Below are 57,671 nucleotides of genomic sequence, written 5' to 3' on the forward strand. Positions count from 1 at the left end.
CCTATGCGTCCCTCTACCCGTTGATTACCTATTATCTGAACCGGCTGAATGACTGGGGGCTTTGCTTCCGGCAGTGCAAGGTCTGTGGGAAATATTTTCTGGCAAAGAGCCAGCGGTATGAACTGTGCAGCGACAAGTGCCGAAAAGCACAGGCGCTTCAAAACAAGCGGGAATTTGACGAAAGGGCAAGAGAAAATAACTATGACCTGCTTTATAAAAATGAATGCCAGAACTGGCGCAACAAAATAAACCGGGTAAAAAATACCGCAGGCTTTCCGGCTGACCGTCTGGAAAAAATACAGGCTGCCTTTTCCGACTTTAAGAAAGAAGCCTTGCAGAGAAAAAAGGCTGTAAAAACAGGAACAGCCAGCCCGAAAGAATTTACGGACTGGCTGTATCAGCAGAGTAATGTAATTGTGGAGCTGACGGATTATTAAAACTTAGCCTATCGTTCTAATGCGCTCTATAATTGAGTGCTGTTGCAAAGATTTCTTTTGATATACTGATACTACATGATAGACCATCACAACCGCAGCAAAGTATAAAAGCACAAAAAGAACTGGGAAGTGATATTCAAAGTATGAAAGTCCGGGAATTTTTGATATTTGGGTACAAAGCAGCAATCCGATTGGTATGCCTAAAATGCAGCTTCCTATAAAACTTCCAACCAGATAGATGAAACTTTCCGACTGCTGTACTTTTCGCAACTGCAATTTTGTCATACCTGTAGCTTCCAGTAGTGCATAGTCGTGTCTTCTGGCAATGGCATTTGTAATGCTGGTATTCAGCATATTTATAAATGAAAACAGACTAATAAGCACCACCAAAACTGTAATGATGACTTTCGCATTATGGAAGTAATCTTCCAATGCCATAACATCATCAGCCAAAACAGACACATCAACTCTGTCGTCATCTATAAAAATTTCTTTGATTATCTCTGTTGCTACGTCTTTTCCGTTATCATCCAAACAAATATACCATGCAAGCGTACAATTCATTTCTGACAGTGATTTCATATTTTCACCACTTGTATAAATAACAAGCCCAGTATCGCTGTTTTCTACAAATCCGCTTACAACTAACTCCACTTCTTTTTGACCATATCCTGTATCTATGATATACGGCAGATAATCTCCAACTTGAAGCTGCATATTCAGTTTCTGATAATAAGGAGACTGTCTATTGATAGCAACAGGAATTGCTCCATTCTGTAATTCATGACTTGGTTGCATACCCTCAACAATTTCATTTTTAAATGTTTCTGGATTTACAGCATTTTCAATGGACAGTTCAAATTTTTCCCCCTCTGAATTTGTCAGAATGCCGTCCAGCATATACAATTCATAAACATCTTTTACACCTGAAATGTTATACAATTTTTGCTTTTTTTCTTCTGTAAATGGTGTAGATTTCATTAAATCATAGGTGGATTCTTCATCAGCCGTTGAATTTAGTAGTACAAATACATCACTATTTCCCTGGTAAGGTTGTGACGCAAGTCTTTCGGGATTTATCGCATTCAATATTGAAAAAACACCGAACATTAAAATCCCACTCATAATGAGAGATAAAAATGTATAGGCAGCTTTCTTTCTATTGGCTCTACAATACATCCACCCGATTCTTATAGGCGTAAGTTTACGCTTTGCCCCAACACTTCTAAAATAGTTTGTTGCCTGTGTATGTTGTGCTTCTATTGGTGATGTAGATGCAGCCATTTTCGCTGGTGCTTGAAAAGCCAAAGCTGTGATAATCCAAATAAATATGCCGGAGATTACCGCACATACAATGCTTGGTATCCAGTAAAAATGAAGTGGTAAAACTATGTTTACCAGAAAACCGATGACTGTTCCCAACACAATGCAAGGTTTTGCTATTTTGTCACGTTCTTTCTTGACCACTGATTTAATTTGCTGGTATGTTGCGCCGATTGCCCGTAATTGTGCAAATTCATGTACTCGTTGCAGTACAGATACATAAAGAATATTTTTGACAGCCAGCCCTGCCGTACAAAGAAGTACAATAACAATTCCTAAAACAGTTCCTACTGCTTCAGTTGTATTATTTACATGGGCGATCTGCTGCGTACTAAGCGTTGCATTGCACAAAAGAATACCAGAAAAGCTCAACAGAAATGCCGCAATCAAGATGATAACTCTGATTAGAAATGTCCTATTCTTTTCAGAGAATACACTCTTTTCAGCAATCCTTTTCTCTATTCTCTCTGTATCATTTTCAAAAGGATAATTCATAATTCCCACCTCCTTTAACCTACAATTTTGCCATCCTCAATCCGCACAATGCGGTCTGCGAGCTGGGCAATCTCGTTATTGTGAGTAATCATTACAATGGTCTGATTAAATTCTCCGCTGGTACGTTTCAAAAGTCCTAACACATCTGCACTGGTCTTGCTGTCGAGATTTCCAGTCGGTTCGTCAGCAAGGACAATCGCCGGCTTTGTAATTAAAGCTCGTGCAATCGCTACACGCTGCTGTTGACCGCCTGAAAGATTGTTTGGCATATTTTCCAGCTTATCTTCTAAAGCCAGCATATACACAACTTCGTCCATAAATTTCTTATCTACGGTATCACCATCCAATTCCACAGGCAGGGCGATGTTTTCATATACATTCAAAATCGGAACCAGATTGTAGTTTTGGAAAATAAACCCTATGTTACGACGGCGGAAAATTGTCAATTCATCATCATTCTTTTTCGCAAGTTCTTCCCCCCGTACAATCACGCTGCCGGAAGTGGGGGTATCAAGTCCTCCCATCATGTGGAGTAACGTAGACTTGCCGCTGCCGGAAGTTCCAACTACGGCAACAAATTCTCCCTGTTCCACAGTAAAATTTACACCATCAAGGGCACGAGTGATGTTTGGTTCTGTGCCGTAATACTTCTTTAAGTCGATTGTTTGTAAAATGCTCATATTCAAATGCTCCTTTCAAGGCTTTCTACCTGTTGATGAAGTCATTGTAAACCACAAATGTTACACAAATGTCCGAGGTAGGAAAAATTTTTATCGAAAATCGAGATGAAATGTTACAACGCTCGGACATTTCAAAAAAAGTGGCTGTATCTTACCTTACAGGAAGCATAATAGAAAATTCTGAGCCTTGCCCCAGCTCTGAAACGACCTTGATATAGCCCCCTTGCCTTGTTACAATCTCACGAGCCAAATACAAACCTATTCCCACACCCTGTTGATCGTGTACTTCTTCCTCACGATAGAAGCGCCGAAAGATGGCAGCCTGATTGCTTTCTGAAATGCCCCTGCCGGTGTCGGTCACTTTGACCTCTACGTACATTTCCCACTGAACCACTGATACAGAAATCTTTCCACCTGACGGAGTGTATTTTACTGCATTGTCCAGCAGATTGAAAAGGGCTTCGCTTGTCCACTTGCTGTCATGGGAGATTATCAAATTTTCCGGGCAATCCACGGATACAGCAATTTCTTTTTTCTCTGCGGCATATACAATACTGCTCATGGCTTGTGCAAGCGTATGGAATAAGCTGCTGTCTTTCTTTTCTAATCGTATCGCTCCGGTTTCCAACCGGGATGTTTTAACCAGTGCTTGGAACAGAAAATCCAGTTTATCAGTCTGACTGCGTATGCCTTGTAAAAAGTCCATCCGTTCTTCTTCTGAAACAGGCTTTGTTAAAAGTGTGTCCGTTACCATTTGCAAATTGCTGACAGGCGTTTTTACTTGATGCGAAATATCAGAAATCAGCATTTGAAGCTCCTGTCGTTCCATGTCTACCTTGTGTCGGTTTTTCTGCATAATCTCATACAACCGGATTAAGCGGTGGTTGATACGGGCAAAAAGAGTTTCACTATCATTTGACTTTTGTAATTCCTCGTTTCCATCAATCATGTTGTCCAGCGTCCGGCACAAATTAGAAGTAAAATGAGAAAGGCGTTTTCCAAAAAACAGCACCAATAGCCAAATCCAGAAAAATGCACAGAGTGTCAATGTTCCACCCGCTATGAAAATTCGTGTATCCTGCATTATACCGCCGAAAATACCAGTAATTACCAGCATAGAGAAAGCCATGCCAGCACTAATCAGTCTACAAATTTTCTTAGCAGAAAGGTTATTCAGTTTCATTTCTTTTCGCCTCCTGTCCATTGATAACCCATACCGTAAACCGTTTTGATATATGTGTCGCCATCCGCTTCAATCTTACTGCGAATGCGGCTGATAGAAGTAGTAAGGGTATGTTCATCTACATATTTTTCATCAATGTCCCACAGCCTTTCCAAAAGTTGTTGGCGGGTAAGTACCTGCTTCGGATTTTTAAGAAATAGGTTCAGCATTTTATATTCCATCGCAGAAAGCGCTAATGGTTTCCCGTTCAAACTTGCAAATTGTTCCGAAAAATCCAGAAACAGGCTACCATCCTCGTAAATATCCTTAGCTGGTTTGTGATGTTCCAACATAGCGAACATGGCTTTGATCTTTCGCTGCAAAGCACTAATCGAAAAAGGTTTCGTGATATAATCCACTGCACCAGCTTCATATCCTCGTATCTGATCGCTTTCCTGATCGTTGGCAGTTAGAAATATAACTACTGTATCAGAATGCTCTGGCTTGATAAGACGGCATAGGTCATAACCATTTCCGTCTGGTAAATTTATATCCAGCAATACCAAATCAAAAATGTTTGTTTTTAATGATTCAGCGGCTGTCCTTGCATTCAGAACAGAAGTTATTGTGTAACCGTCCAATTCCAAATTATAAGTAAGCGTTTTATTCAAAAGATTATCGTCTTCGACAATTAAAATCTGCTTCATATTGTCACTTCCTTTTCTTTTTGCAGATAGTATAACAGGCAAATGTCCGAGAATTGTTACAAGGACAAATATATTTATTATTTTACAGCTTTTTTCTGTGTACTGCAATTTTATATAAAGAAAGGACAGCAGTGTCAAATTGCTGTCCTTACGGCTTATTATAGCTGGTAGTGTATAAGCGTGGGTTCATCATATTTGGTGTGGTATCTTTAACTATGGGAAACTCCTCGTTCCCATTTTGAAATTGTTTTATCGCTGATTCCAAGTTTTTCAGAAAGCTGTTTTTGAGTATATCCCTTTCTCTTTCTCTCATCAGCGATGAATCGCCCAATTTTAATCTGGTTCATCTGCTTTCCTCCTTTCTGGCTCAATTATCTTCCCATTTTATTGCCAATCACACCCACGAGGCGTAGAATATGGTGAATCTATGCGGGTTCTACGCTCCGTAGACTAATCTATTTATCTGTTATCTCCTATTTCTTACCAAAGCTACTTATATCTTCTAAATCACTTACCATCTACGACAGCCTGCAAACCATTATATATTCCTCATCATTCTCATCCACGATCTGGAATCCAACGCTCCACTATCTCCAGCTCATCCCGTGTAACCCGGCATATGAGATTTAACACCTCCACGCCGGCAGCCTTCGCCTCATAGAAAGTCTCCGCAAACTCCCTGTGTATTTCCGCATTTGGCCTGACCTCAGTTATCCCTGTCATCGGAATGACAAATGCAACATAGCATTTATATCCCTCGGAGACCGCCTTCATCAGCTCCCGCAAATGCCTGACTCCCCTGTCGGTGGGTGCATCTGGGAAATATCCTATACCACCGATCTCCTGCGTACAGCCCTTGACCTCCATGAGATACTTCGTGCCATCCTTTTCCATATAGAAATCAATCCTTGAATCCCCGTATACATACTCCGGCTTTATAAAGTCATAATCCTTAGTTTTAAGCCATTCCAAAACCACCTTATTCGGCACCTGACTGTCCACGTTCACCCAGCCAAGCTTTGGATCCTCCACCGCTATGAGATCGTATTTCGTCTTGCGTTTTGGATTTGCAGACTTCTCAAGGCTGACCGTGTTCCCCGGTATCAGCAAACTGCTAAGCCTCCCTGTGTTCTTTACGTGCACGGTCTCTGTAACTCCGTCTATCTCCACATGGGCTGTGAACCTGTTTGGCCTGTCTACGAACTTTCCTGAGATAACATTTGTATATTTCACCTTGCCTTACATCTCCCATCTATTCCACAACAGAACGGTTCATCATGTAGAATGAGAACCTTGCCTTGTCTACAAGCTGTCCCTTGTCATCGTAAATATTTGCCTCGTACAGTGACACCTTCTTGCCCTGGCGGATCTCGATTCCCTCACAGATGAGATACTCCGTGTTCATAGCCGGAGCTATATATGTCATGGTTCCATCTATAGTTGAAGAAAACTTTCCGTAGGTACATGCTGCGATCCCGCTCACTATATCCGCAAGTGAGTACAGGCATCCACCATGCACAGAACCATATGGATTCAGGACATCCTCTGTGACCATCATCTTGCCCTTCACATATCCAAGGCTCATATCGACCAGCTCTATCTTCAGGTTCTGGACATAGATGTTGTCCTTGTTAAACCTTATCAGCGCCTGTTTCACATCCTCGGACATAGCTTTTTTGTTGTCGTTTATCTCATTCATGCTTAGTTTTACCTTTCAACTCTATTTTCAAGTTCATACATCCTGCGCACATATCAAAAGCACTTGTCCAGAATATCCGGATCAAGTCCTTTTCTTCCCGTTACAAATCCAATTCCAAAGTACAGCACCGCACCTACCATCAGTCCCCACACGACCGCATTTATCCCGGCGATCTTGATAAAATACGTTGCAAATATATATGTCGCGATCGCGCCTACGCTGCTGCACACCGCCGCCTGCTTAGTTCCCTTCTTCCAGAACAGGCCTCCCACAAGGGGCCAGAAGAATGTGCATTCAAGTCCGCCAAATGCAAACATGTTGAGCATGAAAATTATATCCGGCGGATTGATCGTGAGAACCATCACCACCACGCCGAGCAACATCGTAAGTATCGTGCTCACCAGCTTGACATTCTTGTCGTATTTCTCATTTTTCACCGGATCATCACCCACCACGTAATTCTTCCACAGATCTTTCACTATAGCTGCTGTGGCAAGTATGAGGAGCGAATCCGCTGTCGACATGACTGCTGCCATCGGCGCTGCGAGGAATATCGCTGCTATTCCAGGCGGCATGATCTTCTGTACTATATATGGTATAAAATAATCCGAAGTTGGAAGATTGTCCGTATCGACAAGTGCGCCAGCCCATGTTCCTGCAAGATGCATTCCCACGATCACAAAGCTGCATGTGAGAACTCCGATCCACATCGCTCTGTGCATGCTCTTCGTATCCTTAAATCCCATGGCGCGCACAGCAGTCTGGGGAAGTCCCAACGTTCCAAATCCCACAAGCACCCAATAGCTGAGCAGTCCTCCTGGCGTGTATTTCGAGAAAATATCATCGTACACCTCTGGCAGATTTGTCTGAAGACCGGCATCTATCGCGGCAAGACCGCCCCCGCTCCTTAAGACAAAGAATATAAACAGGAATGTTCCGATACACATTACTATTCCCTGAATCGTGTCAGTTATGACAACCGCACTGAATCCGCCAATAGCTGTATACAATATCACGACTGTGCCAAATATCAAAAGTGAAGTCACATGATCCATTCCCGTTATGGATGCTATAAGTGTGGCCCCGCCTGTAAACTGGCTTATCATCTGTGCTATGAAGAAAACTATAAGTCCAAGGCTCGTGATGACCACCAGCGCATCGCTCTTGTATCTCGCCTTGAAGTATCCCACCACTGTCACAGCGCCCGTTCGTCTGGACACTATCGCAAGCTTATTTCCAAGCACACCGAGCACCAGAAATGTGACCGGGACCTGGATAGCAGCTATCCACGCCTGTGCATATCCATATGTAAGACCCGCTGCACCTGGCCCTGATATAAATGAACTTGCGGAAGTGTATGTCGCCATGATCGTCATGGCTAGGACGATTCCGTTCATATTTCTTCCGCCTATGAAATACTTCTTCTCGGACGTTGTGTGCAGACTTTTCTCCGCCCTTCTGCTATAGACAAAGCTCACCACAATATTGAATAACAGATATCCGAGAAAAACCGATAAGATCAATATCTGATTACTGTTCATTTTCACCCTCACTCTCATCCTCTTCATATTGGAAATCTACGAACACAAACTTAAGCAGCCAGAATACCCCGATCACCGCAAGCACCACTGTTCCAAGCACCGAGACCACAAACCACGCCGGCATATGGAATACCGTCCACCCGGTGTCATTTAGCAGGAACGCGGTTAGCACATGCCATAAAAAACATATAAATACCACAAGCAGCGTCGCTTTGATCTCTTTTATGCACTGCCTGTGCTGTTCTTCCTTTGTCAGTTTCATCATAATAATATATCCCCTTATATTTCATAAATACATCGAACAATGCTCATTATATCACGCTGATCAGTTTTTTCATAGTTGCCCCGACAGCCACCCAAATCCTGTGCATATACAAACTCTGTATTATTGTCTGCACAAAAAAACTGGCGCACAGACGTTTCGTCCATACACCAGCTATTTATAGTTTACTGTATACCGATTTATGTTACGCTATTTTCTCTTTAACATTTTCCAATTCATATAACGTATCCGGATCAATATCCAGACATTTTGATGTATCCCTCGTTCCTGTCACATCCCATGCCAAAGTTCCATTCAAAATTGTACATGAATTCAAAAAGAAATCTTTGTCTCTAAGCGGTTCAAACACTTTCTTACCCAGTAGTGGTTTTGCATCATAACATACAATTTTGCCATCCTCAAAATACACATATACTGTATAATCTTCAAATGGAACTACCTGTACTATATCATATATCATGCCAATTCCCCCTCTCTGTATAATACATAACTTTTAAATCAATGGATTTATTCTGTTTAATGGCAAACCATCCTTCGATAATTCCCAATTCTGCATTAACTCATCTTGATGAATTACGCACCATGCAAGTATGAGCTTTAACTGCCTTGAAGGCAATGCACCTTTTATAACCCGTGCTTCATTTATATCTATTATAGCTTTATTTCCGTTATATTCTGCATGAAAATGTGGCGGTTTATGATCATCATAATACATAGTTATTCTGATTCCATAAAACAGTGATATTTCTGGCATACTATCAACCTCCAATTATTATTTATAATATTATACTATATCATTCCAAGGCTATTCAATAACTATCATTACTATATCAAAAGATAACTTAAGTAAATTTAGTCTTCTCTAGTTATTTTTTTCTAACCATATTGGCACAATCACTTATAAATTTGAATACAAAAAGCGCCAGCACATAAACCTTGGGATATATCCAATATTAAGCGGACATACCACCAGCGTAAATGCGCCAGCGTCTTATTTACTCTATATACATTTTAATTCAGATCTTTATACATTGATCTCCGCAGTAACACCGAGGATATCCTTGTTCTCATCGAGGATAGGCTGAATGACCTCTGCAAGGAACTCTCTTGTCTGCTCAGGAGCACGACCTACGAAGTTCTTTGGCTCAAGGATAGATACGATCTCCTCCTTTGTCATGCCAAAGTCAGGGTCTGCTGCGATACGGTCAACGAGATCATTCTCTCTTCCGTACTTCTTGACCTGCTCACCAGCAAGCATTGAGTACTCTCTGATCTTCTCATGAAGCTCCTGACGGTTGCCACCACGCTTAACAGCATCCATCATAATATTCTCTGTTGCCATGAATGGAATCTCCTTCATGAAGCACTGGTAGATAACCTTGTCATATACCACAAGACCATCAACAACGTTTAGGTACAGATCAAGGATTCCGTCAACTGCGAGGAATGCCTCTGGAACTGAGATACGCTTATTTGCTGAGTCATCAAGTGTTCTCTCAAACCACTGTGTTGCGGCTGTGATAGCAGGATTGAGCGCGTCGCACATTACATAATTGGCAAGTGATGCGATTCTCTCACTTCTCATTGGGTTTCTCTTGTATGCCATAGCTGATGAACCAATCTGGTTCTTCTCAAATGGCTCCTCTATCTGCTTTAAGTGCTGGAGAAGTCTGATATCATTTGAGAACTTGTGTGCACTCTGTGCGATGCCTGAGAGCACATTAAGAACTCTTGAGTCGACCTTTCTTGAATATGTCTGGCCTGATACAGGATAGCACTCAGCAAATCCCATCTTCTCAGCAATCTTTCCATCTATCTTTCTCACTGTCTCGTGATCTCCTCCGAAGAGCTCAAGGAAACTTGCCTGTGTTCCTGTTGTTCCCTTTGATCCGAGAAGCTTCTGCTGGCTGATCATGTACTCTATATCAGAGAGGTCAAGGAGCAGCTCCTGCATCCAGAGTGTTGCACGCTTGCCGACTGTCGTTGGCTGTGCAGGCTGGAAATGTGTAAATGCAAGAGTTGGGAGATCCTTGTACTGATCTGCGAACTTTGCCAGCTCATTTATAACATTGATGAGTTTCTTTCTGACAAGCTTTAATGCCTCTGTCATAACGATAACATCTGTGTTATCGCCTACATAGCAGCTTGTTGCTCCAAGGTGGATTATTCCTGCTGCCTTAGGGCACTGAACACCGTATGCATATACGTGGCTCATTACGTCGTGACGAACCAGCTTTTCTCTCTCTCTGGCAACATCATAGTTGATGTCATCAGCGTGAGCCTTGAGCTCCTCGATCTGCTCATCTGTGATTCTTGGATTGCCGTTCTCGTCCTTGAGACCAAGCTCCTTCTCTGTCTCAGCAAGAGCTATCCACAGCTTTCTCCATGTCTTAAACTTCATATCAGGTGAGAAAATATACTGCATTTCCTTACTAGCGTATCTTTCACACAGTGGGCTTTCGTACTTGTCCTTACTCATGTCTTTACCTCTTTCTTCCTGTAGTCTCCCGCATCTGCCAGCTGACAAATGCTTTTATATCTTATCACACAACTATTATACATGGGTTTCAGATTATTTCCATGCTTTTTTTGCATAAACCAGAAATTCGGAATCAATATCTGCTTTTCCGCTGATATGATTCCGAATTTTTACTTTATTGTCTTCCGACAAGTGCGCACTTTCGTGCGCTATCACCAGGACTCCTCCCGCTTACGCGGGCCCCTCCTCATATCTTGTCTTGCGACAAGTGCGCACTTTCGTGCGCTATCACCAGGACTCCTCCCGCTTACGCGGGCCCCTCCTCATGATATAATATGAGACTCCGAGCCTCTCTTGAAGTCTTCGTGGTCGCCTCTGATGTCCTCTGTAGGCGGTTTCATAGGATATTGGCCGCTGAAACATCCATGGCAGTACTGTCTTCCGCCTGAGAGCTCCGGAAGTCTCTCCATCTTCAGGTACGCCAGAGAGTCGGCACCTATGATCTTGCATATATCATCTACAGACCTGTTGTATGCTATGAGCTGTTCTCTGTCCGGAATGTCAGTTCCAAAGTAGCATGGATACAGGAATGGAGGTGAACTGATCCTTACATGGACCTCAGTCGCTCCTGCCTCCCTGAGCATGCCAACTATTCTGTCACTCGTAGTTCCACGAACTATAGAGTCATCTATCATTATGACACGCTTGCCATTTACAGCCTCCTTAAGGACGTTCAGCTTGACACGCACGCTGGACTCTCTCTGGCTCTGCTGTGGCTTTATGAATGTTCTTCCCACATATCCATTCTTGACAAATGCCGTTCCATATGGAATACCCGATTCAAGTGAATAGCCCATGGCCGCTGCATTTCCCGATTCAGGAACTCCAACTACCACATCAGCGTCAACCGGGCTGTCCTTTGCAAGGCATCTTCCGGCTGTGATACGCGAATCGTACACAGACATTCCATCTATGACTGAATCAAGTCTCGCAAAGTATATATACTCAAATATACATCTTGCATGCTGCTCCTGGCACATGTTCTTGTACGACTGGATTCCGTACTCAGGTGATATGGTTACAACCTCTCCAGGCTCCACATCCCTGACAAATTCGGCACCTATTGTATCGAGCGCACAGCTCTCAGATGCCAGTATGTATGCGTTATCACGCTTTCCTATACAAAGCGGTCTGAAACCAAATGGATCTCTGGCTCCAATAAGCTTTCTAGGACTCATGATGACAAGTGAATATGATCCCCTTACTTTCTTGAGAGCTCTAGTGACAGCCTCCTCAACGGAACCGCACTTAACTCTCTCCCTGGCTATATGGTAAGCTATTACCTCAGAATCAATTGTAGTCTGGAATATAGCGCCTGTGAGTTCCAGCTCACGTCTAAGCTCAGGAGCATTTACCAGATTGCCGTTGTGTGCAAGTCCCAGAGTTCCCTTTACATAATTGAGAACCAGTGGCTGTGCATTCTCTATAGTGCTGGCACCGGCTGTTGAATATCTCACATGACCCACACCGATATTTCCCTTTAGCTTGCTCAGTGAATCAGGTGTGTACACCTCATTCACAAGACCCATGCCCTTTAAGGAGCTGACCTTGCCCTTAGGACCAGCAGTGTCTGACACCGCTATACCACAGCTCTCCTGTCCACGGTGCTGCAATGCAAACAGACCATAATAGATCGTGTTCGCCACATCATTTCCATCGAAATCATAGATACCGAAGACTCCGCACTCCTCGTGCATCTCGTCCTCGTCATAATAATGGGATCTTAAACATTCGTTCATAAATATATGCCTCTCATGTTATATTATTGTAACTGTCACGGCCACATAATTCTCATCGTATGTCTGGTAACAGTCATATCTTTCACCACATAAAACTTTATCTGTTTTACCACAACATGTCAACAGATAAATTCTATCATTTTTAGGATTATACCCCACTTTTTTCATGCATTTTCACCAACAGCAGTATATTTCGCAAGTATTTATCTATTTAAACTTGAGAAAATCCACATCTCTCTGTCACAACCTCGCCTCACCGGTCGCGCTGGGCTTCTCTCCTGACGCGGCAGGTTACCACATAGTCCTTCCGGCTTCCACCTGGAATTGAAAAAAGCCCAAAAGATACAAATTTTACGTACTTTGTATCTTTTGAGCTTTTATACCACTCTCTACTCCACTGCGTATCCCTTTGCCTTTATGAGATCCACCATCTTGTATACATACTTCTCACACAGCTCATCTGTGGCTGCCTCGACCATAACTCTGATGACAGGCTCTGTACCGCTCTGTCTGAGAAGAAGTCTTCCGTCGTCTCCAAGCTCTGCTGCTATCTCATCGTTCAATTTCAGCACATCAGCATCGTTCATGACTGCATCCTTGCTTGAAACTTTGACATTCACAAGGAGCTGTGGATATATCGTCAGGCTGTGGAACAGCTCTGAGAGCTTGACCTTACGTCCAAGTATAGTCTCCATGATCATCAGTGAGGTGAGGACACCGTCACCAGTTGTTGCATACTTGGAGAAGATGATATGTCCTGACTGCTCGCCGCCGATGGAATGTCCGTGCTCCATCATATTTTCGAACACGTACTTGTCACCGACTGCCGTCTTCTCATAGTTGATGCCCTTCTTGTCAAGTGCTTTGTAAAGTCCAAGGTTGGACATGATAGTTGTGACGATGGTATTGTTGTTCAGCTCGCCCTTATCCTTCAGATAACGACCGCAGACATAGAGTATCTTGTCTCCATCCACGATCTCGCCCTTGTCGTCCACTGCAAGACACCTGTCCGCATCACCGTCAAATGCAAATCCCACATCAAGTCCCTTCTCCTTGACAAATGCCTGAAGCTTTTCAATGTGTGTTGAACCACAGTCCGTGTTGATGTTTGTTCCATTTGGTTCATTGTTGATGACATATGTCTTTGCTCCGAGAGCGTCATACACCGACTTTGCAACCAGATATGACGCACCATTTGCACAGTCAAGACCAATTCTCATTCCCTTGAAAGGTCTGGTAGGGATCGTGAGCAGATAACCTATATATCTGTTTCTTCCCATTGTGTAGTCGGTGGTCTTACCGATGCTGTCCTTCTTTGCAAATGGTATCTCGCCAAGCTCACCGTCTATATACTGCTCGATCTCATTCTCGATGGCAGCCTCAAGCTTGTAGCCCTGACCATTGATTACTTTGATTCCATTGTCATAGTATGGGTTATGGCTGGCTGAGATCATGATACCGCAGTCAAAATCACCTGTGCGGACTATATAAGACACACTAGGTGTAGGTGTTACATGCATCAGGTATACATCAGCTCCGCTGGCTGTAAGTCCCGCAACCAGGGAATACTCGAACATGTAGCTTGAAAGTCTCGTATCCTTTCCGATGACGACATGAGCCTTTCCATCCTCATGCTGCTTGCCATAGTAGTAGCCAAGGTATCTTCCAACCTTATAGGCATGCTCCACTGTAAGGTCTACATTTGCCTCGCCTCTGAATCCATCTGTTCCAAAATATTTACCCATTGTAAAATCCTCGATTCTATTATTCTATAACCTCATCCTGTTCGCTTTCCTGAACGACCAGAAGATCTATCGCTCTCCTGTGGATGTGTATCTTGGTCTCCTTATATTCTCCGCCGAACTCGCCATCACATGTCCATGCAACCGGATCCTCTGCATCAAACTTGACCCTGTGAGCCCTGAATGAAACCATGCTCCTCTCATTCACATCACCTGTAAGGAGTGCCCTGACCACTCTCTCCAGATCAGCCGGTGTCTTCATTGTCCTTATCAGTACTCCCTCAAAAAGTCCGTCATCGAACTCAACTCCTTTTCGGGTTATACTCTTAAACCCTCCAACGGATACCGAGTTGGACACCATACCGAATATAAACTCGCCTTCCTGCTCGTCCCCGTCTATTGTAACCTTCATCTTGTAAGATGGTACATTTGCCAAGCTTTTTATCCCCTGCAATACATATGCCGCATGCCCAAATATATTCTTCATATTCTGCGGCGTTGCATATGATGTATCTGAGAACATTCCAAAAGCTGCGACATAAACAAAGTTCTTGTCGTTCAGACTTCCTATATCTATGGAGAACGGCTCTGCCTTCACTATCATCTCAGCCGCCTCAACCGTCTCTCTCGGTATGTCCATGCTCCTTGCAAAGTCATTGGTGGAGCCACACGGAATATATCCAAGTGGAACCCTTATCCCGCTCTTCATATATCCTGTAACTGTGTTGCCCAGGGTTCCATCGCCCCCCGCACATACGATCACATCGTAGTTTGCGCCTTCCTCCTGAACAATTCTCTCTGCGTCATCTGCCGATTTCGTAAGATATGTCCTGACCGCGTAATCGTTATTGCAGAACACTTCCAGCACATCCACCAAAGAATTCTTCAGAGTAGTCCTACCCGCTTTGGGATTCATGATGAACAGCATATTCTTCATACTTTCAATAACACAACCTTTCCCTTTGATACTGCTTATTTACTTGTGATCCTCCTTGTACTTCATGTACAGATCATACCCCTTCTTGCGGAGCTTGCATGATGGACAATGTCCGCAGCCCTCGCCCTTGATGCCATTGTAACATGTGAGTGTCATATCTCTGATAACATCCAGTCCGCCCAGCTCATCAGCCATCTTCCATGTCTCCATCTTATCGATCCACATCAATGGTGTTATTATATCAAACTCGTAGTCCATTGCAAGGTTAAGTGTTGTATTTAACGATTTGATAAATATATCCCTGCAGTCCGGGTATCCTGAGAAGTCGCTCTGGGACACTCCTGTTATTATATCAGATATTCCCCTCTGTTTGGCAAATATTGCTACAAATGTAAGAAATACCATGTTTCTTCCATCGACAAATGAATTCGGCGTGCCCTCCTCAGGTGCATTTTCGTCAACCTTCATATCTGTTCTTGTCAGTGAATTTGGCGCAAGCTGGTTAAGCAGGCTCATGTCGAGTATGTGATGCTCCACTCCGAATTTGTCCGCGATCTCCTTAGCACACTCAAGCTCTAACGCATGTCTCTGTCCATAGTCAAATGATACGGCGTACACTTTCTTATACTTCTTGAGTGCCCACAACAGACACGTTGTGCTGTCCTGTCCGCCGCTGAATACTACAACTGCCTCATCCTTATTCTTTAAATTCTGCATGATCTCATCCTCCATATATAATCAAATATGATATTCCGAACCGCATTATAACGCTCACGGATAAACAAATTCACCATTATCAATTCAGTGTACCGATAACTATCTTCCCGCATTGTACATCATCAGCATCTTGTTCTGCAGAGCTGTGTCGCTCTCAAATCTTCCCCTGAGAGTGGTCGTCATGGTCTTGCTTCCCGGTTTCTTGATGCCCCTTGCCGTCATGCAGCTGTGATGTGCCTCTATCATGACCGCCACGTCCTCAGTTCCAGCAGCCTTGGATATGACGTAGGCTATGTCCGAGCCTATCCTCTCCTGAAGCTGAAGTCTCTTTGCAACCATATCCGCGATCCTCGCTATCTTGGAAAGTCCCAGCACTCTTCCATTTGGAATGTATGCAACTGATACCTTCATGTCGTACATAAGTGCCATGTGATGCTCACAGTAGCTGAACACCTCTATATCCTTGACAAACACCATGTCGCCTGCCTGCCTTGCCACTCCGTCCTCTGCAAATGTCTTGCCGAACATCTCGGCCAGCTCGTCGTTGGTGTAGTTCATTCCCTCAAATACTTCCTCATACATGCGTGCAACCCTGTCAGGAGTCTCTACAAGCCCCTCTCTGTCCGGGTCATCCCCAAGTGCAATCAGTATCCCTCTTACGTGTTCCTTTATAGCCTCTTTATCTATCGCCATCTTATACACCTCTTTCTTCCGGATCCCAAATGAACTTGTGAAGCTGTAACTGAAGCTTTACATCGTTCATATCGTTCTCGATCATAAAATCCACTATATCCGCAGGATCTATGCTGCCATACACAGGACTGATGAATACTCTCGTCTTCTCATCCAGCGCATACTCCTGAACTATCTCAAGACACTTCTCCAGATCTTCCTGTGAACCGACCACAAATTTCACCGAATCATTCTTGTCTATATAGTTATAATTTGCAAGGCACATGTCATTCTCCATGCCGCTGGACGGACATTTGTAATCCAGCGTGTATGACACATTCCCTCCAAGGGCCTTGAACTCTGCTATATCCACACTTCCGTTCGTCTCGATCTCAACCCTTATATCGTCCTCCAGCTCAAATGCAAGGAGGAGCTTATCTATATCCTTCTGTATCAGCGGCTCCCCACCTGTCAGGGTGACGTTCTTCACCTCTGTCCTTCTGACATAATCGATGATCTCATCCTCGGTGAGTTCCTCATACGGAACGCCTGCCTCATTTGCCCACTTGGTATCGCAGTAACCGCAATCAAGATTACAGCCCGCAAATCTTATGAATACGGCAAGCTCTCCGGCTCTCGCGGCCTCCCCGTTGATACTTATAAATCTCTCTACAACTCTGTACGTACTCACGTCTGTATTTCCTTTCTCCCGGTATATAGTGCACATCTCTCGTATCTGTCTGCTTTTATCTCAGTCAGCTCCTCACCGGGATATATCATATATGTTTACTCGCAATAAGATGCCACATTGTTCGGGGTCTCATACACACTTGCCTCTATGACCTTGTAGCCCCGGCCTGCCATCTCATCATATATATACTTTGCAAAGTTCTCAGCAGTAGGTCTGAAATCAACCTTCACGATCCTCAGATTTTCCGCCAGCAGCGCATCCTCCGTCGCCGGCTTCAGGCTTCCCGTTTCCATGATAAGGCTGTGGTCAAAGTGATCCGCAATCTCCTTCAGATCCTTCTTCAGATTGGAGAAATCAACCACCATTCCTCTGTTCTGTGTATCGCTCTCAAGAGTCTCTGCACCGACCTCGATCTCCACAGTCCATCTGTGTCCGTGGATATTGCTGCATTTACCGTCATAATCTTTCAAAAAATGGGCGCTGTCAAAACTTGCCTTTGTCTTTAACTTATACATAACTCCTCCTATAAGCATCCAACTGTTCACCACAAAAAAAGACCAGAATAGGACATTCTGATCTTCTTATGTCCTAGTTTTGTTTAGTGACAGGATGGTACTAATGAACTGTCAATCTATAATATTGTATTTATGCTTTATTCGTATATTATATCTGACTATTTCATATCAGATATACCAACTTATGTCTCTTACTATGCTTTAGATATTAAGGAATCCCTTAACCTCTGCAAGCATATCCTCCTTGTCACATACTGTGTCGTGGAGAACCTTTGCTGATCTGATATCCTCTATAGCCTGAGGTACCTTTACACCTGAGAGCTTCTCAAGCTCGTCGACAAGCTCAAAGTCTGTCTTGGAATCATACTCAGGGTCTATAGCGTTCATAACGCTTCTTGTGAACTTGTATGGGCTTGCTGTTGACGCGATGACTGTAGGTGTCTTATCTCCTGTCTCTGCCACATACTTTTCATATACTGTAGCTGCAACTGCTGTATGTGTATCGATGATATAATCATCTGACTCATATACCTTTTTGATGGTAGCTGCGGTCTCTGCCTCTGTTGCATATCCACCATAGAACTCAGCAAGCTTTGCCTTCATATCGTCTGTGATGGTGTACACTCCATCTGTTGTGAGTTCTTTCATAAGCTCCGAGTTCTTCTCAGCATCATTTCCGGCGATCTTGTATATCAGTCTCTCAAGGTTGCTTGAAATGAGGATATCCATCGATGGTGATGTTGTGAGTATGAACTCTCTGTTTCTATCGTATGTTCCTGTCTGGAAGAAATCAAACAGAACCTTGTTGTCATTTGATGCGCAGATGAACTTTGCGATTGGAAGTCCCATCTCCTTGGCATAGTATGCTGCAAGGATATTACCAAAGTTACCTGTTGGAACGTCCACGTTGATCTTGTCGCCTGCCTTGATGGTTCCGTCTGCAACAAGTCTTGTGTAAGCGTATACATAGTATACCATCTGAGGGACAAGACGTCCGATGTTGATTGAGTTTGCTGATGAAAACTGATATCCCTTCTCATCCATGTACTTTGCAAGCTCTGCATCTGAGAACATCTTCTTTACGCCAGTCTGAGCGTCATCGAAGTTTCCTGTGATACCTACAACAAATGTATTATCTCCCTTCTGGGTAACCATCTGCTTCTCCTGAATAGGGCTTACACCGTGCTTTGGATAGAACACGATTATCTTTGTTCCAGGAACATCTGCAAATCCTGCAAGGGCAGCCTTACCTGTATCACCTGATGTTGCTGTGAGGATGACAATCTCATTCTTTACGCCATTCTTCTTTGCTGATGTTGTGAGAAGATATGGAAGGATTGAAAGTGCCATATCCTTGAATGCTATTGTTGATCCATGGAAAAGCTCAAGATAATATGCTCCTGCCTTATTCACAAGTGGTGCTATAACCGGTGTATCAAACTTTGAATCATATGCTGAATCTATACAATGCTTAAGCTCAGCCTCTGTGAAGTCTGTGAACATAAGCTTCATAACCTCGTATGCAACCTGCTGATAGTTCATCTTTGCAAGGTCTTCCAGAGACACATCAAGTGCTGGTATAGAATCTGGTACAAAAAGGCCCCCCTCATTAGCAAGTCCCTTAAGTATAGCCTGTGATGCTGTTGCTGTCTCATTTGCATTTCTTGTGCTTCTGTAGATAAGTTCCATTTGCCAATCTCCTTAATAAATATATTTAAACATTTCGTTATGTACTAAACTCAGGAATCACCTGTATTCTTACAAATAATCGTGTGCATTATAACACAGCATTTTATAAAAAACAAGCTATAGCCCTCCTCATTCGTGCGACTTTCCCAATACTTATATCACTGCATTTAAAAACCCGCCTTACGGCGGGTCTTTAATATATCTGTATATAATTTCTGATTTTTATTACTTTACATATACATCATAGTAGCCTGTTGCGAAGTTGAGAGCTGCCTGATGATTTGAGAAGTAGATGTCAAGGTGATTACCGTTGATCGCTCCACCTCTGTCCTGTACTGTGTATGTGTGACCATCCACGATGAGCTCTGTACCAAATGCAAAGTTGCTTGGTGCTGCACATGTAACACCCTCAACCGCAGGAGCACCTGAAGCTGTTGTCGGGTTATCCATGTTGCTGTACTCTCCACAGCAGATTGGGCATGGACAATATGCCGTAATCCAGAATGTTCCGAGATATGTACCTGATGTCTCACCATTCACCCACATAACCTTGTCATCAGGAAGTCCGTCTGTTGACTTCTCTGTTGATGGATCAACTGATATCTGATCGTCAGGAAGTCCTGCTGCTGACTTATCCTTATCCTTAACCTTCATCTGTGTGGTAGGCTCTGACTTTGTTGTGTCTGCTGCCTGCTGTGCAGCCTCTGTTGCACGAGCCTCTGTTGTGCTCTCCTGAACTCCACCGCTTATGGCTGAAGTCTTCTTAGCTGTCTTCTTGCTTGAGAGGGCTACTGAACCAGTCTTGTTGACATCTGACAGAGTACCATCTGCCAGTGCAACTGATGATGTTGCCTCTCCATAGTCTGCTGTGTTGTCTGCGTATAATGTATTACCTGCTGCTGCGATCGACACTCCCTTGCCCTTGGATGAAACCATGCTGTCATCTGATGCGATAACTGCGTATGATGAAAATCCAACTGCCAGGAGTACTGCTCCTATGCTAATCTTCTTTACGTTTCTTTTCAGTGATGTCTTCATTAGTTTCTGTGATTTCATACGTGATGAATCTGAAAACTTTTGCATAACCTTTTCTCCTTAATTTCTTTACGGTTTCAGAATTGTTACAAAACCGTTAAAATTTAACTCATGACGCTATTATAATCTCTGTCAAAAGAAAGGTCAAGCAAAGTGGCTATTTTTGTAAATCATGCACAATCCGCATAAAATCTTTAATTCCGTTAATGTAAACATGCAACATTTTAAAATGCTATTTTTGTGCATGTTTCACATTTTAGTACCGTAACATTTTTGAAACAAATCAGCATCTTGTATATTTTTACTTTAGAGTTTTTAATAAATTCTTTGTTTTCTGTTACATTTTTTTGTTTTTATGTTAACTCACAATGACTTTTTCAGGTGCGCTGTCAGCCCATCTACAGAGCAGTTCCTCAAGCTCCTCGTAAGTCTCAACCTGGTTCACATTGCTCCTGAGCTTTGCCGAATCATACATTCCGACTGAGTACCATGCCACGTGCTTTCTCATCTCATGGATACCTGTGTACTCACCCTTGAACTCAACCATGAGTCTCGCATGTCTCAGCATCATATCCTTCACTTCATATATGTCAGGCTTGTCCGGCAGCTCGCCATGCTCGTAGTAGTATTTCATATCGTGGAATATCCACGGGTTGCCCCTCGCACCTCTTCCTATCATAAAGCCGTCACAGTTCGTCTGCGCCCTCATGTCTATGATGTCCTGAGGAGTGTTTATATCGCCATTGCCAATGATCGGGATGCTGCACGCCTCCTTCACCCTGGCTATGACGCTCCAGTCCGCATGTCCCTGATAATACTGCTGCCTTGTCCTTCCGTGCACCGCCACAGCGGCAGCCCCGCTCTCCTGGGCTATATGTGCTATCTCAGGCGCATTTATATGCTCTGAATCAAATCCGCTTCTTATCTTGATGGTCAGCGGTATGCTTATAGCTTTTGCCATGGCCTCGACTATCCTTCCAACGAGAACCGGATCCTTCATCAGCGCAGATCCCTCTCCATTGTTGACCACCTTCGGCACAGGGCAGCCCATATTTACATCTATGAACGAATAACCGTTACTCTCTATCCTCTTTGCCATCTCCGCCATGATCTCAGGATCAGAGCCAAAGAGCTGCAGCCCAAATGGCTTCTCCCGCTCATCCATAGCCAGAAGCGGCTTCGTGTTCTTATTTTTATAATATATTGCCTTGGCGCTCACCATCTCGCTGTACAGGATATCACAGCCCTGTTCCTTGCATAAAAGACGAAATGGCTGGTCACATACACCAGCCATCGGCGCCAGGATCAATTTATCTCTGAAATCCATAAATTTCTCCATTGCTTCTATAATAATATATTTTTTGCAAAATCCGACTTATTTCTGCTTGTCCATGATAAGTCTGAGTCCGTGAAGTGTGAGATCCGGATCATACACATCTATGCAGTCCGTGTTCTCATATATCATCTTTCCAAGTCCGCCGGTAGCCACGACTTTCATGTTGTCGTATCCTGACTCCTTGCGCATTCTCTTCACTATATACTCTGTCTGGCCAATATAGCCCATGCACACACCGGCCTGCATACTGGATATCGTGTCCTTGCACAGTATCGTCTCAGGCACCTTTATCTCTATCTCAGGAAGCTTGGCTGTTCCCGTCCACAGAGCATTTGCAATAAGCCTTATACCCGGCGATGTGACCTCAGCCTCAAACACGCCATCGGCATTGATGAGGTCGTACGTTGTGGCAGTTCCAAAGTCCACCGTGAGAACCGGTCCGCCATACATGTGATAAGCCGCAACTGCGTCAACTATTCTGTCAGCTCCAAGCTGCTTCGGGTTTGGCAGCGCTATATTGATCCCCGTCTTTATTCCCGGCTCAACTATGAGTGGTGTTATTCCAAAATATTTCTTTATGCCATTCACCAGTGAATGCATGATCTTCGGAACAACCGAAGCGATTATAACTTCATCTATAACATCAGTTGACAACTGTCTCATTCTGAGCCAGTCGCACAGAAATACTCCGTACTCATCCGATGTTCTCGATATCCCGGTGGTCATCCTGAAGGTCTTCTCCAGGCGTTCTCCGTCAAACAGTCCTATCGTAATATTTGTATTTCCAGCATCAATAGCAAATAACATGCCCTTTTTTCCTTCCTGATCTTCCAATTATTTTATATCATTCATTTACAAGACTGTTAATGTCAACACCCTGTATAAATATCTTATAGAACAGCTCCAGACTCTGGAACAGCTCCTTCTTTTCATTCTGCAGCTTCTTGACCTTGAGTCCGCATCCTATGTCGTCAAATAACAGGTCATCCTCAAGTGCCCTCGTCTGTATCTTCAGATTGCCGGCGTCGTCAAACACCAACATAAATATTCCTCCGACCTCCTGTGTAAACGCTCCACACATGGCGTGAAGCTCGTCCTTTATCTCATCAGGAAGCTTTGAAAATTCCTTGTTCAGATAAAACTTCTGATTATATATCGAGCTGGCGCACAGAACAAGCTCGCCATCCTCTGTCCTAGTTGAAATCTCCATAACCGCTCCTATCCTATAACGTCCGCCATATCGTACATTCCTGCAGGCTTGCCCTTGAGGAACTTTCCTGCCTCAACAGCACCCTTTGCAAATACTGACTTGGAATATGCAGTGTGCTTGAACTCTATAACCTCATCAATACCTGCAAATATCACCTCATGCTCTCCAACTATAGTGCCGCCTCTGACAGCAGAGATTCCGAGCTCCTTCTTATCTCTCTTCTTTCTCACCTGGCTTCTGTCGTACACATACTCATACTGCTCATTGCATGCCTCATTGATTGAATCAGCAAGAGCAAGAGCTGTTCCGGATGGAGCATCCACCTTCTGGTTGTGATGCTTCTCAACTATCTCTATATCATATCCGGCTGGTGAGAATACCTTCGCAGCATCCTTCAGAAGCTTCATGAGTGTATTGATTCCCAGTGACATGTTCGCTGACTTGAGTATGGCAACCTTTGCACTGCACTCCTTTACCTTTGCAAGCTGCTCATCTGAGAGACCTGTTGTACAGAGAACTATAGGAGTCTGTGTCCTCACACCGTAATCGAGGAGCTTGTCAACAGCTACAGCCGCTGCAAAATCTATGATGACATCAGCCTCGACATCGCAGGCATCTATATCTGTAAATACCGGATATCCGTTATCCCTGTTGTCCACAACATCTATTCCCGCTACGATCTCGGCATCAGGATCGCCTGCAACGATACCTGTTATTACCTGTCCCATCTTTCCATTGCAACCATGCATTATGATCTTTACCATGTCTGTCTATCCTCCATATATATAAGCTTTGTCATTTGTTGTCGTCTTTTGTGTGGTCTATGCACGCTGACATGCGCATATATTTCAACATGTACTCCATTTTACACATTTGCTGTCCATTGTGCAACGTTTATATCCACCTCGGCAAATAAAAATGTCTGCAGCCAGTTGAGACCGCAGACATCTGTATTGTTTCTATGATAATTACAGTCCTAGAGAACTCCGTACTCTTCCATTGCCTTCTTGAGCTTCTCCACGTTCTGTGGCTCCATCTCAGTGAGCGGCATTCTCATTGTTCCATCACACATACCAAGAAGCTCTACAGCCTTCTTGACAGGTATTGGATTGACCTCGCAGAACAGTGCGTTGCAGAGGTCGATGGCCTTAAGCTGAAGATCAAGGCTTCCCTGAACATCTCCGTCAAGATATTTCTGAACCATATCGTGTACGTCCTCAGGGATTATATTGGCTGTTACTGAGATAACTCCCTTTCCGCCAAGTGAGAGAAGAGGTACAACCTGATCGTCATTTCCTGAGTAGATATCTATGCATCCCTTTGAAAGACTTGCAAGCTTTACGACCTGGCTTATATTACCTGAAGCTTCCTTGATACCGACAATGTTCTCAACATTCTGTGCAAGATATACTGCTGTCTCCGGCTGGATATTGCAGCCTGTACGTGATGGCACATTGTAAAGGATTATAGGCACATTTACTGAATTTGCAACGGCTGTGAAGTGTGCGATGAGGCCCTTCTGTGTAGCCTTGTTGTAATATGGTGTAACCACGAGCAGACCGTCCACTCCGTAGCTCTCTGCCTCTGTTGAGAGATATATTGCTGTTGCAGTACAGTTTGAACCTGTTCCTGCTATTACCTTTATTCTGTGATCAGCGAACTCTACACACTTCTTCACGCACTCAAGATGCTCCTCGTGTGACAGTGTTGAAGCCTCGCCTGTTGTTCCGCAGATAACTATGGCATCCGTCTTGTGTGCTACATGAAACTCCACGAGCTCCTTGAGCTTATCATAATCCACATCTCCATTTTCAAGAAATGGTGTTACAAGTGCAACTGCTGAACCGGTAAAAATTGACATATTGTCGTCCTCCTTAAAAATAAATAGTCGATACAATATAGCATAAAAATGGGCTGGCAAAAAGCCAACCCATAAAAACATCTCATTCTTACAAGTAGCTCTCCATCCTCAGATGACAGTCATACAGTTCTTAACTGCACAACCAGCAACAGATCCTGTGGAATATCCATCACTTCGGCGGTCTTCCCTTTCGTCAGGCATCTTCTGCATCCACATGCATCAGCCTGCTTAATCATTAATCCCGCGCCTCTACTATATTGTATTCAGTTTAATCTTAGATAGTGCTACTATATCACCGCATCCAGACCATGTCAACCATATATTTTACTGCATGCTTCACAAGGATTCCTCCCACTGACGTGGGCCCCTCCTTATGAAATGTTGTGCAGGCGCATTCCTATGCGCTTTGCGCGGCGCCTGCGTGCTTCACAAGGATTCCTCCCACTGACGTGGGCCCCTCCTTATGAAATATCATTCAAGACATTCCATCTTGCTCACAGACACCTCGTATGCCACCTTGCTGATCACCTGGTCATTGTCGATACGCTTCTGATACTCCCTGCTCTGGATCCTTCCCCAGATGGCCACATGCTCTCCTACCTGGAGTTTTCCGGCAAATCTCGCATTTCTGCCCCAGCAGATACATGGTATGTAATCGCTCTTGCCGTATGCTCTGTTGACCGCCAGCAGCACATCCGCGATCTCCCTTCCAAGGGGCGTCATCCTGTACACAGGTGCCTTACATATGTAACCGTCAAGATAGATCTGATTTGGTCTGTTCTCCTCCTCAGCATCATCCTCGTCGATGGTCTCGATCTCTCTCACAAACACAGACAGTATAAGGCGGTTTCTGGTCTCCTCATGCTTGTTGTATGACCTGAACTGTCCCTTTGCCATGATGCGCTCCCCTATGTGGGATTCGTTCACATCGAACAGTCTGTCAGACACCATGAGCGGAATAGTATCGTAAGCATCGCTGAGTCTGCTGACGATGAGATCCACCATATAGAAGCCCTCGCCAAATATCTCGTGGCTGAACACGAACTCTGATGCTATCTCTCCTGCCACCACTACCTGATTGTTGTTTAATGTTTTTTCAGTCATATTTTCTCCCTCCGTTATAACAAACTTTTGCATACTTTAAAAGTTATGCCACGCAGTACAAAAATATGCTGTCTTGTTTAATCTAGTTTTGTCGGTCTCTCTTTCGCTGTCTCATTACCTCATACGACAAAAGAGTCGCCGATATTGCAGCGTTCAGCGATTCGACTTTGCCCTCCATCGGAATCCTGAGAAGTCTGTCGGCTCTGCACGCCACCTCATCCGTCAGGCCATTTCCCTCATTTCCTATGAGGAACGCCACCCTGTCCGGGAATCCTATGTCGTAGAGATCGTCGCCGTCCAGATGTGCTCCGTACACCACAACGCCTGACCGTCTCAGCTCCTCCACGGTCCCGGGCAGGTCATCGCACATGACAAATGGCACCCTGAATATGGCACCCATCGTCGATCTGACTACCTTCGGATTGTACGGATCGCATGAACCTTTTCCTATAAGCACGGCGGTCACACCTGCTGCCTCGGCGCTTCTGAATATAGTTCCCATATTTCCGGGATCCTGGAGCGTATCCAGCACAAGAAATGTCTCTCTGTCATTCCTGCCGAGCACGGAATCAAGCTGATAATGCATGCATTTCACCACAGCCATACACCCCTGTGGAGTCTTGGTCTGTGACACCCCTGCGAACACTCCGTCGCTGAGTATCCAGGTATTCCTGCCATCAAGCACACCCATGCTCTTGAATTCATCCCTGTATTCCTTAAGCGCACTCTCCGACAGATACACATCCTGAACATTCTGAAGCGGAAGCTCCCTGAACATGCGTATCCCCTCGACCACGAACACGTCTCTGTCCTTTCTGAGCTTTGCATCCTTGTTCAGCTTATTAAGTTCCTTTATCCTCGGATTACTGTTTGCTGTAATTACTTCCACTTTTTTCTCCTTTTGCGGTATTTCTGTCACACTTTTCTGAGCAATACCCTGTCTTTGCCGTATTCCATCTGGAGCGCATACACCACGCCGGAATTCTCATCCACACAGAATCCCCGGCCCATATTCTTCGCCTGTCTGGACTTCTTGAGCTGCACGTACACCGGACATGTGCCCTTGTACTCCTCAAGGATCGACATAAATGCAGACTCGTTCTTCATGTATTCGTCCACATCATCGAACAATACCCAGAGCTGGCTGTTGCTCTGAACAGGCTTCTGTCTGTTGTTCCATGGCTTCCCCGACTGAAAGCTCTTGCCACCTTCTGCCTCCTCAAAGCTTATCATATCCGACAATATGAGCTTGTTTTCCTTCTCACCGAGATTCGCCCTGCCCCTGACAAACACTCTGGAATCCACCAGAAGTCTGTCCCTGAACTTCTCGAAATCCCTCGGGAATACTATAACCTCGACCTGTCCGACCAGATCCTCTATCGTCACATACGCCATATTCTGATTGTTCTTGGTGAGCTTCACCGTCACCCTTGATATGAGTCCGCCGATGACATACATTGCATTGTCCTGAAGCTTCTGTCCATCTCCGTCACCCTGATCACGGCTCATCTCATCGTCATCCTCGGTGTCCACCACGAAATCCGTCGCCTGAGCCGTGCATGTTCTCTGCATAAGCTCGATATATTTGCCAAGCGGATGTCCCGATATATACACTCCGAGCACAGACTTCTCAAGCGCCAGCTTCTCCTGATCCGAATACTCCTCCACATCAGGGTAAGGTACAAGATTGCTCTGCACAAAATCGTCTCCCATCAGGTCAAACAGAGACATCTGCCCGGACTCCCTGCTCTTTCTCTCCCTTGCTGCTTCCTCCGCTATGGCCGGAAGAGCCATCATCATCTGCTTTCTGTTTGCTCCCATATCATCAAATGCACCGCTGAGTATCAGAGCTTCCACAGTTTTCTTATTTGTATCCTTTGAAGGCATCCTTGTGAGGAAATTCCTGAGATCCTTAAACGGTCCATTCTTGGTTCTCTCCGCCTCTATCCTGTCGACAACAGCGCCTCCGACACTCTTGATACCGGAGAGGCCGTATCTTATCTTGCCGTTGCTTATGGAGAACTTTGCCACTCCCTCATTTATATCCGGAGGGAGCACCTCAACACCCATCTGCTTGCACACGCTTATATACTTTGCAACCTTGCCATTGTTGTCAATTACCGATGACATCAGCGCAGCCATGAACTCCACCGGATAGTAATACTTCAGGTACGCTGTCTGCGCCGCAAGTACCGCATATGCCACGGAGTGGGACTTGTTAAATGCGTACTCCGCGAACTTCATCATCTCGTCAAATATCTTATTTGCCACGGTCTCCGAGATTCCATTTGCCACACATCCCGGAACATTGAGCTCCTTGTTGCCGTACACAAAGTTATGACGCTCCTTCTCCATCTCCTCAGGCTTCTTCTTCGCCATGGCTCGGCGCACAAGGTCACTTCTTCCCAGCGTATAGCCCGCCAGCTTCATAACGATCTGCATTACCTGCTCCTGGTAAATGATACATCCGTAAGTCGGCTCAAGTATCTCCTCAAGCTCAGGGGTATCATAGTGAACCAGCTCACGGTTCTCCTTGCCCCTGATGTAGTCGTCTATGAACTGCATAGGACCCGGTCTAAACAGAGCAACACCGGCAATTACATCGTCCAGACTCTGCGGCTTCAGCTTCATCATGAAGTTTCTCATGCCCTCACTTTCGAGCTGGAACATACCCTCGGTCTTTCCCTGTCCCATGAGTCCAAGTATATTCGGATCATCGTAATCTATATTGTCTATGTCTATATCCTTGCCTGTTGTCTGCTTGACCAGCTTGACTGTATCCTGCACAACAGTCGCCGTACGGAGTCCCAGGAAGTCCATCTTGAGCATTCCCAGATGCTCCACCGTGTTTTTCTCAAACTGGGTTACCACCGCGCCCTCGGCTCCGACTGACAAAGGCGCGTACTCCTCTATGGCTTCACGGCCTATAACCACTCCCGCCGCATGCATTCCTGCATTTCTAGGGAGTCCCTCAAGCTTTCTGGCTATATCCACAAGCTTCTTGATCTCGTCCGAGCCCTCGTACATATCCCTGAAATCCTTGCTCGTCTTGAGTGCTATATCTATAGTCATATCCTTCTCTGCAGGTATTGCCTTTGCAAGGGAATCACACACCGCATACGGGAGATCCATGGCTCTTCCAACGTCTCTTATGACGTTTCTTGCGCCCATGGTCTGATATGCTATTATCTGTGTCACGCACTCCTCGCCATATTTCCTTACACAGTAGTCGATAACCTCCTGACGTCTGATATAACAGAAATCTATATCAATATCCGGCATGGATACTCGCTCCGGGTTCAGGAATCTCTCGAAGAGAAGGTTGTACTGCAAAGGCTCAATTGTCGTTATGTCCAGACAGTAAGCAACCACACTGCCAACCGCCGAACCTCTTCCAGGTCCAACTGCGATTCCCTGCGATTTTGCAAAATGAATGAAATCCCACACTATCAGGAAATAATCCACAAATCCCATGCTCTTTATGACAGACAGCTCATAATCTATTCTCTGTCTGACCTCGTAGCCGTGGGTTCCCTCGGCCATCTTACCGGACTCCTCATATGTAAGTCCGTACTTTTTCTCCATACCCTCATATACCAGATGATCCAGATATTCCTCCGCGGTATATCCCTCCGGCACATCGAATCTCGGAACCTTCTGCTCGCCAAATACGATATTCACATTACACCGCTCTGCGATCTTATGTGTATTCTCCAGAGCCTCCAGGGCATATGGGAACAGCTCATCCATCTCCTCCTTTGATTTGAGGTAGAACTGACCTCCATCATAGCGCATTCTGTTCTCGTCCTGAACCTTGTGGTTAGTCTGTATACACAGGAGAACATCATGTGCCTCCCAGTCCTCGGCATAGATGTAGTGCGAATCATTTGTCACGACCATAGGGATACCCAGTTCCTTTGACAGACGCATGATCCCCGCATTCACAGTTGCCTGCTCAGGTATTCCGTGATCCTGCATCTCCAGAAAATAGTTTTCCTCGCCAAATATATTCCTGTATCTTATCGCAGTCTCCTTCGCACCGTCATAGTCGCCCTTTCTGAGCTTTGTCGCAACCTCACCGGCAAGACAGGCGCTGAGCGCTATAATTCCCTCATGGTACTTCTCCAGCACCTCCATATCGACCCTCGGCTTATAGTAAAAGCCCTCGGTAAATCCTCTGGTCACGATCTTGGACAGATTGTGATATCCCAGATCATTCTCCGCCAGAAGGACGAGGTGATAATATCTGTCATCACCCTTTCCAACTTCCCTGTCAAATCGTGATCCCGGACTGACATACACCTCACATCCGAGAATAGGTTTTATCCCCTCTCTGAGACAAGTCTCATAGAACTCTATAACACCGTACATGACGCCGTGATCCGTTATTGCGAGGGAATCATATCCCAGTTCCTTTGCCCTGCGCACAAGTCCGTCTATCTTCGCCGCACCGTCCAGCAGACTGTAGCCTGTATGCACATGCAGATGTGTAAACTCCATATGTCTCCTCCTTATTTGTTATGCAGTATCTCCCGCCTTATATAGTCAAATGTATAATCTTCGCCCTTCTCAGCCAGAGTCGTTAGCATGTCCTCCAGCAGATCCGCCGATTCAGGGTGCAGATGATGTCTGGATCTGCCCCTCAGATAATACTCAAGCGGAAATGAATCCGTATACTTATCACCATTATAATTCTTGCTGGCAGCCACCCTGTCGCAGAACATCTCCACAACGTACTTCTCCGGCATGCGCATTCCCACCAGCTCCACACAGTTCCTGTCAACACTGTAGTCTACCCAGTATTCCAGATGGTGCTTGTTTCTTCCCTTGTGGTGCAGCCATGCGCTTGAATACCCCTTGCTCTCGCGCTCCGCATCATTCGGGCTTCTTGTTCCCTGATAATACTTTGCCCCGACTGAGAACTCAGTCCACGAATACTTTGACAGATCGTGCACAAGCCCCTGCCAGTATAATCCGCACTTAAAGCAGTTATGCATGACCATTCTCTTATGTCTGTTTATGGTTTTCAAATGTCTGTACCATTTTGGAGCATCCATATCATCCCGTCCTTTCCCACTGAGTACAAAAGGCTGCCGCAAAAACTTTTGCAGGCAGCCTTCCTCAATATTGAAGCCGAAAAAGGGACTCGAACCCTCGACCCACGCATTACGAATGCGTTGCTCTACCAACTGAGCTATTTCGGCATCTATAAATTACTACCATACGCTATCGGTTAGAAACACCAGATACCATATAGCGGTATATTTACCAATCCTTTATCGACAAACATGTCATCTGTAGATATCCTCACTGAAGTCTGATTGTCATATCTCTGTTTGAATACTCTGGAGCTCTGAGCCTTGGTGTGCGGACTTGTCTGAACATCCACTGGAATGACCTCTCCATCGCCCTCATACACGAAATCAACCTTCGCTGTGGCCGATGAGATCCAGAAATACAGATCACCGATACTCCTGTTCACATACAGCTCTGCAAGAGCGTACTGCTCTGCTATAACTCCATCCATCATATCAAGAACATTATCTGTGTCAATATCCTGAACCAGAATACCAGCCATGACCCTGAGCAGGCCATGATCAAGATGATACAGCTCAAATGACTTGTCATCCTTCTGGTTTGCCAGAGGAAGCACTCCATTCCTGACTCTGTACACCTGACGCACAACGCCCATCCTGACGATCTGATCAACTGACGCCTCGTACTCCCTGGCACGGGCCTTCGGATCAACGTATCCATACATGAACTTCTTGTTCTCCTTGGTAAGCTGAACCGGAATACTGTTCCATATCGCCATGACCTTGGTAAGATATCTCTTCGGAGTGGAGTTTATCAGATATTCAGTAGTTCTGTCAAGTATAGACTTCAAAACCACATCAACTCTTCTGAGATCTCCTGTCTTATAATATTCATCCACCGCCTCCGGCATTCCTCCGGTCACGAAGAAAGTCTCAAGCATTGTCTGGACGCTGTCCCTGACCTCATCCGGCATCGGTGTGATCTTCTGGTTCTCTATAAATGCACAGAGCTTTCTGCCCTTTCCCGCTTTCAGGAATTCCTCAAAGTTCATAGGCATCATCTCATATACGCATATGTCATCCTGGCACTCTTCCTCTCCCGGGATTGGTCCACAGGATGTCGCAATGACACAGATCCTGCAGTCAGTATTGTATCTGCTGTACTCAACAAGGTTGCCGAGCAGTCCCACACAGTTCTGCGCATTGTCAAATATAAGAAGCTTATCCTTGAAATCATACTTGTCAAGCGACGTTGTAAGCTTGGCATGAAGCTTCTCCGGTCTCCTCTCCTTTGCTGCATATGCGGCAAAGTCCGGATACTTGTCCATATCTATTATTATATGATCCTCAAAAAATCCCATGGCAAAATCAGCCACAGCCCATGTCTTGCCAACAAACTTGCCACCACGGACAACTGCAATCTTATCCGCTCCGGTCTCATACCATGTTGCAAGGTCATTCATAACATTTCTAAACAAGCATCTCACCTCGATTCGACCACTTTTTCCAAATCTATTATAGGATACCACTAAAAATTTGCAATGTAAATAGTTAAACCCATATCATTGCACTCTCTGATTTTTTATCACTTTATACTATTCATACAGGAATTTTTCCCTGAAATACGTCTTAAGTGCTGGTTCATCGATATCCATATACTTCATCACAACCTCATACAGGAACTCCTTATAATATTCCCAGTCTTTTCCCGACATATCCAGCTCCTGTACATCCTCATAGAATATCTCTCCAAGCTTATTACGAAGTCTTATAGTCGCTACATATAAGTTGATATTACCATTTGCATTCTCTGACTTCACCACATCCACCGTCATGTCTCCATACTTCAGATGGGTCTCTCCACGCATGATCCTTACTTCCTTCTCAATGCGCAAAAGGCATTTCTCCTCAACCATATCCCGCAGGAAATACCCACGATTTTCAAAGAGATATTTCTTTATGGACATGAGAATGATCTCATTCTGAGAATAACCGGTATAATCAGATAATCTCTCCAAATCCCTCGCCATTCTGGAATCCATTCTCAAAGGCTTGCTCGTGAGCTCTCTCTTGTTAAGTCCCGGCATAATATGCTCCCTTTCTCTATCCCTATGGGGTAAAAAACCCGGAGGAGATATGTCCTCCGGGATCATTCTGATCTAATTGATATCCTGTTGTATTACTCTCCCTTGCCGATCGACAGGAATCCACTCTCATTAGCCTTCAGCAGGAATGCAAGACCGATGTTCTTCTTGCCCTCCTCTGTCGCCTTGTAGATCTCACCTGTCTCAACAAGAGACTTGGCTATTGCAACTACGACATCCTTGAACTGCATCATCTGACGTCTGTCCTTGGAACTCAGTTTGAATATGTACTGGTTCTTGGAGCTTATCAGAAGGATGCTGAATGTATGTACGTTATCCTTTGAAGCCCTTATTGCAGATCCGATCATTCTTGAGTTTGCAATGATCACATCCGCATTCTCATCAGGCAGATACTCTGAAACTATCAGCTTGTAGATCTTCAGGTAATCCTGCTCTGCCGTAGCATTGACAGGCATCTCGGCAACTGCAAACTCAACGACTGAATCAGCCATCTTGATAGTACCGCCGTCATCGTTGATGACTGAGTTACACTCCTTTGGAACACAGAGTCTGAAGAACTTGTTCTCCACAACCTTCTGTCCCTTGGCCGGCTCTCTGAGTATGAGGTCTACATAGTTCATCTCCAGCTTGTTCATGGCAACTATCGCTGACTCATCACCGGTCTCAGCAAGATCGATAAGAGCGTCATACAGGCTCCATATCTGCTGGGTAGTTGTAGGCACAAGTCCGATAAGTTTCTCTATAGCCGGAACATATCCCATACTTGCATTCTCTATGTACAACTTGATGGCCTCGTCGTTTGCCAGGCCCTTCTCAACCTTGTAATTGATGACCTTGAACAGGTTCTCCTTATCCCAGTCATCGAAGTTCGCATTGAACGCCTTCTCGAAATACTTGATACTCTTGATTTCGCCCCTGTAGTTATCCTGCTTCTCCTGTACCTGATAGATTCTTCCGAGCTCATATCCGGCACGGGCGCTTCCAAGACCAAGTGCCTCAAGATAAGCCTTCTCAATCTCATATGGTGTTGCAATGTAGAAGATCTGTCTCTGCTTCATCATGGCTATCTTGATAGCCGCTGACTCGCTTCCGGCCTCCACTGCACGCTCCCACTTCTCAACGGCTGTCTGAAGGTCCTCTCCCTTGAGATCCTCAAGATCCTTGATATAGCCCTCAGCCTCCTGAATACCGTTCTCTCTGGCCTTCTTGAAGTAAGACAGTGCCTTGCCTCCGTCTCTCTTCGTTCTGAGCAGACCGTAATAATATATTCTTCCAAGATAGAATGCAACTCTCTTGTGTCCAAGACGCTCTGCATTCTCATACCAGTTAACTGCCTTCACATAATCCTTGAGCTGCTGGTCGTATACGATTCCAAGAAGGAATGCAAGCTCAGGATCCTTAGTCGCCTCAAACAACTGCTTTGCATAGCTTATAGTCTTCTCAACATCCCTGTACGGGCTGTCCTCATCGTAGTACAGCTCTATCAGAAGGTAACTTGCCTTTATGCTTCCAAGCTTAAGAGCCTGCTTTGCGGCTCTCATGGCACCCTCATAATCCTCAAGGTAGTAGCAGTATATAGCCTCGTTATAATACTGCATATCCTTTCTGTTGGCACTGTGGTCACTGGCCAGTGTAGGATCTACAAACGCAAATGAGTTGGCTGTCTCAAATATGATCTCCTCGTACTGCTCTATGATCTCCATAGTAGCACATACGAATCTCATACATGCCAGTCTACGTCCATGATAGAAGGCAAATGACACGATTCCCTTCTCCATGTCCTTGTGATAGTAAGTCGTACATATTCCATCTGCATACTCTGTGACATACGCCTTGAGCTGCAGCTCTTCGTCAAACGCATCGTTACAGTATCTCAGGTAGTTCTCAAGAGTCATCTTTGAATCCTTTGGCACACTGTCATAATATACATACATTGCAAAATCCTTATATGTAAGACTTGGTGCGTAATACTCCTCGCCTGTCGACTCGTTGATCGTCTTCACCCAGCCCTTTGGAAGCTTGTGTATGAATCCCTCAACCTGATCATGTACATATGTGTACTGATACTGAAGTCTTGAAGCCTCGATAACCTTGTAACGCGGCTCCTTTCCCTTTGCCTTTCTGGCCTCTGCTATATCCGTGTACAGCTTGTCCTTCTCCTCGAACTCAAGGCTGTCACCATGGGTACTCATGTACTCAACTCTCTCGTATGAAGCCTTTGCCTTGGCATCACCGGTATCAGCAAGCTTCTTGTACCACATCATGGCCTTGTCCAGATCGATAGGCACAACATAATCACTCTTGTTGCCGTACTCATCCACTCTGTTAAGTCCGCTCTCGTATATTGAACCGAGGCTCATATACGCTGCCTTTATACCGTAATCTGTGGCTGCAAGCTCATAATACTTGATTGCCTTTGAGAAGTTCTGAACCTCCAGAAGCATCTTGGCAAGCTTGAATATAACATCGCCGTCATGGTTCTGATTCACATACTTCTCGTAATACTTGGTAGCTTTATTCAGATCCACATCCACAACTGCGTTGCGGTACTTTCCCTTCTCATAAAACTCTGCAAGTGCAAGAAGAGCATCATCCCCATATGACTTATACTGCGCATCCATTATTCCTATGTCTGCAACCTGTTCAAGTATGTTTACTGATTCCTCAGCATCTCCGTTGTCCATAAGGTTCATGGCCTTGTTGAACTGGAGCTCCACATTGTTGACCGGTTCCTTCTTTTTGGAAAATCTGGATACGAATGGTATCTTCTTTAATAATCCGTCAAAAAATCCCATATCCTGTTCCTCCGACAAATGTCCATTGATAAATTTATTTTACCACATACACATCCGAGGTGCAATAAATCATCCAAATTACTTATTGTTTTTTGTCAGATATTCTGAAAGTGCATTGACTGCTGCCTCTTCGTCAGCACCGTCTGCAACTATAGTGAGCTCACTGCCATTCTCGAAGTTCATGCTCATCATACCCATAATGCTCTTAGCATTGATTCTCTTATCTCCGGTAACAAGGTGAACCTTGCTGTCATACTGACTTGCAATCTGTACAAGAACTGCAACAGGTCTTTCCTCTGCCTCTCCCATCATTGATACAACAACTGTCTTTTCGATCATTACATCCTCCTTGGGCTCATCAACAGCCCCGCATTTCTTCTGCGATTTCACTTATTTTTCTTAATCTATGATTAACCCCCGACTTACCGATCGGCGGCGTCATCATCTCACCAAGCTCCTTAAGGGAAGCATCCTCATTCTCCAGTCTGGCAAGCGCCAGCTCCTGAAGGTTATCGGGCAGATATCCTATGCCCTTTGTCTCTATTATGTAATTGATGTCATTCATCTGCTTTACGGCAGCGCTCACGGTCTTGTTGAGGTTTGCGGCCTCACAGTTGACCCTGCGGTTGATATTGTTACGGATATCCTTCCTGATCCTTATGTTCTCCATATTCATCAGGGATATGTGTGCCCCCATTATTCCCAGCATATCAACTATCATCTCTCCATCCTTCAGATAGACGACGTAGTATTTCTTCCGCTGTATTATGCGGGCTTCCACACCAAATCCGTTTATTATCTCCTGTATGAACTGTGCCCTTCCCTCGTTCTCGCACACCACCTCCATGTGGTAGCCCTTGTTCGGATCACTGATTGATCCCGAGGTCATGAACACTCCTTTTATATATGCTCTTCTGCAGCAATCCTGCTGAACATCCATCCTGCTGACCTTCATGAGCTGACACTGTATCAGTCCTTCACACTCATGTTCGTTTTCTATCTTCAAGGTCATCAGTATCGTATTGACAATCTCTGGAGAATTGATCTCCATCCTGTATACTCTGCTGTCAGCTCCGGTCCTTCTTACACTTGAGTCCGGAATATATCTGAACAGCCTCTTTATCAGGGAAGCTATCTCCTTTGCGATAACACTTCTCTCTGTAACTATCACCAGCCCGGCCGGTCTGCCAGCCCAATATCTCACATATGCCACCATTGAGATCATCGCAGCCAGCTCAGCTATCTGACAATGCCTCGCTCCCGGGACATTCCCTGCCAGCTCCATCTTAACGTCTGAAGAAAATGACATATTCCACCTGCTATACTATCTGTTATTACATGCTACAACTTCTTGACTATTGAATCCTTCAAAATATCCCTGTGAACTATCCTCACTGTATACTTTGACTTCTGCAAACGGGCATAGACAGCATTGGCTATCGTGACGGATCTGTGTTTTCCGCCTGTGCAGCCGATGGAAATGACCAACTGATTTTTGCCTTCCTTGATATAATTCGGTATCAAAAATGTTATCAGATCTATAAACTTTTCCAGATACTCAGGGCCCTCCTTGCAGTTCATAACATAGTCCTGTATCTCTTTGTCGTTTCCCGTTTTCTCCCTGAGTTCAAGGTCATAGTACGGATTAGGCAGAAATCTCACATCCTGAACTATATCAGAATCCCTCGGTATTCCATACTTAAAGCCAAATGACATGACCGTAATTATGAAATTCGAATACTCCTCATTCTGCACAAATATCTTGTCAAGCTCCGCCTTAAACTCTCTCACAAGGAGGTTGGTAGTATCGATTATATAATCAGCCTCCTCCTTGAGGAAGCCAATAAGCTCACGCTCCTTGTTTATTCCATCTATTATTCGCCCACCCTTGACCGAAAGAGGATGGTTTCTTCTAGTCTCTTTATAACGCTTTACCAGAGTTGCATTGGAACACTCAATGAACAGGATCTCATAATTCATGCCCTCTCTTCTGATATCCGCCAGGCACGAATTGAGCTGTGACAAAGCCCTTCCACTTCTGATATCAACACTGATAGCAACATCATCCACCTGGATCTGCTCATCATAAGCGATCTCGGCAAATCTTTTTATAAGCTGGATAGGCAGATTATCAACACAGAAAAATCCGGCATCCTCAAGCGTCTTAAGCGCCGTTGCCTTTCCTGCTCCACTCATTCCTGTCACAATAACAAATCTCATGCTCTGTTCTCCCTGTCTCACTAAATGCTAGAAATCGCCAAGCATCTTCACCTCAGGCTCCAGCATCACGCCAAACTGATCCATAACCTTCTTCTGTACATCACGGATCAGACCTGTCACATCAGCAGCGGTTGCACCGCCCCTGTTCACAACAAATCCGCAGTGCTTCTCGGACACCTGTGCTCCTCCCACAGAATATCCCCTGAGTCCTGCATCCATTATAAGTTTACCCGCAAAATATCCCTCAGGTCTCTTGAATGTAGAGCCCGCCGACGGATACTCAAGCGGCTGCTTTGTTCTTCTGGAATCCGACAATTCCTTCATTCTGTCATCTATATCCTGCTGCACACCTGCTGCCAGCTTCATGGTAACCTCAAGAACTATGAGCCCCTCAGCCTCCACAGCACTGTGTCTGTACGAAAAATCCAGTTCATCCGACGACATATCATATATATGTCCATCGGCATCCATCACCTTGACACTGGTGACAACGTCCTTCATCTCACCACCATAAGCTCCCGCATTCATATACACCGCACCGCCTATAGTACCGGGAATCCCGGAAGCAAACTCAAGACCGGTCAGCGAATTATCCCTTGCCAGTCTGCTGACTCTCACCAGCTTTGCCCCGGCCTGGGCTGTTATCACATCACCGTCAACTGTTATCCCATTCATATTGTCCATTATATTGATTATCATGCCCCTGTAGCCAACATCCGACACAAGCAGATTACTGCCATTACCAAGGACAAAATACGGTATCTCACATTTCCGACAAAGTTCTATAAGCCCCGCAACCTGATCTGCATCAGAAGGACTCGCAAAATAGTCGGCAGGACCGCCCACCCTGAAGGTAGTGTGTGCGCTCATCACCTCATCTGCGCTTGCATTCTTCTCTCCGGTTATCTCTCGAATACTGTTCAATATATCTAAATCTGACATGTCAACCTCATACAATCTGTCTTCTATATTTTATTCACATGTGCATGTATTTTAAAACAAAAGTAAAAGCACCCTCTGTCAAAGAGGACTGCTTTTTTCTTAACATACACAATAAAAGTCTTTAATATATTGGATTTTACGGCACTATTCATCACCATTAAATTCATCATACATTAAAGACTTTTATAATTCAATATTAAAATTTAATATAAATTTACCATCTTTCGCAAAACCTTTGGATATTTTCACAAATTCTACTGGTAAATTTTACCGAAATTACATTCAGGTCAATTACCTTCCAAGTATGCTGCATGCACTTCCATAAATACCTGCATCATTGCCAAGCTGTGCAAGTGCGAACTTTGTCTGTCTGCATGCATGGAATGCATAATGCTCGAAATACTTCTTTACCGAATCTGTAAGTATGGAGCCCGCCTTTGACACGCCTCCACCGATTACAAATATCTCAGGATCAACTACACATGCTATCTGTGCAAGCGCACGACCCAGGATACGTGCCTGTGTATCAACTATCTCAAGTGCAAGCTCGTCTCCTGCCTTTGCTGCGTCAAATACATCCTTTGCAGTAACAGCCTCGAGCTCACGGAGAGTTGACTTCTTATCTGAAGCTGCCATAGCTCTGCCCGCAAGTCTTACCACGCCTGTTGCAGATGTGTACTGCTCCAGACATCCCTTGTTTCCGCATCCACATGTCTCGGTCTCTGAATCGTCAACACATATATGTCCGATCTCACCACCGGCACCATTCACGCCGAACAGCATCTTGCCGTTGAGTATGATTCCGCCGCCAACACCTGTTCCAAGTGTTACCATTACCAGATTGCTGTGGCCCTTGCCACCGCCCTGCCACATCTCTCCGAGCGCAGCGACATTTGCGTCATTTCCAGCCTTTACAGGATATCCGATCAACTTCTCCAGCTCGTCCTCAACATTCAGTATTCCCCATCCGAGGTTTACACACTTGAGAACCGTTCCATCCTCCTTGACAGGTCCCGGAACTCCGATTCCAACGCCCTCAACATCTTCCTTTGCAAGCTTCTTGCTTTCAATAACTTCCTTTATAGAATCAGCAATGTCCGGAAGAACATTCTTTCCACCGTCCTCTGTGCGGGTCTTGATCTCCCACTTGTCGAGCAGTTCGCCCTCAACGGTAAAAAGTCCCATCTTTACTGTAGTTCCTCCAACATCAACTCCAAATACATACTTAGCCATGTTTTTTCTCCTTCCACATTCTCCGCTTTTTATTGTAATATCACGGCCGGCAGTCATTTACTGCTTGTCACCACCGCCGTTGCCCTTCATAATATTCTGTGTAACTCTGTTATAAAGCTCCTGAGCTGCATTGTATCCCATCTTCTTCTGTCTGTGGTTTACAGCCGCCGACTCAACTATGATCGCAATATTTCTTCCCGGTCTGATAGGTATATTGTGACTTACCACCTTATTTCCCAAGAACTCCATATAATTGTCCTCAAGTCCGAGTCTGTCGTATTCTGTATCTTTGCTCCACTCCTCCAGGTTGATGACAAGATCGATATTCTGATCTATCTTAACGCACTCAACACCAAACAGTGATTTCACATCTATTATTCCAATTCCTCTGAGCTCAATAAAATGCCTTGTTATGTCAGGAGCTCTTCCTACAAGAGTTGCATCGCTGACCTTCTTGATCTCAACCACGTCGTCCGCAACAAGTCTGTGTCCTCTCTTCAGAAGCTCCAGCGCCGCCTCCGACTTACCGATTCCACTCTCACCCATGATCAGTACGCCCTCGCCGTATACATCGACAAGAACCGCATGCACCGATATTCTTGGAGCCAGCTCCACATGCAGCCATCTGTCCACCTCATGTACAAATGCAGATGTGACCGCATCGGATGTGAGTACTGGAACCCCATGCTTCTTTGCCATCTCTATGATAAATGGATATGGCTCAAGGCCTCGGCAGAATATAAGGCATGGCGGCTTGTATGAGAAGAACTCATCCATGATGCGTTTGTTCTCCTCCTCAGTATGCATAGCTGCCACATAGGCATGCTCAACATTACCACAAATCTGTATTCTTCCTGCATCAAAGTGCTCGAAGAATCCACCAAACTGTACTGCCGGTCTGTTCATACCCGGATCCTGGATAAGTATCTTATCCGTATCGATCTCCGGAGTATGGTTCTTGAGATCCATCTTCTCTATAAGCTGTGTAACCGTAACACTGTAAACCATATAAACCCTCTGCAACACCGAAACCGATGTTTTTCCTTTCCTAATATAGTCAATATGACTTATTTTATCGCAATTAATTATACTTATGTACGCTCTCTGTTGTCAAGCAGACATGCACAATTACACAGCCAAATATGCAACTCATTTGTGGTCTATTTATTCAGGAATCTCGCCTCATCCTGAACCATGCTGACCTCGCTTCCATCCCTCGCATCTATCAGTACAAGCTGTATCGGGTAAGTGTCGGAATGATCCGAATCCAACTGTGCAAACGAGTACACAGGTATAGCCTCATATTCGCCGTTCCCTGTCTTTATCCTGAAATATGTGAGTCTCACATCGTTGAACTCCACTGAATTATATCCGGTATAATCCGCAAAGTGGCTCTCCATGACTCCCTTGAGGCTTGTCACCGCAGAATCCCAGGTGATCAGTGTCCCTGCATCCTGAATATCCCCCGCGGACTTCATCGGCCAAGTACATGTAAATCCCGTAAGTTTCTCTCCTGTAAATGCGATACTGTATGTGGACTGCTCCGTATAGTAGTATTTCTCTGCAGAAAACGAACCACTGTCCTCCGCATTCTTCTGATTTGAGATGGTGTCTATGCCAAATGCATCCGGCTGATAGAGCGGCTGTCCATTCACGGACGCCTGAAATGTCACAGAGTATCCATCCTTCTCATATCCTACAACCTCTCCATACTCATCACTATATTGGCGGTAAAGCTCCGACTGTGATGTAGGGACCACATCATTAAAGCCCCATTTGTCCATGTAGTCCAGCGCTTTTACCATTCCGGCATCCTCATCCATGCCACTCATATTGGATTCATCAGTCTGAACGTCCGACGGATTCCCTTCATTTGCCGTTATCAGTTCCGCGGGATCCCATGAGGTATACTCCGTGAATGTCGCACCCTTGTCCGCCATATCTTCAGGAACAGGGTCCGTCACCGCAAGCTGGATAGAAAATCCCTCATCTGATATCCACGACAGATCATAAAAATACAGTATGTATTCAACTCCATCTATCTTCCCAATAAAATAATCCTTGCTGTAATCCACATCGGCACCCCTATGAGCGAACAGTTCATCTCTCTGCTCCTGTGTCACACTGTCCTTCATATCATATGGATACTCGAAAACTCCATCCTCCTCGTCAAATATGCTTTTGAGTATCGTCTCCCTGTCTTCAGCTCCTATGCTGCCCATGGTGAACTTCTTCGTATACATCTTATCGGCATCCGGAGTCTTGATCTCCGACGCTTTGATGCTTGCAGACTCCAAAGTTCCGCAATTTTCAACAGGTATATCAACACTTACGCTGGTCGGAATGCTGAGTGTTCTGGCAAGTCCACCCACACTGTCATCATAATCTGCATCCTTCTCGGTGTCCCCGGACGTGTCCGTTCCGCTGCTGTATTCCTTGATATCATCGCCCTCTATGACCGCCGTGTTTGCTTCCTTTTTCTTATCCGCGCAGCCACCGCACGCCATCGCAAGGCAAACCAAAGCTGCACATATCATCCATCTTCTTTTCCTCATATTTACTCTCCTTCACCAAGATATATTGTCATATACTCATAATAACCTGCCATTGAACTGCTCGGACTTACCTGCATGTAACAATCCTCAAGCTCACTCTCGTCAACAAGGAAATACACCGTCAGCAAATGTTCTTCGCCATCCCTCTTCAGGCAGCAGTAGCCATCCACGCTCTTTTCAGTAATCTCTGTGCCGTCATCTACTACATACGCAGGTACTCCATATGTCATCCGTCTTTCATAACTCGCACGAGGCTCACCATCTCCGCAATAATAATTCGTGTCAACCGGTGGCGCCAGCTTGTCCCCCGAGAGTTTTTCTCCCCTCTCAAGATCTATAACTATATCGTCATACGGATATGCTCTGTAGTCCGCTTTATATGTGATATCCACCGCAACCATCCGCAAGCTGCTGTTATTATAATCTCCCCAGCTTGTAAAGCTGTTATCTGTCGCTTCGTTCATCCTCCGACATCTGACATCCACAAAGTTTCCGTCCGTATCCACCAGACCTTTCTCCTTGAGATCTCCCACAACATAGAGCATATCCGCAGGATCTATTCCCCGGGTGTCATCGTATACGTTCACACTGTTTACCGTCATCTCTACGCCATCCACAACAAACGACTCGTCCAATCCTATAAATGTGTACTTGTCATCCACCTGGATCGTATCAACATTATCCGGATTGTCATCATAAAATGTTGAGTCAACTCCGACCCAGTTAGATGGATCATCGCCCTCAGCATCCTTGACATTTATTCCGGTCACGATCTTGTCCAGTTCCTCATCCGTTATATCGCAGCCGATATACACAGTCAGAATAACGGACTCTTCTTTTATCGGAACGTACAGCACTCTATCAAATCCCCAATCAACTCCTCCCCTCTCAAACAACAGGTACTCATAACTTCCCGCCTGTCTGACTGTGGCATCCTCGATGCTTCGGTTTATCACAGTATTCGACTGTCCATTCCACTGGGTTGCCGCTATGGATATTCCCATATATCCTTTCCTGTCCGGGCTGTCATACTTACATTCCTCGACCTGAACCACGCCTTCCGGCAGATAATCAAGAGTGATCTCCACGTATCTTTTGCCAGAATTTATCATGTATGAATTACCATCGCTTCCTTTCATTATGCTCTGTGTTCCATTTTCTTCCTCCTCCGCCATTCTCTTTTTCATCGCGTCCAGAGTCTCCGTGCTCTCGGTGTCATCTGCAGCTGTGGCAACACCATCGTCATTGAGCTCTATCGTTCCACTTGCATAACCACCATTCTTCTCGATCGTAAATCTATACACACTGACCGCAGCATGGATCGATACCGGTATAAGGATCACACCACACAGCAGCAGCGCTGCAACCTTGATAAATCTCTCCATTCCTCCATGTCTTTTCCTGAGGCCTGTCGGTCTGCCGGACTCCTCCATATCTCTCATTCCGGCGAGCAGACTTTCCTTTTTAGCTTTGTATTCTGCCGAAAATTCATGTTCAGACAGCTTGTCCATATTATCCGTGTTATCAACATTCTCCATATTCCTATTCTCCATCCAGCATCATCTCCTTCATCAGCAGTTTTCGCGCTCTCTTTACCGCCCGCTCATATTTCTTCCGGACCGCAGCCTCTGTCAGCCGCATCAGATCAGCCGTCTCTCTTACACTGAGCTGCCGCACTATCCTTAGCTGGAGCACTAGGGCATCATCATCAGATAATCTTCCAAGTATGCCTGTTATCAACTGTCTGTTCTCCACCTCATCAGCCATATTGCTCTTCACCGACGGATCGGCATGACTCCACAGGATGTTGTCTGCAAGTTCCGAGGAATCGTCATCCCCCTGCAGACTGCACACAGCCTCTTTATCTCTTTTATTTTTCCTGTACATATCAACAGCGATATTTCTTGCAGTCTTGGTTATGTACGCCGACCTCTTCTCCTCCGGCATCCTTTTTATCATATTCCTGTATCTTATGACCTTCAGAAATGTCTCCTGTACAGCCTCCTCCGCCTGCCATATATCTCCCAATACGGCATACGACAGCCTGTATAACTTCTGTTCGTACTTGTCATAATATTCTGCTATCAATTCGCTGTCTTTCTTATCATTATGCATAATTTCCCTATCCTTTTTCATGTGTTCCCCGCCATGAACACCCCTAGATATTCTGTCTTTTTTGAACGTTCACTATATATAACGATTACATTATCATAAATGTGACACTTTTTCATAAAAAAAGAGGTTAAAGATTTCTCTTTAACCTCTTTTTGGGGAAATATCACTATCTTCAGGCTTTATGCCTGTTCCGAATCCAAGTCTTCTTTATTCCCTGTATCCTCTTTATCCTTTTCTTCAGCTTCAGCCTCGGCTTCTAACAGTTTCGCAGCAGCTTCAGCCTCCTCCTTTGCCTTCTTCGCCTCTTCCTCGGCTTTTCGGGCGGTTTCCTCCAGTTTCTTCTCGTTGAGTCTGAATATCTTCCTCATCGTCGTACTGGTTCCGTATGCAATCGCACCAAATATGAATAAAACCCACAGATACCATATATTAACAAATATCATAGGGTATCTCACGCATATAAATATAGGTGCAAACCATGCGATAAATACTTTTAACCATGAGCCCTTATATGTGATAGCCAAAGCCAGTGAGTTTCTCACCGTGGTTCCCAGCTTATTGTTGTATCTAGCTATCAACGGGAACAAAAACGGAACAATAAGTCCCATAAATATAAGTTCTGTCACAAGAATTCCTGTGTAGAATGTAGATATGAATCCCGTCACTCTCTTGACAAGCAGGAATTCAAAATACATTACAAATATCGCAAGCAGAATAAAGAAATACGCTATGGTCGACTGTTTAAAGTTTCTCTTAAACTCATGGATAAATCCGGCGACAACCGTCTCTTCCTCATCCTCCTGCAGTCTTATACACATAGCATAAAGAGCTGACAGCGATGCTCCCACTGTAAATATAGGTATACAGCCAACTACAAAGCACACATTAAGTGCAAATATAGTTCCAAACGCATCCATTGCCCGTCTCAGAAGTGGTTCTTTCTCTTTTCCCCTGTCATTCTCTCTGCTCTCTTCCCTGTTGTTTGATATCTCGCTCATTCAAAATGTCCTCTTCGCTTATTGTTTCGTAAAAAAAAATAATATAATGCGGGTATCGATTGACCCAAGAGTCATCGATACCTACATTATATTTAATTGATTATAATATATATTACTCCTTTACACCACCAAGTGCAACACCTGCAATAATATACTTAGAAAGGAAGAAGTACATTACGAGGATTGGAATAACAGTTGTGAAAAGTCCACAATAGATCTGACCCCAATCTCTTGACTTATCATTTGCCTTTAACGCCTGAACGTACATTGGCATTGTCTGCTTCTTTCTCTCTGTAGCAAGTATGATAGAAGGTGTATACAGGTTATTCCATGATGCAACGAATCCGAAGATTGCCTGAGTTGCCATAGCTGGCTTCAGAAGAGGAAGTACGATCGAGTTGAACGTATGAATTTCTCCTGATCCATCAATTCTGGCAGCCTCTACGATCTCTACTGAGAGGCCAGTCTCCATGTACTGCTTCATAAAGTAAACAGTTGTTGGTGCTGCGATCGCTGGAATGATCATTGCAAGATATGAACCATAAATATGTGTGAGGTTACATATCTTGATGAAACCTACGATAGATACCTGCTGAGGAATCATCATGATAGCATATATGAAGCCCCATGCAAAATTCTTTGCCTTGAAATTGTAAACTGTAACTGCGTAAGCTGTCAGAGAACCGAAGTAGATCTGAAGAGCTGTTGCAGGTACTGTGATAATTAACGAATTGAGCATAGCCTGAAGTACGTTTACTCCACTCGTCTTCGCACCACCCTCTAAAAGTCCCTTGAAGTTAGTGATGAACTGTGATCCAGGAACAAGCTTTATTCCTGTAAGAATATCACTGGACTTAAGTGTTGAGTTAATTAACAAAATATAAAACGGTATGATTGACAGGAAACAAAGTATGATACAGATGACATATCTTAAAACCCTCGTTCCCGTTGCTTTTGATTCTGTCTGATCCAACTTTGTTCACCTACTTTCCTTGTTTTTCTGTTTTCTCTGATGTCAGCTTGTAGAACAGTAAGCTTATAATCAATGTGAATGCGAAAAGCATTACTGAGTAAGCTGCAGCTTTACCATAATCCTGTGTAGGACCTGCACTTACGTACTTCTTGATAAGCATAACTACTGTTGTTGTAGAATTGACATCTGATCCACCTACTCTTACAACCGGGTTACCTTCGTTGAAGAGCTGTGGAATATCGTACATCTGCAGACCACCGATAGCTGATGTTACAAGTGTGTACTGTAAGATTGGCTTGAGCAGTGGAAGTGTTATCTTAAAGAACTGCTGCTTTGATGTAGCACCATCAACACTGGCTGCCTCGTAAAGTGATGGATTGATACCGAGAATACCTGCACAAAGGACGATCATTGTATTACCATACCACATCCAGAACTGGATAAAAGCAATGATTATAAGTGATGCCCAGCCATGATTCAGGATACCACCCTCATCACACCATCCCCAACTTCTGAACAGGCTCGTGATAGGTCCCTGAACCTCGAACATACCGTAGAAGAGAACGGCGATTGTAGCTGCTGTAATGATGTTAGGCATGTACATGATTACCTTGAATACACCCTGACCCTTTATCTTAACCTTGATGTCTGTGAACCAGGCAGCAAGAACAAGTGCGAGAAGGATCTGAGGTACGAAGTTTACCAACCACAGAACAACTGTTATAGCAAGTGCCTGCCAGAACTCACTTCCGGTCTTTGCAAACACATAATTGGTAAAGTTACCGAGTCCTACGCTTGTTGTCACATATCTACCATTCTTAGCTGAGTAGATAAATGAGTTGTAGAACGTATAGATAAGTGGATACAGCTGAAAGATAAGGAAAACAAGGAAGAACGGAATGAGGAACATCAAACCATACTTGCCATATTCAACTGTCTTGTTCTTTTTCATAGTGTGATACGCCCCCTTAAAATATTGGTCTATAGTACACACGCACCAGCAACTTTCATTACTGATGCGTGCATTTTGTTACTTTATAGTTTTATCCTTTATTTTAGGGATAGATTACTTTGAGATACCAAGCTCTGAAGCACACTTGTCCTCGATGTACTTAACAGCATCATCAACTGATGTGTATGTACCTGAGTTGTAAGCTGTAGCTGCCTCGTCGATGAATGCCTTGATTGAAGCATCCTGGTATGTTGTGTTGCTGAGGTTGATTCCCTCTGCTGATGCTGCCCATACCTCGATTGGGTTCTGTCCGCCAAGGAATTTCTGAGCTGCATTGTCGCTTGAAAGCTCACCATTGATAAGTCTCTCGTTAGCTGCCTTGTTGTTTACACAGTCACCTGTCTTGTTTGTGATATCAACACCAACATCTGGATCACATGTTAACTCGTAAAGAAGGAATGCACAAAGCTCTGGGTTTGGTGTATCCTTACCGACCATTACGTATGTACCGCCCCAGTGGTATGATGTAGGGCCTGTAACAGCTCCCCAGTTACCATCTACAGCGCCGTTACCCTGCATTGAACCTATGAACCAAGGACATCCGAAGTAGCAGAATACCTTTGAATCATTTGCCATATCAGCAGCCCATGATGAATCCCAAAGGGCTGTGTTGTTTGAATATCCACCATCATAGATCTTCTTACCTGTCTCAAGGTACTCTGTAACTGCACCGTCAAGTGTAAGCTTCTCTGATGAACCGTCATCTGTTACCCAAGGCTGTGACTGAGTATCCCAGATAGCGTACTTAACATCTGAAGGACCAGATACGATCTTGTATCCAGCATCCTTTAACTTGTCTGCTGTCTCGAAGAACTTGTCCCAATCAGCAAGAGCTGCCTGAACTGTCTCAGGATCATCTGATCCAAGAACTTCCTTAGCAATGTCTCTTCTGTAGAATACAGAACCTGCTGTAGCCTGCCATGTAACAGCCTTAAGCTCGCCGTTGTATGTGCCATACTGCTTAGCGAAGTCATATGAGTTAGCCATAACATCATCTGTGAAACCAAGATCTGTAAGGTTAGCTGTCTTTGTGTCATCCTCTGACCAGTACTTAGCTACATCGTTATCAGCAGGGATAAGTGAAGGATACTTATCTCCACTTGTAAGAGCTGTATCAATAGCTGTCTTGTACTCATCTGTTGTTCCACCAACACCAAGTGTTACGAACTCAACATAGTCCTTGTACTCTGGGAACTTGTCAAGAACGACGTTCATCTTCTTTGAGAAATCCTCATCCCATGAGTAAGCGTAGATCTTCTTGCTGTCATCCCAGCCATCTGTGCTAGGTGCTGCAATTGCTCCTGTTGCTGAAGCATCTGCCTCTGTTGCCTCTGTAGCATCATCTGATGCTGCCTCTGTTGCCTCTGTCTTAGCCTCTGTTGTTGCCTCTGTTGTAGCATCATCATTTCCGCCACATGCAACGAGTGATAATCCCATTGCCATAGCTAATGAAAGTGCTAACGCCTTTTTGATTTTTCTCACAAAAAAACCCTCCTTTTAAATATGTGTGCTATTCCAATGCTATGCTCTAAAATCACCTTATCGAGCATATCCGGAATGCCGTGTCATGCTTTTTCATGACCTCTGTTGTGATTTTATTGACAACGTCCTTGTCAACATAGGCTTATTATAGGGCATATTATCTAATTTGGCAACCCCTTTTTTGAGTTTTTTTATCTTTTTTGCACATTCGCCTTTTTTTAAGCTAAAAAAATAACTAATTAAACTTTATCTATAAGGCGTGTATTTTATCATTTTTGTCAAATAGCCTATTTTTCGTACATTCCATGCGCCTTTCCGGCTAATATGGCAACTGTACTTTATATATAGAAAACAGCTTATTTACAAGGTTTTCTTTTAGTCATTATGTATAGTGCATGCAAAACCGATCTGTTTTATTGTGCAATTTTAAATTTTAGACTTTTTTCACTATTGGAGGGGTTCTGTTCTCCTCTTCTATATGTTAGTATACTATTATTAAATATATTTGACGCGGAAGACCGGACGCCCTCCGGCTCTTTTCGTGCAGAGGAGTTTTGAATGAGCAAAAAAGATAATACACAGGAAGAGGTGCTGGAAAGCACACAGAAGGATGCCCCGGATGACATTTTGATCCAGCCAAGGGGTGTCAAGCGTGAGGTGGCCGACGGTTTCTCAGATCCTAGATCTGCAGCGCCCAAAGCGGACCTTGCGACCGAAAACAGTCTTGAGCTTCACGCCATGACGAGATCAGAGCGCCGCAGATACAGACGGGCACAAAAAAAGGCTGAGACAGCGGACATGACACGCTCACAGCGTTTTCATTATTTTATAGACTGCAACAAATGGAAGATCATAGGAATACTGATGATCGTAGTGTCACTGGCCTGGATCTCACTGGCGGTATATTCCAATACCCGGCCGACGGTATTTGCATATGCGGTGGTCAACAGTCCTGATCCATGGAGCGTGGACACATCCGTTATAGACGACTATAAGAGCTACTATAATTATAAGGACTCGGACAAGATCAAATATATGCAGAACCTGCATTACGATCCGACTACATTTGACGCTGACTACGATGCAAATGGAACGGAATACTCTTCCTTCCCGCTGCTGTGCGAGGACAATGTATATGATGTGCTGATATCCGACAAGGCCGGAGTTGAGTGCTGCAGTTGGATAAATCTGATACATCCGCTTGATACATATGATGGCACTCTCAAAACTCTCTTCGAGGGAGAGCTCAAGGATCGTGTAGTAACGGCGCAGGATTCCGCAAATCACACTTCCGCATACGCAATAAACATCAGCGGAACGGATTTTGCCAACCGCATGAACCTGGGATACAACGATGTGTATCTCTCATTCCCGGGCAACAGCGAGGAGAATGTTGACCACATTATCAAGCTGTTGAATTACATTTTTGATCTTGGTATAGAATAAGAAAAAATGGCTGTGACATATTGTTGTGTCACAGCCATTTTTTCTGTCATGATCTGTATTCAGGTGATCATATATCAATATATCAGTCCTCTGAATCCATGTTCATGACCTGTCTCTTTCTGGCAAGCTCGTCATTTGCAAGATACTCATCGTATGTTGTCTGCTTGTCTATGAGACCTGTATTTGTAATCTCTATGATTCTGTTTGCAGTTGTCTGTACAAACTGGTGATCCTGTGAGGAGAACAGTACTACACCAGGGAACTTGATAAGTCCGTTATTGAGTGCCGTGATGGACTCCATATCGAGGTGGTTTGTAGGCTCATCGAGAATCAGGGTGTTTGAACCCATGATCATCAGCTTGGACAGAAGACATCTTACCTTCTCTCCTCCAGATAGGACCTTGACCTTCTTAACTCCATCCTCACCTGCAAAGAGCATTCTTCCGAGGAAGCCTCTTACATATGTGGCATCCTTCTCGTCTGAATACTGTGTCAGCCAGTCAACTATCACGAGGTCGTTGTCGAACTCCTTGGTGTTGTCCTTAGGGAAATATCCCTGTGAAGTCGTAACTCCCCACTTGTAGCTTCCCTCGTCCGGTTCCTCCTCGCCTGCAAGTATCTTGAAGAGCATGGTCGTTGACTTTGTATTTGGTCCAACAAATGCTATCTTGTCGTCATGACCAACTGTGAACGAGATATCATCCAGAAGCTTTTCTCCGTCAACCGTCTTGGAGATATGTGATACGGTGAGCACCTCGTTACCGATGTCTCTCTTTGGTCTGAAATCAATGTATGGATATTTTCTGCTTGATGGCTTGATGTCATCCAGCTCGATCTTCTCAAGGGCACGCTTACGGGATGTAGCCTGCTTGGACTTGGAAGCATTTGCCGAGAATCTCTGAATGAACTCCTGGAGCTCTTTGATCTTCTCTTCCTTCTTCTTGTTGGCTTCCTTCATCTGCTTGATCATAAGCTGACTTGACTCGTACCAGAAGTCATAGTTACCTGCGTAAAGCTGGATTTTGCTGTAATCTATATCTGCTATATGGGTACATACCTTGTTCAGAAAATATCTGTCATGCGATACAACGATAACCGTGTTCTCAAAGTTGATGAGAAATTCCTCAAGCCATGCGATGGCATCCATATCAAGGTGGTTTGTAGGCTCATCCAGAAGAAGTACATCCGGATTGCCAAAAAGGGCCTGGGCAAGAAGCACCTTGACCTTGAGTCCACCATCCAGATCCTTCATCAGGCTGTAGTGATACTCTGTGCCTACTCCAAGTCCGTTCAGGAGTGTGGAAGCATCTGACTCTGCCTCCCAGCCGTTCATCTCAGCAAATTCAGCCTCAAGCTCTGCAGCCTTGACTCCATCCTCGTCTGAGAAGTCCTCCTTCATATATATAGCATCTTTTTCCTTCATTATCTCATACAGACGCTTGTTACCCATGATTACTGTGTCAAGCACCTGGTACTCATCGTATTTGTAGTGATCCTGCTGGAGGACTGAAAGTCTCTCTCCATCATTCATGGTCACATCACCCTTTGACGGCTCTATCTCTCCTGACAGGATCTTCAGGAAAGTTGACTTGCCGGCACCATTTGCACCGATCAGTCCATAACAGTTACCCTCTGTAAATTTGATATTTACATCCTCAAATAAAGCCTTCTTACCAAATCTCAATGTTACGTTATTCGCACTAATCATCGACGTATATACCTTTCACTATTTACTCTGTCTGCCCACGCAAACGCCTCCATTTTCAGTGATTAAGTATATCAATACATGTCAGATGTGTCAACTTTACTTTATGTACAGAGCGGCGCTTTTCCTGCCCCGCTCCACTCTTCCATTCTGATATCCTTTACCAGAAATTTCTGGCTGCCAGCTAGAGATTCTTGACTATAGGATCATACAGATCAAGCTCACAGTACTCTGTGTCTGTAAAATGATCGCAGTTAAGACAACTCTTACCCGTCACATCGTTTGAAAGACCCTTACAAGAACACTTCTTCTCATACGCACTGCATCTCTCTGCAACTTCTTTGTAGGTTTCTGTTGAACTTCTCATGATGTTCTCTCCTTTTTGCTATGCATTTTTCTGCTGCCTTATTATTGTGTGTCTTTTTCTGCTTTTTATTCCCCATTTCATTCTTCGCTGATTCTTTGCCACATCAAGGTACGGATTCTTGACAATATGCTATATATTAAGTACAATCAGAATTAAAAATTTTTTAAATGATTGGAGATGAAATCTTGGACGCAGGTTCCATAATAAACATTATCATTCTGGTGGTGCTGATTGCACTGTCCGCATTCTTTTCTTCAGCTGAAACAGCACTCACAACGGTGAGTAAATTCTCGCTCAGGTCTCTTGCAGACAACGGCAACAAGCGGGCCTCACGGGTTCTCAAGGTCACAGAGAATTCAAGCAAGCTGATAAGCACTATTCTTATAGGAAATAACATTGTCAATATATCAGCATCTTCTCTCACGACCACATTCGTAACAAAGGCATTTGGAAGCTCTGCTGTCGGTATTGCAACCGGAGCCCTGACACTGATCGTTCTCCTCTTCGGAGAAATCACGCCAAAGACCCTGGCTCAGCGTTATAACCTGAAGATATCGCTGTTATACATTGACATAATCCAGTTCCTTATGATAGTGCTCACACCTGTGATATTCATAGTGAATAAGATCGCTGATTTTATATTCTGGATCATAAGGCTCGACAAGGACGGCGGGAACCAGAAGATGACCGAGGATGAACTCATAAGCATGGTGAACGTCAGTGAGGAGGAAGGCGTCATCGAGGACAAAGAGAAGGAAATGATAACCAATGTGGTGGACTTCGGAGATTCCATTGCAAGGGATGTCATGATCCCAAGAGCAGATATGACCATCGCCTCTGTTGATATGGCTTATGATGATCTGCTGAAGCTCTACATGGAAGTACCGTATACGAGAATTCCTGTATATGAGGACTCCAGAGATAACGTGATCGGTATCCTTCATGTTAAGGATCTCTTCTTCTACAAGGCAACCCATGATATCAATAATTTCAGCGTTCGTAACATCATGAGAAAGCCACTGTATGTATATGAATATCAGAAGACAAATGATCTTCTGCACTCCATGAAGTCGGATTCCAATACCATGGCCATCGTGCTCGATGAGTACGGAATCTGCATAGGACTTATTACCATTGAGGATCTCATTGAGGAAATCATCGGAGACATCAAGGATGAGTACGACACGGAGGAACACAACAACATCATCAAGGTTGACGACACCCACTACAACGTCGATGGCTCCATCAAGCTGGATGATCTGAATGATGCACTGAATCTAAAGATAGAATCAGAGGACTACGACTCCCTCGGCGGTTACATAACCGAGCTGCTGGATCACATTCCAGCCAAGGGCGAGTCCGTCACCGACATCTCATGCATCTACAAGGTACTTGAGATGGACAAAAAGCGAGTCGCCAGAGTGCTTATCACGCTGGCTCCGCAGGAGCCAGGCGACGCCGACGGCGAGTAAGCCAGCGCCGGGTGGCGGGGTTATGCGCAAAACAGACATTTTCGTTGAAAAAGATACAATTTTGTGATATTTCTCGAAGGAATTTACGAAAAGCACACAGGCTTGCGAAAGCTTGTGTGCTTTTCTCTTTTTTCGGCTCAAAAAGATACAATCGTCAAGCTTGCAGCCAGCTAGCGTCCTGAGCATTCTCTTTACTCTTGATTTTTTAACAAATTAATACGTTTTATAGTAAAACAACCTTGTAATGTAGTTTTGAATACTATATAATATGTCGTGTTGATTCAAAATCAACTGTTTATATGCGGTATTACACACTGCATAAACAACATATACTGCACAAAACAGCACATGCTGCGCAAACAATGCATACTGCATACACAGCACGTACAACTGTTGGAATATGTCAATTTGTGAACGGTATTTATGAACAGCATTTTCGCACAGCAGTTCCTGTGCGTGCTCCAACTAATATAAGAGGTGTCTATATGGATAAAAAGACAAATATTAAAGACATAATATCAATGGCCGGTGGCCTTGATTATATAAACCCTAAGGATATTCCTTCCATTGACCTGTACATGGATCAGTTGACCACCTTCATGGAGGATCAGCTTGGAAAGAACAGGCGCAATGACGAGGACAAGGTGATGACCAAGACCATGATCAACAACTACACGAAGAACAATCTTCTGCCATCGCCTAACAAGAAGAGATATTCTAAGCAGCACCTTATACTGCTCATTTATATATACTACCTGAAGAACATGCTCAGCATCAACGATATACAGACTCTGCTTGAGCCTCTTATAGATGGTTATTTTGATTCCAACAAGGACGGAAAGGATATTTCTGATATATACGCCCACTTGTATGAGCATCTATCCCAGCATTACGGTGACATCATCAAGGATATCGTGAGAACAGCCAACAAGGCTGATGCCATGTACGATCCTGAGAAGGACTCCTATCTCCACGATCTCAGCATGATCTCACTTCTCTCAGTTGATATATATGCCAAGAAGAAATATGTGGAGCATCTGGTAGACAAGCTCAGACAGGAATCTGAGGAAGATGCCAAGGCGAAGGCTAAAGCCCAGGCACAGAAAGCCAGAGAGCAGGCAGCAGCCAAAGCCGCAAAGGCTAAGCAGCCACAGGCAAACGCCGCAGCCGAGGGCAAGAAAAAATAGTCAGCTTACGCACAACCAACAAGTATTGCGACCAGATTTCACAGGACTCCAGCCTGTAACACAAATAAAACCCCTGAACGATAAAATGTAATCGTTCAGGGGTTTTGTCTGACTACTTGTCGGTTTTCTCGTTGCTCTGCTTGTCATTCTGCTGGAAGCTCTTCATTCTTGAAAATACAAGCTCATATCCGTCCTTGCCATAATTCAGGGATCTGTTGACCCTGCTTATCGTGGCTGTGGATGCTCCGGTCTTCTCCGCAACCTCCAGATATGTGTTGTCTTCCTTCAGCATCTTGGCCACTGCAAAACGCTGTGCTATAGATAACAGTTCATTCACCGTGCATACATCCTCAAAGAAATTAAAGCACTCCTCTTCTGTCTCCAATGTAAGTATTGCCTCAAACAGATCCTGTACTGCCTCTGTATGTACTGTTTTTCCCATGTCTAAGCTCCTTTTTGACTTTCACGACTTTAGCGTGATAAAGTAATATATACTATATACCACTTTCTTATAATTTGCAATCTTTTTTGATCCAGACTGAAAGGCCTCTTCTGTTGACATAGAACTCGCCACAGCCCTCGTCATCTATCTTGATGTCATACTTGGCATTACCCATGACATCTGCAAAATGTGCTCCCGCAAACTGTCTGCCCACATACATTCTCTTGGTGCCGCCCATTCCATCGGACATGACAACCGCAAGTCCTGAATCCTTGTGCTCCTCGTCGCCCTCTCTGGTCCATCCAACAACCTCGCTGTGATCAAAGTAGTCGTGCTGAGTTCCGTATGCATATTTCTTTCTGAGCTTGAGCAGCTTATTCAGCATCGTCTTCTTCGACTTTACCTTAACCTGTGGTATTCCCGCGTAGTCGCCAATATACAGGCACGGATAGCCCTGCTCTCTGAGCAGTATGACCGCATACGCCAGAGGCTTGAACCAATCCTCAACGTATGATTCCAGAACTCCTCCAACCTGGGATTCGTGGTTATCTACAAATGTAACAGCCTTCTCCGGATTGCTCATCATAAGTGAACCCTTAAGCAGATCTGCCATGTTATACTCTCCATCTGCCACAGATGCATCGTGGAAATTGAAGTGCAATGGCACATCGAACATGGATGCCTCATTGTCTGTGGCCTTGATATAGCCATTCAGATATTCTGTATTCCAGTGCCAGAAATCACCGACAGCAAATATGTCCTTATGTACATATTCCGGAGCCTCATCTGCGCCCTTCTTCTTAGCGGCTGCAGGGACATCAGATGTCGCTTCAATAAAATCCTTCACAAACCATGCAGGGATAGCCTCTGCCTCCTGGAATCTGAATCCGTCCACATCAGTGGTCTTCTCGTACCACTGAGCCCACGCCATGAGCTCGTCGTACACTTCCTGATTGTAGAAATCAATCTCGCTTCCAATTATATAATCATACTTGGAATATTCCTTGTCCGCCTCGTCATAATCCTTGCCCTCAAGAGCGCACACACGCTTCTTGAATTCTTCCTGCTTCCAGTCTATTCCCGCAAAATGCTTCCAGTTCCACTTGAACTTGGAATACTTTGACTTTCTTCCAGGGAATGTAAACTTTGAAAGTGCTCCCACAGTCTTCTTATTGCCGATCATCTGTGGAATATCTTTGGTGTTGAAGTCGGCTGCTGTAACCTTCTCTATCCTGTCAGCGCCAAGCTTCTGTCTGACCGCAATGTCCGCATAGACATTTATCCCCTGATCCTTCATAGCCTTTATAGCAGCTATATACTCATCCTTAGTTCCATATCTGGTTCCAACTGAACCCTTCTGGTCAAACTCTCCCAGATCATACAGATCGTACGGAGCATACCCCATATCTTCTTTGCCCTGTGCTCCCTTTGTAGCAGGCGGAAACCATACAGCCGTAGCCCCCATCTTCTTC

53 protein-coding genes, 1 tRNA gene, 1 pseudogene and 1 riboswitch (1 of these 56 running past the window's edge) are annotated in these 57,671 nt (G+C 44.6%); of the genes and pseudogenes, 4 read left to right on the forward strand and 51 right to left on the reverse strand.

From position 1 onward, the window contains the following. Positions 1–437: pseudogene (locus tag DWW60_RS11085) on the forward strand (hypothetical protein); the annotation flags it as partial. Between the two features lie 3 nt (positions 438–440). Here the strand turns inward: DWW60_RS11085 and DWW60_RS11090 are convergent. From DWW60_RS11090 to DWW60_RS11320, 47 genes are all read right to left on the reverse strand, one after another. Beyond that, a complete protein-coding gene (locus DWW60_RS11090; RefSeq protein WP_029732304.1) occupies positions 441–2,255 on the reverse strand; it encodes an ABC transporter permease in 1,815 nt (604 codons plus the stop codon). A gap of 14 nt (positions 2,256–2,269) precedes the next feature. Next, positions 2,270–2,935, reverse strand: coding sequence for an ABC transporter ATP-binding protein (locus tag DWW60_RS11095; RefSeq protein WP_009260049.1), 666 nt, complete (start codon positions 2,933–2,935; stop codon positions 2,270–2,272). Positions 2,936–3,086: 151 nt separating this feature from the next. Then, entirely contained in the window at positions 3,087–4,118 is a 1,032-nt protein-coding gene (locus DWW60_RS11100; protein ID WP_117875396.1) for a sensor histidine kinase, read from the reverse strand. Further along, on the reverse strand, positions 4,115–4,804 hold the full coding sequence (locus tag DWW60_RS11105; RefSeq protein WP_199414461.1) for a response regulator transcription factor: 690 nt from the start codon (positions 4,802–4,804) through the stop codon (positions 4,115–4,117). Before DWW60_RS11105 ends, DWW60_RS11100 begins: the two co-directional genes overlap by 4 nt. Positions 4,805–5,013: 209 nt before the next feature. Next, complete coding sequence (locus tag DWW60_RS11110) at positions 5,014–5,151, reverse strand: helix-turn-helix domain-containing protein (RefSeq protein ID WP_120000143.1); 138 nt, start codon at positions 5,149–5,151, stop codon at positions 5,014–5,016. Between the two features lie 211 nt (positions 5,152–5,362). Beyond that, positions 5,363–6,037: a DNA/RNA nuclease SfsA gene (gene sfsA, locus DWW60_RS11115; RefSeq protein WP_117875397.1), complete on the reverse strand. Its 675-nt coding sequence runs from the start codon at positions 6,035–6,037 to the stop codon at positions 5,363–5,365. A gap of 19 nt (positions 6,038–6,056) precedes the next feature. Further along, positions 6,057–6,503 (reverse strand): PaaI family thioesterase, encoded by a 447-nt coding sequence (locus tag DWW60_RS11120; RefSeq protein ID WP_015533260.1) that lies wholly within the window; start codon positions 6,501–6,503, stop codon positions 6,057–6,059. 53 nt (positions 6,504–6,556) lie between these two features. Beyond that, on the reverse strand, positions 6,557–8,044 hold the full coding sequence (gene panF, locus DWW60_RS11125; RefSeq protein ID WP_022216584.1) for a sodium/pantothenate symporter: 1,488 nt from the start codon (positions 8,042–8,044) through the stop codon (positions 6,557–6,559). Further along, positions 8,034–8,309 (reverse strand): YhdT family protein, encoded by a 276-nt coding sequence (locus tag DWW60_RS11130; protein ID WP_117875398.1) that lies wholly within the window; start codon positions 8,307–8,309, stop codon positions 8,034–8,036. Before DWW60_RS11130 ends, panF begins: the two co-directional genes overlap by 11 nt. A gap of 202 nt (positions 8,310–8,511) precedes the next feature. Continuing rightward, positions 8,512–8,787 (reverse strand): DUF2442 domain-containing protein, encoded by a 276-nt coding sequence (locus tag DWW60_RS11135; protein WP_117875399.1) that lies wholly within the window; start codon positions 8,785–8,787, stop codon positions 8,512–8,514. 33 nt (positions 8,788–8,820) lie between these two features. Continuing rightward, a complete protein-coding gene (locus tag DWW60_RS11140; RefSeq protein WP_117875400.1) occupies positions 8,821–9,081 on the reverse strand; it encodes a DUF4160 domain-containing protein in 261 nt (86 codons plus the stop codon). A gap of 270 nt (positions 9,082–9,351) precedes the next feature. Beyond that, positions 9,352–10,806 carry an adenylosuccinate lyase gene (gene purB / locus DWW60_RS11145; protein WP_015533264.1) on the reverse strand — a complete coding sequence of 485 codons (1,455 nt, stop codon included), beginning with the start codon at positions 10,804–10,806 and terminating at the stop codon, positions 9,352–9,354. 323 nt (positions 10,807–11,129) lie between these two features. Then, entirely contained in the window at positions 11,130–12,605 is a 1,476-nt protein-coding gene (gene purF / locus DWW60_RS11150) for an amidophosphoribosyltransferase (protein ID WP_015533265.1), read from the reverse strand. Positions 12,606–12,994: 389 nt separating this feature from the next. Next, entirely contained in the window at positions 12,995–14,350 is a 1,356-nt protein-coding gene (gene glmM, locus DWW60_RS11155) for a phosphoglucosamine mutase (RefSeq protein ID WP_055223692.1), read from the reverse strand. 19 nt (positions 14,351–14,369) lie between these two features. Continuing rightward, positions 14,370–15,284 carry a diacylglycerol/lipid kinase family protein gene (locus DWW60_RS11160; RefSeq protein ID WP_022216588.1) on the reverse strand — a complete coding sequence of 305 codons (915 nt, stop codon included), beginning with the start codon at positions 15,282–15,284 and terminating at the stop codon, positions 14,370–14,372. A 39-nt stretch (positions 15,285–15,323) separates the two neighbouring features. Further along, complete coding sequence (gene queC, locus DWW60_RS11165) at positions 15,324–16,001, reverse strand: 7-cyano-7-deazaguanine synthase QueC (RefSeq protein WP_055143853.1); 678 nt, start codon at positions 15,999–16,001, stop codon at positions 15,324–15,326. A gap of 99 nt (positions 16,002–16,100) precedes the next feature. Continuing rightward, positions 16,101–16,694 carry a GTP cyclohydrolase I FolE gene (folE, locus tag DWW60_RS11170; protein ID WP_117548574.1) on the reverse strand — a complete coding sequence of 198 codons (594 nt, stop codon included), beginning with the start codon at positions 16,692–16,694 and terminating at the stop codon, positions 16,101–16,103. 1 nt (position 16,695) lies between these two features. Continuing rightward, entirely contained in the window at positions 16,696–17,364 is a 669-nt protein-coding gene (queE, locus tag DWW60_RS11175) for a putative 7-carboxy-7-deazaguanine synthase QueE (protein ID WP_117875416.1), read from the reverse strand. Between the two features lie 95 nt (positions 17,365–17,459). Beyond that, on the reverse strand, positions 17,460–17,879 hold the full coding sequence (gene queD, locus DWW60_RS11180) for a 6-carboxytetrahydropterin synthase QueD (protein WP_187115846.1): 420 nt from the start codon (positions 17,877–17,879) through the stop codon (positions 17,460–17,462). A 201-nt stretch (positions 17,880–18,080) separates the two neighbouring features. Beyond that, a complete protein-coding gene (thrC, locus tag DWW60_RS11185; RefSeq protein WP_055223684.1) occupies positions 18,081–19,568 on the reverse strand; it encodes a threonine synthase in 1,488 nt (495 codons plus the stop codon). Positions 19,569–19,793: 225 nt separating this feature from the next. Then, complete coding sequence (locus tag DWW60_RS11190; RefSeq protein ID WP_015533272.1) at positions 19,794–20,651, reverse strand: 3D domain-containing protein; 858 nt, start codon at positions 20,649–20,651, stop codon at positions 19,794–19,796. A gap of 310 nt (positions 20,652–20,961) precedes the next feature. Then, on the reverse strand, positions 20,962–21,930 hold the full coding sequence (gene dusB, locus DWW60_RS11195; protein WP_117875401.1) for a tRNA dihydrouridine synthase DusB: 969 nt from the start codon (positions 21,928–21,930) through the stop codon (positions 20,962–20,964). Between the two features lie 48 nt (positions 21,931–21,978). Then, on the reverse strand, positions 21,979–22,746 hold the full coding sequence (locus tag DWW60_RS11200) for a type III pantothenate kinase (protein ID WP_015533274.1): 768 nt from the start codon (positions 22,744–22,746) through the stop codon (positions 21,979–21,981). A 37-nt stretch (positions 22,747–22,783) separates the two neighbouring features. Next, positions 22,784–23,149 (reverse strand): DUF6145 family protein, encoded by a 366-nt coding sequence (locus DWW60_RS11205; protein ID WP_015533275.1) that lies wholly within the window; start codon positions 23,147–23,149, stop codon positions 22,784–22,786. 8 nt (positions 23,150–23,157) lie between these two features. Next, entirely contained in the window at positions 23,158–23,913 is a 756-nt protein-coding gene (gene dapB / locus DWW60_RS11210) for a 4-hydroxy-tetrahydrodipicolinate reductase (protein WP_022216597.1), read from the reverse strand. Between the two features lie 212 nt (positions 23,914–24,125). Further along, on the reverse strand, positions 24,126–25,010 hold the full coding sequence (gene dapA, locus DWW60_RS11215) for a 4-hydroxy-tetrahydrodipicolinate synthase (protein ID WP_117875402.1): 885 nt from the start codon (positions 25,008–25,010) through the stop codon (positions 24,126–24,128). 87 nt (positions 25,011–25,097) lie between these two features. Then, a riboswitch (Lysine riboswitch) is annotated at positions 25,098–25,270 on the reverse strand. Positions 25,271–25,481: 211 nt separating this feature from the next. After that, the gene (locus tag DWW60_RS11220) at positions 25,482–26,114 is read right to left on the reverse strand and encodes a single-stranded DNA-binding protein (RefSeq protein WP_015533280.1); all 633 of its coding nucleotides are present in this window, start codon (positions 26,112–26,114) and stop codon (positions 25,482–25,484) included. An 82-nt stretch (positions 26,115–26,196) separates the two neighbouring features. Further along, positions 26,197–27,003 (reverse strand): TrmH family RNA methyltransferase, encoded by an 807-nt coding sequence (locus DWW60_RS11225; RefSeq protein ID WP_117875403.1) that lies wholly within the window; start codon positions 27,001–27,003, stop codon positions 26,197–26,199. Positions 27,004–27,029: 26 nt separating this feature from the next. After that, positions 27,030–30,614 (reverse strand): DNA polymerase III subunit alpha, encoded by a 3,585-nt coding sequence (locus DWW60_RS11230; protein ID WP_117875404.1) that lies wholly within the window; start codon positions 30,612–30,614, stop codon positions 27,030–27,032. A gap of 11 nt (positions 30,615–30,625) precedes the next feature. Further along, positions 30,626–31,171, reverse strand: a complete 546-nt coding sequence (locus DWW60_RS11235) for a DUF5662 family protein (RefSeq protein ID WP_015533282.1) — start codon at positions 31,169–31,171, stop codon at positions 30,626–30,628. Positions 31,172–31,245: 74 nt separating this feature from the next. Continuing rightward, positions 31,246–31,318, reverse strand: a tRNA-Thr gene (locus tag DWW60_RS11240). A gap of 29 nt (positions 31,319–31,347) precedes the next feature. Next, entirely contained in the window at positions 31,348–32,628 is a 1,281-nt protein-coding gene (locus DWW60_RS11245) for a DUF4143 domain-containing protein (RefSeq protein ID WP_022216601.1), read from the reverse strand. Between the two features lie 117 nt (positions 32,629–32,745). After that, entirely contained in the window at positions 32,746–33,237 is a 492-nt protein-coding gene (locus DWW60_RS11250; RefSeq protein WP_015533284.1) for a hypothetical protein, read from the reverse strand. 92 nt (positions 33,238–33,329) lie between these two features. Next, positions 33,330–36,050, reverse strand: a complete 2,721-nt coding sequence (locus DWW60_RS11255) for a tetratricopeptide repeat protein (RefSeq protein WP_015533285.1) — start codon at positions 36,048–36,050, stop codon at positions 33,330–33,332. A 78-nt stretch (positions 36,051–36,128) separates the two neighbouring features. Beyond that, the gene (locus DWW60_RS11260) at positions 36,129–36,389 is read right to left on the reverse strand and encodes an HPr family phosphocarrier protein (RefSeq protein ID WP_015533286.1); all 261 of its coding nucleotides are present in this window, start codon (positions 36,387–36,389) and stop codon (positions 36,129–36,131) included. A gap of 19 nt (positions 36,390–36,408) precedes the next feature. Next, on the reverse strand, positions 36,409–37,359 hold the full coding sequence (gene whiA, locus DWW60_RS11265) for a DNA-binding protein WhiA (RefSeq protein WP_015533287.1): 951 nt from the start codon (positions 37,357–37,359) through the stop codon (positions 36,409–36,411). A 32-nt stretch (positions 37,360–37,391) separates the two neighbouring features. Further along, positions 37,392–38,270 (reverse strand): RNase adapter RapZ, encoded by an 879-nt coding sequence (gene rapZ / locus DWW60_RS11270; RefSeq protein WP_015533288.1) that lies wholly within the window; start codon positions 38,268–38,270, stop codon positions 37,392–37,394. A gap of 27 nt (positions 38,271–38,297) precedes the next feature. After that, on the reverse strand, positions 38,298–39,212 hold the full coding sequence (murB, locus tag DWW60_RS11275) for a UDP-N-acetylmuramate dehydrogenase (RefSeq protein ID WP_117875405.1): 915 nt from the start codon (positions 39,210–39,212) through the stop codon (positions 38,298–38,300). Positions 39,213–39,503: 291 nt separating this feature from the next. Then, the gene (locus DWW60_RS11280) at positions 39,504–40,445 is read right to left on the reverse strand and encodes an ROK family glucokinase (RefSeq protein ID WP_055223838.1); all 942 of its coding nucleotides are present in this window, start codon (positions 40,443–40,445) and stop codon (positions 39,504–39,506) included. Between the two features lie 57 nt (positions 40,446–40,502). Beyond that, positions 40,503–41,453, reverse strand: a complete 951-nt coding sequence (gene hprK, locus DWW60_RS11285; RefSeq protein ID WP_015533291.1) for an HPr(Ser) kinase/phosphatase — start codon at positions 41,451–41,453, stop codon at positions 40,503–40,505. Positions 41,454–41,605: 152 nt separating this feature from the next. Next, positions 41,606–43,000 (reverse strand): hypothetical protein, encoded by a 1,395-nt coding sequence (locus tag DWW60_RS11290; RefSeq protein ID WP_117875406.1) that lies wholly within the window; start codon positions 42,998–43,000, stop codon positions 41,606–41,608. A 2-nt stretch (positions 43,001–43,002) separates the two neighbouring features. Next, positions 43,003–44,553: a hypothetical protein gene (locus DWW60_RS11295; protein ID WP_117875407.1), complete on the reverse strand. Its 1,551-nt coding sequence runs from the start codon at positions 44,551–44,553 to the stop codon at positions 43,003–43,005. Next, positions 44,543–45,115, reverse strand: a complete 573-nt coding sequence (locus tag DWW60_RS11300) for an RNA polymerase sigma factor (RefSeq protein ID WP_117548557.1) — start codon at positions 45,113–45,115, stop codon at positions 44,543–44,545. Before DWW60_RS11300 ends, DWW60_RS11295 begins: the two co-directional genes overlap by 11 nt. Before the next feature lie 179 nt (positions 45,116–45,294). After that, on the reverse strand, positions 45,295–46,113 hold the full coding sequence (locus tag DWW60_RS11305; protein WP_015533295.1) for a YesL family protein: 819 nt from the start codon (positions 46,111–46,113) through the stop codon (positions 45,295–45,297). 112 nt (positions 46,114–46,225) lie between these two features. Further along, positions 46,226–47,086 carry a carbohydrate ABC transporter permease gene (locus tag DWW60_RS11310; protein ID WP_022216607.1) on the reverse strand — a complete coding sequence of 287 codons (861 nt, stop codon included), beginning with the start codon at positions 47,084–47,086 and terminating at the stop codon, positions 46,226–46,228. A gap of 10 nt (positions 47,087–47,096) precedes the next feature. After that, entirely contained in the window at positions 47,097–48,038 is a 942-nt protein-coding gene (locus tag DWW60_RS11315) for a carbohydrate ABC transporter permease (RefSeq protein ID WP_015533296.1), read from the reverse strand. A 114-nt stretch (positions 48,039–48,152) separates the two neighbouring features. Continuing rightward, positions 48,153–49,580, reverse strand: coding sequence for an ABC transporter substrate-binding protein (locus tag DWW60_RS11320; protein ID WP_117875408.1), 1,428 nt, complete (start codon positions 49,578–49,580; stop codon positions 48,153–48,155). 558 nt (positions 49,581–50,138) lie between these two features. Between DWW60_RS11320 and DWW60_RS11325 the strand changes: the two genes are divergently transcribed. After that, positions 50,139–51,026 (forward strand): hypothetical protein, encoded by an 888-nt coding sequence (locus DWW60_RS11325; protein ID WP_022216609.1) that lies wholly within the window; start codon positions 50,139–50,141, stop codon positions 51,024–51,026. Positions 51,027–51,108: 82 nt separating this feature from the next. Here DWW60_RS11325 and DWW60_RS11330 read toward each other — a convergent pair whose 3' ends face one another. Both DWW60_RS11330 and DWW60_RS11335 read right to left on the reverse strand, forming a co-directional pair. Further along, positions 51,109–52,734 (reverse strand): ABC-F family ATP-binding cassette domain-containing protein, encoded by a 1,626-nt coding sequence (locus DWW60_RS11330; protein ID WP_015533297.1) that lies wholly within the window; start codon positions 52,732–52,734, stop codon positions 51,109–51,111. Positions 52,735–52,915: 181 nt separating this feature from the next. Further along, positions 52,916–53,098, reverse strand: a complete 183-nt coding sequence (locus DWW60_RS11335) for a hypothetical protein (RefSeq protein WP_015533298.1) — start codon at positions 53,096–53,098, stop codon at positions 52,916–52,918. A 185-nt stretch (positions 53,099–53,283) separates the two neighbouring features. Between DWW60_RS11335 and DWW60_RS11340 the strand changes: the two genes are divergently transcribed. After that, positions 53,284–54,570 (forward strand): HlyC/CorC family transporter, encoded by a 1,287-nt coding sequence (locus tag DWW60_RS11340; RefSeq protein WP_330410571.1) that lies wholly within the window; start codon positions 53,284–53,286, stop codon positions 54,568–54,570. 485 nt (positions 54,571–55,055) lie between these two features. Continuing rightward, positions 55,056–55,757, forward strand: a complete 702-nt coding sequence (locus tag DWW60_RS11345; RefSeq protein ID WP_055143830.1) for a DUF1836 domain-containing protein — start codon at positions 55,056–55,058, stop codon at positions 55,755–55,757. Between the two features lie 112 nt (positions 55,758–55,869). Here the strand turns inward: DWW60_RS11345 and DWW60_RS11350 are convergent, their stop codons facing one another. Both DWW60_RS11350 and DWW60_RS11355 read right to left on the reverse strand, forming a co-directional pair. Further along, on the reverse strand, positions 55,870–56,199 hold the full coding sequence (locus DWW60_RS11350) for a YerC/YecD family TrpR-related protein (protein ID WP_015533300.1): 330 nt from the start codon (positions 56,197–56,199) through the stop codon (positions 55,870–55,872). Between the two features lie 67 nt (positions 56,200–56,266). Continuing rightward, positions 56,267–57,671, reverse strand: partial view of an alpha-amylase gene (locus DWW60_RS11355; RefSeq protein WP_055279808.1) — the 3' portion only. It continues 95 nt past the right edge of the window; the window shows 1,405 of its 1,500 coding nt (coding positions 96–1,500); its start codon lies beyond the right edge, outside the window — the gene reads right to left on this strand; its stop codon occupies positions 56,267–56,269.

Origin of the sequence: Coprococcus sp. AF16-22 (genome assembly GCF_003461545.1) — a bacterium.
In the GTDB taxonomy this organism is placed as follows: domain Bacteria; phylum Bacillota; class Clostridia; order Lachnospirales; family Lachnospiraceae; genus Coprococcus; species Coprococcus aceti.

Bases quoted from the DNA above. Each gene is read 5' to 3' on its own strand.
- DWW60_RS11090 (WP_029732304.1), bottom strand. From the start codon at position 2,255: ATGAATTATCCTTTTGAAAATGATACAGAGAGAATAGAGAAAAGGATT.
- DWW60_RS11095 (WP_009260049.1), bottom strand. From the start codon at position 2,935: ATGAGCATTTTACAAACAATCGACTTAAAGAAGTATTACGGCACAGAA.
- DWW60_RS11100 (WP_117875396.1), bottom strand. From the start codon at position 4,118: ATGAAACTGAATAACCTTTCTGCTAAGAAAATTTGTAGACTGATTAGT.
- DWW60_RS11105 (WP_199414461.1), bottom strand. From the start codon at position 4,804: ATGAAGCAGATTTTAATTGTCGAAGACGATAATCTTTTGAATAAAACG.
- DWW60_RS11110 (WP_120000143.1), bottom strand. From the start codon at position 5,151: ATGAACCAGATTAAAATTGGGCGATTCATCGCTGATGAGAGAAAGAGA.
- DWW60_RS11120 (WP_015533260.1), bottom strand. From the start codon at position 6,503: ATGAATGAGATAAACGACAACAAAAAAGCTATGTCCGAGGATGTGAAA.
- panF (WP_022216584.1), bottom strand. From the start codon at position 8,044: ATGAACAGTAATCAGATATTGATCTTATCGGTTTTTCTCGGATATCTG.
- DWW60_RS11130 (WP_117875398.1), bottom strand. From the start codon at position 8,309: ATGATGAAACTGACAAAGGAAGAACAGCACAGGCAGTGCATAAAAGAG.
- DWW60_RS11135 (WP_117875399.1), bottom strand. From the start codon at position 8,787: ATGATATATGATATAGTACAGGTAGTTCCATTTGAAGATTATACAGTA.
- DWW60_RS11140 (WP_117875400.1), bottom strand. From the start codon at position 9,081: ATGCCAGAAATATCACTGTTTTATGGAATCAGAATAACTATGTATTAT.
- purB (WP_015533264.1), bottom strand. From the start codon at position 10,806: ATGAGTAAGGACAAGTACGAAAGCCCACTGTGTGAAAGATACGCTAGT.
- purF (WP_015533265.1), bottom strand. From the start codon at position 12,605: ATGAACGAATGTTTAAGATCCCATTATTATGACGAGGACGAGATGCAC.
- glmM (WP_055223692.1), bottom strand. From the start codon at position 14,350: ATGGGTAAATATTTTGGAACAGATGGATTCAGAGGCGAGGCAAATGTA.
- DWW60_RS11160 (WP_022216588.1), bottom strand. From the start codon at position 15,284: ATGAAGAATATGCTGTTCATCATGAATCCCAAAGCGGGTAGGACTACT.
- queC (WP_055143853.1), bottom strand. From the start codon at position 16,001: ATGCAGAATTTAAAGAATAAGGATGAGGCAGTTGTAGTATTCAGCGGC.
- folE (WP_117548574.1), bottom strand. From the start codon at position 16,694: ATGGCGATAGATAAAGAGGCTATAAAGGAACACGTAAGAGGGATACTG.
- queD (WP_187115846.1), bottom strand. From the start codon at position 17,879: ATGTATAAGTTAAAGACAAAGGCAAGTTTTGACAGCGCCCATTTTTTG.
- thrC (WP_055223684.1), bottom strand. From the start codon at position 19,568: ATGGAACTTATCTACAGAAGCACAAGAAATGCAAATGAGACAGCAACA.
- DWW60_RS11190 (WP_015533272.1), bottom strand. From the start codon at position 20,651: ATGCAAAAGTTTTCAGATTCATCACGTATGAAATCACAGAAACTAATG.
- dusB (WP_117875401.1), bottom strand. From the start codon at position 21,930: ATGGATTTCAGAGATAAATTGATCCTGGCGCCGATGGCTGGTGTATGT.
- DWW60_RS11200 (WP_015533274.1), bottom strand. From the start codon at position 22,746: ATGTTATTTGCTATTGATGCTGGAAATACAAATATTACGATAGGACTG.
- DWW60_RS11205 (WP_015533275.1), bottom strand. From the start codon at position 23,149: ATGGAGATTTCAACTAGGACAGAGGATGGCGAGCTTGTTCTGTGCGCC.
- dapB (WP_022216597.1), bottom strand. From the start codon at position 23,913: ATGGTAAAGATCATAATGCATGGTTGCAATGGAAAGATGGGACAGGTA.
- dapA (WP_117875402.1), bottom strand. From the start codon at position 25,010: ATGTCAATTTTTACCGGTTCAGCAGTTGCACTTGTAACACCATTTCTT.
- DWW60_RS11220 (WP_015533280.1), bottom strand. From the start codon at position 26,114: ATGACTGAAAAAACATTAAACAACAATCAGGTAGTGGTGGCAGGAGAG.
- DWW60_RS11230 (WP_117875404.1), bottom strand. From the start codon at position 30,614: ATGGAGTTTACACATCTGCATGTGCATACAGGCTACAGTCTGCTGGAC.
- DWW60_RS11235 (WP_015533282.1), bottom strand. From the start codon at position 31,171: ATGGATGCTCCAAAATGGTACAGACATTTGAAAACCATAAACAGACAT.
- DWW60_RS11250 (WP_015533284.1), bottom strand. From the start codon at position 33,237: ATGCCGGGACTTAACAAGAGAGAGCTCACGAGCAAGCCTTTGAGAATG.
- DWW60_RS11255 (WP_015533285.1), bottom strand. From the start codon at position 36,050: ATGGGATTTTTTGACGGATTATTAAAGAAGATACCATTCGTATCCAGA.
- DWW60_RS11260 (WP_015533286.1), bottom strand. From the start codon at position 36,389: ATGATCGAAAAGACAGTTGTTGTATCAATGATGGGAGAGGCAGAGGAA.
- whiA (WP_015533287.1), bottom strand. From the start codon at position 37,359: ATGTCATTTTCTTCAGACGTTAAGATGGAGCTGGCAGGGAATGTCCCG.
- rapZ (WP_015533288.1), bottom strand. From the start codon at position 38,270: ATGAGATTTGTTATTGTGACAGGAATGAGTGGAGCAGGAAAGGCAACG.
- murB (WP_117875405.1), bottom strand. From the start codon at position 39,212: ATGTCAGATTTAGATATATTGAACAGTATTCGAGAGATAACCGGAGAG.
- DWW60_RS11280 (WP_055223838.1), bottom strand. From the start codon at position 40,445: ATGGCTAAGTATGTATTTGGAGTTGATGTTGGAGGAACTACAGTAAAG.
- hprK (WP_015533291.1), bottom strand. From the start codon at position 41,453: ATGGTTTACAGTGTTACGGTTACACAGCTTATAGAGAAGATGGATCTC.
- DWW60_RS11290 (WP_117875406.1), bottom strand. From the start codon at position 43,000: ATGAGGAAAAGAAGATGGATGATATGTGCAGCTTTGGTTTGCCTTGCG.
- DWW60_RS11295 (WP_117875407.1), bottom strand. From the start codon at position 44,553: ATGGAGAATAGGAATATGGAGAATGTTGATAACACGGATAATATGGAC.
- DWW60_RS11300 (WP_117548557.1), bottom strand. From the start codon at position 45,115: ATGCATAATGATAAGAAAGACAGCGAATTGATAGCAGAATATTATGAC.
- DWW60_RS11305 (WP_015533295.1), bottom strand. From the start codon at position 46,113: ATGAGCGAGATATCAAACAACAGGGAAGAGAGCAGAGAGAATGACAGG.
- DWW60_RS11315 (WP_015533296.1), bottom strand. From the start codon at position 48,038: ATGAAAAAGAACAAGACAGTTGAATATGGCAAGTATGGTTTGATGTTC.
- DWW60_RS11325 (WP_022216609.1), top strand. From the start codon at position 50,139: ATGAGCAAAAAAGATAATACACAGGAAGAGGTGCTGGAAAGCACACAG.
- DWW60_RS11330 (WP_015533297.1), bottom strand. From the start codon at position 52,734: ATGATTAGTGCGAATAACGTAACATTGAGATTTGGTAAGAAGGCTTTA.
- DWW60_RS11335 (WP_015533298.1), bottom strand. From the start codon at position 53,098: ATGAGAAGTTCAACAGAAACCTACAAAGAAGTTGCAGAGAGATGCAGT.
- DWW60_RS11345 (WP_055143830.1), top strand. From the start codon at position 55,056: ATGGATAAAAAGACAAATATTAAAGACATAATATCAATGGCCGGTGGC.
- DWW60_RS11350 (WP_015533300.1), bottom strand. From the start codon at position 56,199: ATGGGAAAAACAGTACATACAGAGGCAGTACAGGATCTGTTTGAGGCA.